The 55628-nt window shown below is 67.1% G+C and carries 49 protein-coding genes and 1 riboswitch (1 of these 50 running past the window's edge); of the genes, 20 read left to right on the top strand and 29 right to left on the bottom strand.

Annotation, left to right across the window (positions count from 1 at the left end; all coding sequences use genetic code 11):
- Both GA707_RS14780 and GA707_RS14775 read right to left on the bottom strand, forming a co-directional pair.
- Nucleotides 1-414: IS3 family transposase (locus tag GA707_RS14780; protein ID WP_152179206.1), on the bottom strand; the 414-nt coding region annotated here is incomplete at its 3' end.
- A complete protein-coding gene (locus GA707_RS14775; RefSeq protein ID WP_152179205.1) occupies nucleotides 411-701 on the bottom strand; it encodes a transposase in 291 nt (96 codons plus the stop codon). The genes GA707_RS14775 and GA707_RS14780, both read right to left, overlap by 4 nt.
- A gap of 107 nt (nucleotides 702-808) precedes the next feature.
- On the opposite strand from GA707_RS14775, the gene GA707_RS21835 reads away from it, so the two are divergent.
- Nucleotides 809-1030: an ATP-binding protein gene (locus GA707_RS21835; RefSeq protein WP_152179225.1), complete on the top strand. Its 222-nt coding sequence runs from the start codon at nucleotides 809-811 to the stop codon at nucleotides 1028-1030.
- Between the two features lie 357 nt (nucleotides 1031-1387).
- Here the strand turns inward: GA707_RS21835 and GA707_RS14760 are convergent, their stop codons facing one another.
- The 9 genes from GA707_RS14760 to GA707_RS14720 form a co-directional block, all read right to left on the bottom strand.
- Nucleotides 1388-2671 (bottom strand): glycosyltransferase, encoded by a 1284-nt coding sequence (locus GA707_RS14760; RefSeq protein ID WP_193315355.1) that lies wholly within the window; start codon nucleotides 2669-2671, stop codon nucleotides 1388-1390.
- A gap of 71 nt (nucleotides 2672-2742) precedes the next feature.
- Complete coding sequence (locus GA707_RS14755) at nucleotides 2743-3492, bottom strand: FkbM family methyltransferase (RefSeq protein WP_152179203.1); 750 nt, start codon at nucleotides 3490-3492, stop codon at nucleotides 2743-2745.
- 288 nt (nucleotides 3493-3780) lie between these two features.
- Nucleotides 3781-4683, bottom strand: a complete 903-nt coding sequence (locus GA707_RS21830) for a glycosyltransferase (protein WP_152179202.1) — start codon at nucleotides 4681-4683, stop codon at nucleotides 3781-3783.
- A gap of 90 nt (nucleotides 4684-4773) precedes the next feature.
- The gene (locus GA707_RS14745) at nucleotides 4774-5427 is read right to left on the bottom strand and encodes a sugar transferase (RefSeq protein ID WP_152179201.1); all 654 of its coding nucleotides are present in this window, start codon (nucleotides 5425-5427) and stop codon (nucleotides 4774-4776) included.
- Nucleotides 5428-5436: 9 nt separating this feature from the next.
- The gene (locus tag GA707_RS14740; protein ID WP_152179200.1) at nucleotides 5437-6726 is read right to left on the bottom strand and encodes a nucleotide sugar dehydrogenase; all 1290 of its coding nucleotides are present in this window, start codon (nucleotides 6724-6726) and stop codon (nucleotides 5437-5439) included.
- Nucleotides 6723-8531 carry a nucleoside-diphosphate sugar epimerase/dehydratase gene (locus GA707_RS14735; RefSeq protein WP_152179199.1) on the bottom strand — a complete coding sequence of 603 codons (1809 nt, stop codon included), beginning with the start codon at nucleotides 8529-8531 and terminating at the stop codon, nucleotides 6723-6725. The genes GA707_RS14740 and GA707_RS14735 overlap by 4 nt, the downstream gene beginning before the upstream one ends.
- Nucleotides 8532-8910: 379 nt before the next feature.
- Nucleotides 8911-9648 carry a hypothetical protein gene (locus GA707_RS14730; protein ID WP_152179198.1) on the bottom strand — a complete coding sequence of 246 codons (738 nt, stop codon included), beginning with the start codon at nucleotides 9646-9648 and terminating at the stop codon, nucleotides 8911-8913.
- Nucleotides 9645-11015, bottom strand: coding sequence for a hypothetical protein (locus GA707_RS14725; RefSeq protein WP_193315352.1), 1371 nt, complete (start codon nucleotides 11013-11015; stop codon nucleotides 9645-9647). The genes GA707_RS14730 and GA707_RS14725 overlap by 4 nt, the downstream gene beginning before the upstream one ends.
- Before the next feature lie 8 nt (nucleotides 11016-11023).
- The gene (locus tag GA707_RS14720; protein WP_152179197.1) at nucleotides 11024-12535 is read right to left on the bottom strand and encodes a polysaccharide biosynthesis tyrosine autokinase; all 1512 of its coding nucleotides are present in this window, start codon (nucleotides 12533-12535) and stop codon (nucleotides 11024-11026) included.
- A gap of 432 nt (nucleotides 12536-12967) precedes the next feature.
- On the opposite strand from GA707_RS14720, the gene GA707_RS14715 reads away from it, so the two are divergent.
- Nucleotides 12968-13585 (top strand): hypothetical protein, encoded by a 618-nt coding sequence (locus tag GA707_RS14715; RefSeq protein ID WP_152179196.1) that lies wholly within the window; start codon nucleotides 12968-12970, stop codon nucleotides 13583-13585.
- Nucleotides 13582-13857 (top strand): PqqD family protein, encoded by a 276-nt coding sequence (locus tag GA707_RS14710; RefSeq protein ID WP_152179195.1) that lies wholly within the window; start codon nucleotides 13582-13584, stop codon nucleotides 13855-13857. Before GA707_RS14715 ends, GA707_RS14710 begins: the two co-directional genes overlap by 4 nt.
- On the opposite strand, the gene GA707_RS14705 is transcribed toward GA707_RS14710, so the two are convergent.
- From GA707_RS14705 to GA707_RS14690, 4 genes are all read right to left on the bottom strand, one after another.
- Complete coding sequence (locus tag GA707_RS14705) at nucleotides 13829-14851, bottom strand: nucleotidyltransferase family protein (RefSeq protein WP_152179194.1); 1023 nt, start codon at nucleotides 14849-14851, stop codon at nucleotides 13829-13831. The genes GA707_RS14710 and GA707_RS14705 overlap by 29 nt on opposite strands.
- A complete protein-coding gene (locus GA707_RS14700) occupies nucleotides 14841-15101 on the bottom strand; it encodes a PqqD family protein (protein WP_152179193.1) in 261 nt (86 codons plus the stop codon). Before GA707_RS14700 ends, GA707_RS14705 begins: the two co-directional genes overlap by 11 nt.
- Nucleotides 15102-16004: 903 nt before the next feature.
- Nucleotides 16005-17402 carry a dihydrolipoyl dehydrogenase gene (gene lpdA, locus GA707_RS14695; RefSeq protein ID WP_152179192.1) on the bottom strand — a complete coding sequence of 466 codons (1398 nt, stop codon included), beginning with the start codon at nucleotides 17400-17402 and terminating at the stop codon, nucleotides 16005-16007.
- Between the two features lie 44 nt (nucleotides 17403-17446).
- The gene (locus tag GA707_RS14690; protein WP_152179191.1) at nucleotides 17447-19030 is read right to left on the bottom strand and encodes a hypothetical protein; all 1584 of its coding nucleotides are present in this window, start codon (nucleotides 19028-19030) and stop codon (nucleotides 17447-17449) included.
- A gap of 362 nt (nucleotides 19031-19392) precedes the next feature.
- On the opposite strand from GA707_RS14690, the gene GA707_RS14685 reads away from it, so the two are divergent.
- From GA707_RS14685 to GA707_RS14640, 10 genes are all read left to right on the top strand, one after another.
- Nucleotides 19393-19917, top strand: a complete 525-nt coding sequence (locus tag GA707_RS14685; protein WP_152179190.1) for a hypothetical protein — start codon at nucleotides 19393-19395, stop codon at nucleotides 19915-19917.
- A 275-nt stretch (nucleotides 19918-20192) separates the two neighbouring features.
- The gene (locus tag GA707_RS14680) at nucleotides 20193-21395 is read left to right on the top strand and encodes a nucleotide sugar dehydrogenase (protein ID WP_193315350.1); all 1203 of its coding nucleotides are present in this window, start codon (nucleotides 20193-20195) and stop codon (nucleotides 21393-21395) included.
- Nucleotides 21396-21415: 20 nt separating this feature from the next.
- The gene (locus tag GA707_RS14675; protein WP_152179188.1) at nucleotides 21416-22375 is read left to right on the top strand and encodes an NAD(P)-dependent oxidoreductase; all 960 of its coding nucleotides are present in this window, start codon (nucleotides 21416-21418) and stop codon (nucleotides 22373-22375) included.
- 11 nt (nucleotides 22376-22386) lie between these two features.
- Nucleotides 22387-23529, top strand: a complete 1143-nt coding sequence (wecB, locus tag GA707_RS14670; RefSeq protein ID WP_152179187.1) for a non-hydrolyzing UDP-N-acetylglucosamine 2-epimerase — start codon at nucleotides 22387-22389, stop codon at nucleotides 23527-23529.
- Nucleotides 23526-24524 (top strand): stealth conserved region 3 domain-containing protein, encoded by a 999-nt coding sequence (locus GA707_RS14665; protein ID WP_152179186.1) that lies wholly within the window; start codon nucleotides 23526-23528, stop codon nucleotides 24522-24524. The genes wecB and GA707_RS14665 overlap by 4 nt, the downstream gene beginning before the upstream one ends.
- Before the next feature lie 12 nt (nucleotides 24525-24536).
- Nucleotides 24537-25727: a hypothetical protein gene (locus tag GA707_RS14660; RefSeq protein ID WP_152179185.1), complete on the top strand. Its 1191-nt coding sequence runs from the start codon at nucleotides 24537-24539 to the stop codon at nucleotides 25725-25727.
- A 288-nt stretch (nucleotides 25728-26015) separates the two neighbouring features.
- Entirely contained in the window at nucleotides 26016-27362 is a 1347-nt protein-coding gene (locus GA707_RS14655; protein ID WP_152179184.1) for a glycosyltransferase family 4 protein, read from the top strand.
- The gene (locus tag GA707_RS14650) at nucleotides 27359-28537 is read left to right on the top strand and encodes a glycosyltransferase family 4 protein (RefSeq protein ID WP_152179183.1); all 1179 of its coding nucleotides are present in this window, start codon (nucleotides 27359-27361) and stop codon (nucleotides 28535-28537) included. The genes GA707_RS14655 and GA707_RS14650 overlap by 4 nt, the downstream gene beginning before the upstream one ends.
- Nucleotides 28534-29907, top strand: a complete 1374-nt coding sequence (locus tag GA707_RS14645; protein ID WP_152179182.1) for a hypothetical protein — start codon at nucleotides 28534-28536, stop codon at nucleotides 29905-29907. The genes GA707_RS14650 and GA707_RS14645 overlap by 4 nt, the downstream gene beginning before the upstream one ends.
- Before the next feature lie 150 nt (nucleotides 29908-30057).
- Nucleotides 30058-31503: a polysaccharide biosynthesis tyrosine autokinase gene (locus GA707_RS14640; RefSeq protein ID WP_152179181.1), complete on the top strand. Its 1446-nt coding sequence runs from the start codon at nucleotides 30058-30060 to the stop codon at nucleotides 31501-31503.
- A 39-nt stretch (nucleotides 31504-31542) separates the two neighbouring features.
- Here the strand turns inward: GA707_RS14640 and GA707_RS21565 are convergent, their stop codons facing one another.
- Nucleotides 31543-32118, bottom strand: coding sequence for a low molecular weight phosphatase family protein (locus GA707_RS21565; RefSeq protein ID WP_193315349.1), 576 nt, complete (start codon nucleotides 32116-32118; stop codon nucleotides 31543-31545).
- Between the two features lie 310 nt (nucleotides 32119-32428).
- Between GA707_RS21565 and GA707_RS14630 the strand changes: the two genes are divergently transcribed.
- The gene (locus GA707_RS14630) at nucleotides 32429-33820 is read left to right on the top strand and encodes an LVIVD repeat-containing protein (protein ID WP_152179179.1); all 1392 of its coding nucleotides are present in this window, start codon (nucleotides 32429-32431) and stop codon (nucleotides 33818-33820) included.
- An 84-nt stretch (nucleotides 33821-33904) separates the two neighbouring features.
- Complete coding sequence (locus GA707_RS14625; protein ID WP_152179178.1) at nucleotides 33905-34564, top strand: DUF305 domain-containing protein; 660 nt, start codon at nucleotides 33905-33907, stop codon at nucleotides 34562-34564.
- Nucleotides 34565-34662: 98 nt separating this feature from the next.
- Here GA707_RS14625 and GA707_RS14620 read toward each other — a convergent pair whose 3' ends face one another.
- From GA707_RS14620 to GA707_RS14590, 7 genes are all read right to left on the bottom strand, one after another.
- A complete protein-coding gene (locus GA707_RS14620) occupies nucleotides 34663-36768 on the bottom strand; it encodes a penicillin-binding transpeptidase domain-containing protein (protein ID WP_152179177.1) in 2106 nt (701 codons plus the stop codon).
- Nucleotides 36762-37244, bottom strand: coding sequence for a hypothetical protein (locus tag GA707_RS14615; RefSeq protein ID WP_152179176.1), 483 nt, complete (start codon nucleotides 37242-37244; stop codon nucleotides 36762-36764). Before GA707_RS14615 ends, GA707_RS14620 begins: the two co-directional genes overlap by 7 nt.
- Nucleotides 37241-38092 (bottom strand): rod shape-determining protein MreC, encoded by an 852-nt coding sequence (gene mreC / locus GA707_RS14610; protein WP_152179175.1) that lies wholly within the window; start codon nucleotides 38090-38092, stop codon nucleotides 37241-37243. The genes GA707_RS14615 and mreC overlap by 4 nt, the downstream gene beginning before the upstream one ends.
- Nucleotides 38089-39120, bottom strand: coding sequence for a rod shape-determining protein (locus tag GA707_RS14605; RefSeq protein WP_152179174.1), 1032 nt, complete (start codon nucleotides 39118-39120; stop codon nucleotides 38089-38091). The genes mreC and GA707_RS14605 overlap by 4 nt, the downstream gene beginning before the upstream one ends.
- Nucleotides 39121-39621: 501 nt before the next feature.
- Complete coding sequence (locus tag GA707_RS14600; protein WP_152179173.1) at nucleotides 39622-40233, bottom strand: CueP family metal-binding protein; 612 nt, start codon at nucleotides 40231-40233, stop codon at nucleotides 39622-39624.
- A gap of 192 nt (nucleotides 40234-40425) precedes the next feature.
- Entirely contained in the window at nucleotides 40426-40860 is a 435-nt protein-coding gene (gene ndk / locus GA707_RS14595) for a nucleoside-diphosphate kinase (protein WP_152179172.1), read from the bottom strand.
- 9 nt (nucleotides 40861-40869) lie between these two features.
- Complete coding sequence (locus GA707_RS14590) at nucleotides 40870-41271, bottom strand: DUF4233 domain-containing protein (RefSeq protein WP_152179171.1); 402 nt, start codon at nucleotides 41269-41271, stop codon at nucleotides 40870-40872.
- Between the two features lie 130 nt (nucleotides 41272-41401).
- On the opposite strand from GA707_RS14590, the gene GA707_RS14585 reads away from it, so the two are divergent.
- Complete coding sequence (locus GA707_RS14585; RefSeq protein ID WP_152179170.1) at nucleotides 41402-42991, top strand: hypothetical protein; 1590 nt, start codon at nucleotides 41402-41404, stop codon at nucleotides 42989-42991.
- A 72-nt stretch (nucleotides 42992-43063) separates the two neighbouring features.
- Here the strand turns inward: GA707_RS14585 and GA707_RS14580 are convergent, their stop codons facing one another.
- A complete protein-coding gene (locus GA707_RS14580) occupies nucleotides 43064-44626 on the bottom strand; it encodes a DASS family sodium-coupled anion symporter (protein ID WP_226963818.1) in 1563 nt (520 codons plus the stop codon).
- Between the two features lie 177 nt (nucleotides 44627-44803).
- Here GA707_RS14580 and GA707_RS14575 point away from each other — a divergent pair, with 177 nt between their 5' ends.
- A complete protein-coding gene (locus GA707_RS14575) occupies nucleotides 44804-46162 on the top strand; it encodes an HNH endonuclease signature motif containing protein (protein ID WP_152179168.1) in 1359 nt (452 codons plus the stop codon).
- An 8-nt stretch (nucleotides 46163-46170) separates the two neighbouring features.
- Here the strand turns inward: GA707_RS14575 and GA707_RS14570 are convergent, their stop codons facing one another.
- The 4 genes from GA707_RS14570 to GA707_RS14555 form a co-directional block, all read right to left on the bottom strand.
- Nucleotides 46171-47571 carry a folylpolyglutamate synthase/dihydrofolate synthase family protein gene (locus tag GA707_RS14570; RefSeq protein ID WP_152179167.1) on the bottom strand — a complete coding sequence of 467 codons (1401 nt, stop codon included), beginning with the start codon at nucleotides 47569-47571 and terminating at the stop codon, nucleotides 46171-46173.
- A 15-nt stretch (nucleotides 47572-47586) separates the two neighbouring features.
- Nucleotides 47587-50943, bottom strand: coding sequence for an isoleucine--tRNA ligase (gene ileS / locus GA707_RS14565; protein WP_152179166.1), 3357 nt, complete (start codon nucleotides 50941-50943; stop codon nucleotides 47587-47589).
- Between the two features lie 306 nt (nucleotides 50944-51249).
- The gene (locus GA707_RS14560) at nucleotides 51250-51519 is read right to left on the bottom strand and encodes a type II toxin-antitoxin system RelE/ParE family toxin (RefSeq protein WP_152179165.1); all 270 of its coding nucleotides are present in this window, start codon (nucleotides 51517-51519) and stop codon (nucleotides 51250-51252) included.
- Nucleotides 51516-51818, bottom strand: a complete 303-nt coding sequence (locus GA707_RS14555; protein ID WP_152179164.1) for a type II toxin-antitoxin system Phd/YefM family antitoxin — start codon at nucleotides 51816-51818, stop codon at nucleotides 51516-51518. The genes GA707_RS14560 and GA707_RS14555 overlap by 4 nt, the downstream gene beginning before the upstream one ends.
- A gap of 116 nt (nucleotides 51819-51934) precedes the next feature.
- A riboswitch (cobalamin riboswitch) is annotated at nucleotides 51935-52020 on the top strand.
- A gap of 122 nt (nucleotides 52021-52142) precedes the next feature.
- Between GA707_RS14555 and GA707_RS14550 the strand changes: the two genes are divergently transcribed.
- Nucleotides 52143-53462: a peptidase gene (locus tag GA707_RS14550; protein WP_152179163.1), complete on the top strand. Its 1320-nt coding sequence runs from the start codon at nucleotides 52143-52145 to the stop codon at nucleotides 53460-53462.
- A gap of 361 nt (nucleotides 53463-53823) precedes the next feature.
- On the opposite strand, the gene GA707_RS20915 is transcribed toward GA707_RS14550, so the two are convergent.
- Nucleotides 53824-54372, bottom strand: a complete 549-nt coding sequence (locus GA707_RS20915) for a hypothetical protein (protein ID WP_193315358.1) — start codon at nucleotides 54370-54372, stop codon at nucleotides 53824-53826.
- A gap of 15 nt (nucleotides 54373-54387) precedes the next feature.
- Between GA707_RS20915 and GA707_RS14545 the strand changes: the two genes are divergently transcribed.
- Both GA707_RS14545 and GA707_RS14540 read left to right on the top strand, forming a co-directional pair.
- A complete protein-coding gene (locus tag GA707_RS14545; RefSeq protein WP_226963817.1) occupies nucleotides 54388-55548 on the top strand; it encodes an energy-coupling factor transporter transmembrane component T in 1161 nt (386 codons plus the stop codon).
- On the top strand, nucleotides 55545-55628 hold the 5' end (the start) of the coding sequence (locus GA707_RS14540; RefSeq protein WP_152179162.1) for an ABC transporter ATP-binding protein. The gene runs 1584 nt beyond the window's last position; the window shows 84 of its 1668 coding nt (coding positions 1-84); its start codon is at nucleotides 55545-55547; the stop codon falls past the right edge of the window. Before GA707_RS14545 ends, GA707_RS14540 begins: the two co-directional genes overlap by 4 nt.

Here is a 55628-nt window from a genome sequence, read left to right as displayed (position 1 = left end):
CGGCGCGGCCGCGGTGAAGTCCCGGTTGACCAGGTCAGGGAACGGCGCCTTGGTCTTGTCCTGGCGGGTCAACCCGTTGCGGCGCTTGATCTTCCGGGCGATCAGACCCTGCCGGCGCATCGAGGCCGCGACCGTCTTCTCACTGACCTTCCAGCCGTCCTCGCGCAGGTCCGTCACCAGGCGTGGCGAGCCGTGCAGGCCACGCTGCCTGACGAACATGACCTTCACGGCCCGGTCGATGACATCCCGGCGCAGGTCGCGGGTGGTGAACAGGCCATGGTCGGCGCCGGGACGCTGCGCCCGCTCGATCCACTTGTAGAACCACGACAGCGAGATCCCCAGCAGGGCACACGTGAACGCGACGGGCACGGCGTAGCTGGTCCTCTGGTCGGCGATGAAGCGTGCCACGCTCACCTCGTCGCCTCCTTCACCCACAGGACCACGGATCGCTTGAGCACATCACGCTCCATCCGCAGCTCAGCCACCTCGGCGCGCAGCGCCTTCAGCTCCTCGAAGTCCGCCTCGGACAGCTCACCACGGCCCTCCCGCTCAGCGCGGGCGCGCTGGACCCAGTTGCCCAACGTGCCCTCGTTGATCCCGAGGTCGCGGGCGACCGCAGCGATCGGCTTCCTGGTCTCTTCGACGATCCGGACCGCCCCTTCACGGAACTCCCGGTCGTACTTCGTTCTCTTCCTTGACATCGCAATCCTCATTGTCGATGCCTCCACACTTCGGGGGGAACCTCATCCTCCTCCTTGGTGGGAAACGATGCGGCATCAAACCGTGAACGCTTCACACCGGCGCCCAGCTGCTGTTCCGGTTCGTCGCCGCCGCCTACGAACGCCGATCCCTCGGCTTAGCGTCGCACTGGTCGTTCGAGGACTGGGGCCGGTTCCTGCCCGAACACCCCACCGCCGTCTCCATGCTCGACCGGCTCCTGCACCACGCCACCACCGTGATCATCAGCGGCCAGTCCCACCGCATGAGGCACGCCCGAACCCGCCAAGGGGGTGACCGCCCCACCCGCTGAGAACCAGCAGAGGGCCGGGGACTTCCACTTGGCCACCAGCGGGGACCCCCACCTGGCCATTGGCAATCGCCCGCGAAGTCTTCCAGGCCCTGCTCGGCAACTGTTCTGTGCCGGACTACTCCGACCTACGACCCGCCCGGCAAGCCAAGAACATCACCCTGACCACGGTCGCCGACCCCCTGCGCGTGCGGCCCTCCGGGTCGGCGAACTCGAACTCGGCCGACGCAGCGACGACGACTTCGCCCACCGCTACCGAGAATGGCTCACCGCAGCTTGACAACACATAGGAGCATCAGTCCCACTTGTAGAATTCAGGCCCAGGTCGTGTGACCACAACCCATACAAGGCTGCTGACTTCTACGCTTGGATCCGCAGCGAACTCAGATAGCGGAAGAACCGACTGTAGTTGGATTCAGCGCGAAAATGTTCATGCCACGTCTGCTTCGCGTTACTCCGAAGAGCTGAGATCGTCTGCGCGTCCGCCGAACAAACTCTGTCTATGACTTGAGCGAAACGATCTTCAACTGCATCATCGATAGGCACAATGAAACCATTGACATTGTCACGCACAATCTCGGCAACGCCACCCACGTCGGTGCCCACAACTGGCACTCCGAACGACATGGCCTCCATCATCGTGACTGGCAGGCCCTCGTGATCAGAGGTGCTGACAAAAAGATCGACGTGCGAGCTCTCATAGTAGGTGGTCACTTCTTCGTTAGATAAGAAACCGAGAAAATCACTTGTGATTTCTGGACGGCTACGGAGCCTCTCGCTCGCATACTCACGCAATGCAATCATCTCGGCATCGGGACCACCTATATGCGTCCAGTGAATCGGACCGCATGTGGTTAGGCTCAACGCGTCTACAACGCGCTCAAGCCGCTTTCCCGGATTCACGTTAGCGCAAGTCAGAACATGAAACGCCTCGCAATGGTGACTGGGCGTCACCGGAAGAGCAGCTGGGGATCGGGTGCCGAGGTACGCTCGGTGAATTCTCGTGCTGTAGTCCGGCAATTCAACGCGTAATCGATTCATTCCATGCTCAGAGCAAGCGAACACGGCGTCCAACCGCCTGATCGAACAACTATGGAAATACCGATACCCGTAAATGTCATCATATACATCAAACGCGTGGGCGCGAGCCACCGCCTTTCCGCCAAGTTCATCTGCTAACAAGCCGGCTAGGTACGCCCCGCCAGCAAACCAGTACGAATAGAAAACAGGGACACGACTCCGCGCGAGGAGAGGAGAGAGCTCGTCCTTGAGTACTGCAGCCTGAATGCGCAACTTGAGGATGCCCAGAACCGACGGGCCGATGACCGCCAACGTTGGCCTTCTTCGCCCGCTGTGTTTTGCGCGAGCCATGACCTCACGCAATAGGTCAGGACCAGCCGCCGGGAGCACGAGCAGTGCACGCATCCAGAGCGCCCATGTGTGACCCCGGATAATCGGTACACCGATCACATCAACTATAGCGTTGATCCTCGCTAGAGCTTCCGGCCGAACGTCGTTCCGCTCTTTACCGAAGTGGCAGAAGATTACTCGATCGAAGTCAGCGAGATACTGCATTTCAGTATCGAGGAAAACTTCGGCATAATCGGCGAAAGGGTACCTTAAGGTGAAAACGATGAGGGTCACTTGATCCGATCCGCAGCGTGACGGATCCAGCCATGGGCTATTCATGCGTGGCATACGTGTCGTTCTCGCATTCAGCACTCTGCTTCTGACTCTCCAAAATCGTACAGAGGCGGCGGCCCGATATCCCGATCGACCTGGTTCCTATCGCCTCTCCAAGCGTAGATATAGTCCTTCTCGGCTTCAAGCCCAGGCCCATGTGTTCTCACCTCAAATCCATGGTCTTTGAGCCACTTGGTTACGACCATTTTGGATCGACCCCAGTCAGTACCAAGAAAATCGTGACATGAAATGGTCATGTTCTTCACATTCGGAGCCATTCTCTCCATGCCTTGTATGGCTTCCTTTTCCGCACCTTCAATATTCATTTTCAGCCAGTTGACAGAAGTGATACCGAGCTGGTCACAAAGGTCATCAAGGGTTGTTGAACGCACCTCGCTTGTACCACCTTCGTAGATGTTGCTGCTCACCCAACTCTCCGACTCAGAAATACTGACCGTCCCCGACGTAGCCGAGAGTGCCACTTTATGCGGCTCTACGTGTGACCATCGATTGAGAGCACACATCGCTACCAGGCGCTCGAATGGTACGTCGGCAGGTTCGATGGCGACCACCCGGCCCTCCTTGCCGACCATGCCAGCAAGAAAAAGGGTCTCCCCCCCATTACCAGCCCCAACATCAATCACGACATCTCCCGTAGCCGGTTTGTAGTGACGCCAAAGCAGGTCATAAATGTCGTAGGCCCCACGCGTCGCGTAATGTTCGGCAGAATGCCATCTCTGGCGGTCGAGTAGCCTACCCTCAGGAAAGTTGTGTCGCCACATTCCATTCCCTCGCGACCAATGTACAGTCGCCAGCTTTCGGCTGTTGTAGGTACTTCTGATCGTGGTAACGACGCCAAGAAGCAGACGTACCGCACCATATCCTAAACCCTCGTATGCATCTACCCTTCGTATCGCGCGCTTCTTTATCCACCTTATCCGCTCCGCGTTAGTTGTCACAGCTTCCCTTCTTTCAGTGACGAGTTTCCGGTCGGGCAGAGAGGTCCAAATTCATCCATTCCTGGCCTCGGATGAGAGCTCTTACTATCATCAGTATCGCGATGTGTCTACCTACCTACGCAGGTAATGGTAAAGTCGTCGAAGTATCGACTGATTCCCTGGGATTAGACGCGCCACGAGAAAAGCAATTGCTTTGACATCGTGGAGTCGGAAAATATAGCTAATGTACGCTTTCACTGGAGGCTGGGGGCCATCGATTGAGCTGGCTTTGAGTATGCTTCTTCCCCGCTGCCGCGCCCAAGAGCGCTCCTGGCCATTGGATGCATAACGGCCAAGAATCGTCAACCGATCTGTACGCAGCGTCTCGTTTAACGACATCGAGCCCTTGTGCCTACGCGTCACACTGTAGTGCCCCGGACAATAGACAAACTCCCCCCGCTTGGCAGTCGCCAACCATAGTTGCAGATCACATACTCTAAGACTGGCATCGATTTCACTCACCATCTCCGCGCGAATTAACGTCGAGTTAAGCGGTGTGAAGACGTGGCGGGTTAGCAAATGTTCGATTGCGCCTTGGCCAATAGGTGGACTCTGCACTCTTCTAGCCTCAAGCACTCCGGTCTCGTTGTCTAAGACCAGGTCATCAGAATACACGACCGCAGTTGTTGGGGGTGACTGCCCAAAGGCCGCCAATTGCGCTATGCTTTTTCGCGGTAGCCAATAGTCATCAGCGTCAATTATTGCCAGGAACTCGTCTTCAGGGCGGAGACGACGAATGATCTGATTGTATGAGTCTCCGGGCCCAGTGTTGACCGATTTGAAGACTATCTCGGTTTGATGTGGGGATGAGCGCGCCCACTGTTCTATAATCTCTCGAGAGTTGTCGGTCGAGCAGTCATCAACCACTATCACCCGAATATCGTCGACTTCTACCTGTTCATCTATGGATTGGAGGCACTCCTTGAGAAAGTCTGCATAGTTGTAATTGATCACGCCGCACACAATCCTCGCCATACAAACACCCCCTCTTTCATGTGGTCGGTAGCGTGCTGGCCGCCCCTATCGATTACCATGATTAGGCTTTGCGAAGCTTGGAAAGGTAGTTCAATCGTTCGGTAGGTGGACGTCCTGGCGAGGAGGCCTGTCGCCGGGCAAGTCATCGCATCCGACAAACCGTCGCGCGGTTGCCTCACCATCGCCCGTTATGCCCTTCCTGCGCAAGACGAACATAATCGTCGCAATAAGAATTTTCAGATCCATCCAAAATGATTGGCCATCTACATACTCCAGGTCCTTCGCAAACTTGGCTTCCCAAGGAATACTGTTGCGTCCTGAAATCTGAGCGAGTCCCGTGATCCCCGGCCGAACGCTGTGACGTCGCAGTTGGTCGGGACTGTAGTGCGGTAAGTATTCCACCAGGAGAGGTCGAGGTCCGACTAAGCTCATTTCGCCTCGGAGAACATTTAGCAATGATGGGAGTTCATCGAGACTTGTAGACCGCAAAAAGCTACCCAGAGGCGTGAGCCGCTCTTCATCTGTCACATGCGATGCATCCGGGTGCCGCATCGTTCGAAACTTGATCAGCTCAAACGCCACGCCATCCTTGCCCGGCCGAAGCTGGCGAAAGAGAACCGGGGCTCCCATTGACCGACGGATCGCTATCGCCACCGCCGCTTGGATCGGCATGGATAGAACTAACACGGCGCTCCCGACGACTACGTCGAACGCCCGCTTCGCTCGATCCCCTGACCTTGTCACTCCATTAGCCTAGAGCCGCAGATCGGATGCGGATGGGTCGAGCGCATACTTCAGGTCGTAGACCACGTGACCCGCCTCGGCGCCCCACTTGCGGATCGCCCCGCCCCCCAAGTCGGTGAACTCCCGGTGGGCGACGGCGAGAATGATGCCTTGGTAAGCGCCCAACTGGGGCTCCGTCACAAGCGAAATCTGGTACTCGCTCAGGGCCTCGTCCGGCTCGACCCACGGGTCGAGGACATCGACGTGGACGTCATACTGCCGCAACTCCGTGATGATGTCGATGACGCGCGAGTTGCGTAAGTCCGGAGTATTCTCCTTGAAGGCCAGCCCCAGGACGAGCACGCGCGCACCTTGCACGGCTATCCCGCGCTTCGTCATTGCCTTGACAAGCTGGGATGCGACGTAGCCACCCATGGAGTCATTGAGTCGCCGTCCGGCAAGGATCAGCTCCGGATGGTAGCCGACCTGCTGGGCTTTGTGGGTCAGGTAGTAGGGGTCCACACCAATGCAGTGTCCGCCGACGAGGCCTGGCCGGAACGGCAGGAAGTTCCACTTCGAGCCGGCGGCAAGGAGAACCTCTTCGGTGTCGATCCCCAGCCGCTCGAAGAGCACGGCCAGTTCGTTAATGAGGGCGATGTTCACGTCACGCTGGGTGTTTTCGATGACCTTCGCGGCCTCGGCGACCTTGATCGAGGACGCTCGATGGGTGCCGGCCTTCACGATGAGCCGGTATAGGGAGTCGACGAAATCAGCGGTCTCCGGCGTGGAGCCGGAGGTCACTTTGACGATGTTAGTGACTCGTCGATGCTTATCACCGGGATTGATGCGCTCCGGGCTGTAGCCGACGAAGAAGCCTTCATTGAAACGCAGGCCGGAGTACTCCTCAAGCACTGGCACGCACTGCTCCTCGGTCGCCCCCGGGTACACCGTGGACTCATAGATCACGATGTCACCTGGACTTAGAGCACCCGCTACGGTCCGAGTCGCTGAGAGGAGCGGTCCGAGGTCCGGCTGCTTTGCATCGTCGATTGGGGTCGGTGTCGTAACGATGTAGACGTCCGCCTGAGCCAGCCCCATGGGGTCTGTTATGACCGTCAGACGATCAGCGGAGATCAGCGCCTCGGAGTCGACCTCCAGCGTGTGGTCGCGCCCCCCGCGGATCTCGGTGACACGGCCCTCGTTGATGTCGAAGCCGATGACGTCGACGACCTTGCCGAACTCGACAGCCAGAGGCAGGCCGACATATCCCAACCCGATGACCCCGACGGTTGCGGCCCTCGGGTCACGCTCAGCGATCACGCTGCGCCCTGCTGGTCGCGGAGGCCAGCGTTCGCAAGGGCCTGCAGTCGGTCCACCTCACCGTGCGCGCTGTCCAAGCCGCCATGGGCCATGTGGCTGGGGTCGAGCCCGGGCACCTCGACCCTGGTAATGAGCTCGTGATCGCTCGGGGTGCCGCGTTCCTCGCCGCTTAAGAGCACCTCGTGAAGCTTCTCCCCCGGCCGCAGGCCGGTGTACACCACGTCGATGTCCTGCTTCGACTCAGCGATCAGCCGCCGAGCCACCTCGACGATGCGCACCGGTTCGCCCATGTCGAGAACGAGCACGTCTCCCGGGTCACCAATTGCGCCGGCCTGAAGGACGAGCTCGCACGCCTCGGGTATGGTCATGAAGTACCGCGTCGCATCTGGATGCGTCACGGTCACCGGTCCACCGCGCTCGATCTGCGCACGGAACGCGTACAAGACTGAGCCGCGAGAACCGAGGACGTTGCCGAAACGGACCGAGACGTACGGCAGGTCGTGCACCATCGCATACCAGGCAGTCAGTCGCTCAGCGATCCGCTTGGTCTGCCCGAGAACGCTCGTGGCGTCCGCGGCCTTGTCTGTGGACACGTTGACTACGTGCTCCACCCCATGCGCCAGCGAGCAGCTGAGCACGTTATGCGTGCCGAGAACGTTCGTCTTCCACCCCTCGTCAGGGAACCGCTCCAACATCGGCAGGTGCTTCAGTGCTGCCGCGTGGAGCACGACCTCGGGGCGGTGCCGACGGAAGATCTGGTCGAGCGCCTCGACATCACGGATATCACACAGGACGATGTCGTCGCGATCGAGCAACCCCGAGCCATAGAGACGGAGCTGGACGGCGTGTAGCGAGGACTCGTCACGATCGAGCAAGACCAACGACGCCGGATCGAGCCCGTGCACCTGGGCGGCGAGCTCGCTGCCGATAGACCCGCCAGCACCGGTCACGAGAACCCGCCGTCCGGTGATCAGACCTGCAACCTCCGACAGGTCGGTCTCGATCGGGCGACGACCAAGGAGGTCTGCCACGTTGAACTCTCGCAACTGACCGAGTTGGACCTGCCCGTCAATCATCTCGCGCACCGGTGGGACAACGACCAGCGTGATCCCAACCGGCTCCAGTCGATCGGCGAGGTCCTGGATGAACGCGGGCTGAGCGTTGGTAATCGCGAGGATGACCACGTCGACCCTGTGCCGCTGCGCGAGGTCCGGCAGGTCCCCACCCTTCCCAAGCAGACGGTGGCCACGAATCCGCAGGTACCGTTTGGCAGGGTTGTCGTCGATGAAGCCGACGATCGTGTACGGCGGCTCGTCCGCGGTGTCCACCAGTCCGACGACCTGGTGGCCGATGTCCCCGGCCCCATAGACCAGGGCCCGCTTCGCGCCCTCAGGCCGGTTACGCAGGATTGGGTCCGTCACGGCCGCACGGAACACCCAGCGGCCCGCTGCCATGAGGATGAACGCCAAGGCCGGCATCGCGACGGCCACGCCTCGCGAGAAGACCGGCTGGGTGAGGAAGAAGGCTCCTCCGAGGAAGATGCTGATCGTCAGGACCAGGGCACCGAGCGCGGTCACTTCGTCGAAGCTGCCCACCCGGCTTCGACCGAGGTACAGATGCAGATAGAACCCGCCTGCCACCTGGAGCAGTATCGCTGCGGTCGTGTATGCGAGAGTCGCCTCCCAGATACGCTCGGACAGTGCGAGGTCGTGGCGGAGAAGTAGGAACAGACCCAGAGCGATGATCCATGAGAGCGCGTCCCAGGCCACCATGGCCGAACGCTTCACATACACGGAACTGCTCATCTGATCTCCCGCCCCCCTGTCATGTTCGTTCACGCCGCCTTCATGTCGCCTCGGCAACCCGCCCAATGCTAACCGCTCTCCCCCGAAACCGTTACCCATAGGTCAAGAATTGGTCAAGGATCCTCCGAACGGACCGGACCTGCGCTCACCACCACGTCCTGCTGGACAAGGTCGCTGATCAGGGACTCGAAACGGCCCGCTGGTGCGGGCCCGAAGATGCTCTCGAGATGCCCGCGCACGTCATCGCCAGACCGTGGGACTTCGAGGAACTCAAGTACTGCGGCGGCGACCGATGACAGTCTGAGGCACTCGTTCTCCAACAGGACGACGCATTCGTCCTCATGAACTAGCAGGTCGACAATCGGCCCTCTCTCCAGACTCACGCGACAGCCTCCAGCCGGGCCGTGATCGACTCACGAAGGTCGGTCGCCTCTGCATACTCGAGCCGCCAGAAGCCTCCGAGCCGTCCGTAGAAGTCCTGAAGCACCTGCAACGGGCGGTCCAGCGCGCTCAGTGAAGAGGTTTCGGGTACGACAGCCATGACTCCGTCGAGCAGGTCCAGCCTGGTCCAGCGGGGCTCGTGAGCGGCCGGCACCCTGCGAAGCAGCACCACAGCCGCGAGCCACGGAGCAGGGTGCGCAGCCTGCAGGCCCAACTCGTCGGGCCCACGCTCGATCTTGGGGAACCCGCCCTCGGGGGTCCTCGTCGACAGTGGTTTGGGGTAGGGGGAGATCTCGCCGCTCACCGGATCGACGCCAACGGTCTCGTCGGTGAGGTAGCCGTGCGATTGTGCGAGAACTCTCGTCAGGGTCGTCTTCCCCGTGCCGCCTGGTGCCACGTAGGCGACCGATGCCCCGGTTATCGGATGGCTGACCGCCCCGGCATGGAGCATTAGGAGCTCGCCACGACGTTTGCGAATGAGCTGTCTGGTGATCGCCTGGGTGAGCCCGGACATCGATGGGACCGGCCCGACGCGTTCGTCACTCGCGAGCGTTTCGTCCTCCTGGGATTCTGACTCCAACAGGCATCGGCTCCACGCCGCGTCGAACTCGGTCTCGTCGATGCCATCCCCCAGGTCGACCTCAACAGTGGTGCCGAGCGCGCGCAAGGTCCTCATGAGTCCGACACCCCAGCAGCCACAGACCGCTGACCAGACGTCGGGGTGGCACGCTGCTGATCGTCCCGACGCGTCACCTTCGGCACCACTGCAGGCAGCGCCAGCAGGACGAGGAACGCCGGCAGCATGAGCACCCGCTGCCTGGCCAGGATGCCGAAGTTGCCGACCGCCGAGAACGCCCACGCGAATGCGATGACATAGAACAGTGCGAACGCGATATTGGGGTTCCGGCGAAGCATCGCCGGAAGGTTCCGGAGGCGCCGCCAGGACGCGATGACAAGTCCGAGAAGCACGAGCCCTTCGATGCCCTGCACGAGAAGTTGGAGGTTTGTGGCCTCCCACGGGAAAGGCCGGAAGAGCACCGTCACAATGGCGACCGGGAACTCCTGCAGCGACCGCACCGGCACGGCATCGAACTCCGAGCCGCCCTGAGTCGCGCGCCGGCTCCGTTCGTCGATCTCCGCGCTCAGGGCGTCCCACGACGTCTCCTCCAGCTCGAGGAACTGCGCGGACTGAGCCGCAAGAACGACGATGCCCGCCAAGAGGACGACGACGCCGACGACCTTGGTGAGGATGCTAATGGGACTCTTCGTCGTGGGACGCAGCAACTGGGCGGCGACGACTGCCCCGATCGTGAGGACCGCGACGTGCGGACGCACCACCGCTGTCCCGGCGGCGCCAAGCGCGAGGAACGCAAGCCCCCGAGGATCCTCGGCGAAAAAGCGTGCGGCCCCGTAGGCGGTCAGTCCGACAAACAGGAGCAGCCAGGATTCCTTGCCGATGCTGGCCGGCCAGAAGAGCAGCGATGGGAGTAGGAAGACGAGCAGCGCATACCGACGTCTGTCGCCGTTCGGGAGTGCCATGCGGAAGGCGCGATAGAAGAAGTACGTGCCCCAGAACGCGAAGGACGCGAACACGAAGAAGCCGGCCAATGGTGATGGCCCGATGACCGTGAAGACAGCAGTCGTGACCATCTCGAGCCACTCAGTGCCGTCTACGTCCAATGCCTTCAGCGTGACGTCGCCACTGCGCCAGCGGAGGTACTCCCACGCTGCGTAGTTACTGTAGCGAGTAGCGTCTGACACACCTCCGTACAGGAGGTACACCATCCCGTACCGTGCAGCAGTAGCGGCGAGCTTGGCTGCGAACGCCAGCCACATGAGGCGGACGATCCAGGGGTCGTCTTCGCGCGACGTTACATGAGCGAGGAGCAAACCATTGACAAGTACGACGAGCGGAACGACAAGCATTGCGCCCCACACGTTGTAGGAGCGGGACTCGAGGGCGGCTGTGAAGGCCACCGCTAGCAGGACTGCGGCCCCGAGACCGGCGGCGGCTCCGGCAGCCCGGATCGAGTGATGACGCACTGCGAGGGTCAGTAGTCGAGGCTGTCGCCGCGAGTCTCGCGGCGTGATCTACGTGTCGCGCCCGCCGTCACAGCGTCGTCTTCGGTCCACTCCGACGGCGGCGTTTCGACGCGGCCTGCCCGGCGGCCTGACAAGGGCTTCTTGCCGGCCGGGTACTCGCCGTAGCCGTACCCATACCGACGGGCGCGCGGCATGCGAGAGCCGATGGTGATAACGCCACTGACGGGAATCCGGAAGCGGCTGAGCAGCTCGGCGACGCGAGTCGCGTCGTGCTCAGTGAGTCGGCCGCTGCGGGCGACGAGGACGACGGTGTCGACTAGAGGGATGATGTCGAACATGTCGCTGGCAGCGAGCACGGGTGCGCTGTCGATGAGAACAACGTCTGCGAGGTTGCGACACATCTCGAGGAAGCTGCCGGTGCGCGACGCGAGAGTGGCGGGGTTGTGGAGCTGGGTTCCGGCCGTGACGATGTTGACGTTCGGGGCGTTCGTCGGCCTGATCAGGGAAGTGATCGGGAACGCCTTGGGGTCGATGACATGGTCCGAGATGCCGACGCCCTGGGGGACGTCGAAAGCGCGGTGCAGGTCGGGCGAGTGGAAGTCGGCGTCGAGGACGAGGACCGACTTGCCGGACTCGGCGAAGCTGAGGGCAAGGTTGGCGACGCTGGTCGTCTTGCCCTCCCCCGGGTTCGCGGAGGTGACAAGGATGAGCGGCGGGCGGTAGCTCGATCCGGCGTCAGTCGTGCTGAGTGTGTGTGTCACGGCGGTTCGGGCGGCGCGGTAGCCGTCAGCTGTCGAGCTGCGGGGGTTGCTCGACACCATCGTGGCCGCGTGCTGGCGGTCCTTGCCGCGGAGCTTGTGGATCTCGGCGATGATCGGCATGCCCAGCGCGGTCTGGATCTCGCGACGGTCGCGCATCCGCGAGTCAAAGCGCTCGATGACGAGGGCGATGGCCATCCCGAGCAGGAGCCCGAGGAAGGCGGCGAGGATGGTTCGCGGGAAGCGTCCCGGCGGGATGATGCTGTTGACACCACCCTCGTTGGGGACGGCCACAGCGCGTTGCAGAACGACGAGCTCGGTGTCGCCGGTCTCCGGCCTCGGCTCCTCGAAGAAGGCAACCGACTGGTCAGCGAAGGTGTTCGCGATTTCTTCGGCCCGCTCGGGGTTGCCCTCCGTGCTTGCGATCGAGAGCGACGCTGACTCGGGGTCCCTGGTCACGACGATGCGCTGGCCGAGAAGGGCAGGCTCACCCTCGTAGGCAACCTGGGATGCGACCAACTGGGGGACCTCGCCTGTCGTGATGAAGAGAGCGATGCGTCCCAAGGTGAGTCCCGGTGTGGTGCCGTCCTCGCTGCCTCGCGAGTCGGCGAGGATGGTCGCGGTCGCCGTGTAGGACTGGGCCGTGTTGCTCACCGATTGGGCCGGCGTGAGCAGGAACGTCGCCAGCGCCGTCACCAGAGTCACGACGGTGATGAGCAACCATCGGTGGCTGAAGACCTTGGCGTAGTCACGCAAAGTCACAACATGTCTCCTGATCGAGTCGTCCCGGGCGCCCGACCGGCACCCCCAAGGACCTGGTCAGCGAGCGTGGCTAGTCTAGTGGCTTTCCCCCTTATCACCGATTTCGTCCATTTGGTGGGTCCATCGAATGGGTGACTGTCGTTCTATCAGCCCGCTTGGGCCGCTTCGAAAGGATGGCGCGTGCGCGTACCTTCGATCGAACGCGCTGTCCACTACGCAGGGCCGTATCATGCCGGTTCGGCGTTCTTCTCACTGGCCGGGGACGACGCCTCCCTGATCGGGAGGATCGACTCTGATCTACGCGACCTGCGCGTTGGCTCGGGTGAGTCCGTGCAGGCAAAGCGCATCACGCAACTGACGGTCACTCGCCGGCAGCCGCGATCTGAGACCCACCCTTGGGACGTATCGGCCGACGGCGAGATCTGCCAGACAGTGACAAACGACTACGTCCGCCCATACGTCCTTTGGGAGGTCACCCGGATTCTGCTCGAAGCTGACGAGCCGACGCTGGCGATCCATGCGGGCTCGGTCGCACTGGATGGGCGGGCGATCGTCATCGCCGGCGTCTCTCACGCCGGCAAGAGCACATTGTCCGGGTGGCTGGTCGCTCACGGTTGGGGCTTCCTGACCGACGAGGTGTCGCGTCTAGAGCAGTCGGGCGAAGGCTGGCGGGTTCACCCGTTTCCGCGACCGATAGGTGTGCGCCGACCTACACCGCTCGAGCCGTTCGTCCAGCCGGAGTTCGGCGAGGCCACCGAGATCCTCGTGCCGGCGAGCACTCTCGGCACTCTGTCCGGGGTCGCCGACCTGACGGCGATCGTTCTGCCGGAGCGTCGCCCGGGAGCCTCGTCCACGCCCACTCCCGCCCACCCTGCCACTGCCGTGCGTTTGCTCGCTGAGCACCTACCCAAGCGCGCATCGGATGGGCGGGCTGGCTTCCGGACCCTCGTCGACCTCATGCAGAGCGTGCCGGTCTACTCGCTGCACGTCGACAACCTGGGTGCGGCTGAGCGGGCCCTCCGGGAGCTTGTCGCTGGGGACGTGTCATGACCGCTGCGCGCCTCGAGAGGCATCCCGCGATCGAGACCGCCTGGGTCGTCGACCGGTATCTGCTGTTCGACGAGCGGGACGGTGTCGTCCACGAACTCAACCCGTCGGCCTCAGCCGTATGGGATCTCATCGATGGGGCACGCGCCGAGAAGGATGTGATCGAGTCGCTGAGCGCGCAGTTCGGCCAGGACCTCAGGGCGGATGTCCAGGTGGCGCTCAGCGACTTCCGCACACGCGGTCTGCTCAGCGACGACCCCGTCGACCGGGCTTGAGGCCCAGGTCCCACGCATAACGCAGCGCGCCCCGTCCGACCAGGACCGGTAGTGCCGTCATCGCCTGCATGCGGAACGGTTCTTCCCGCGCGAAGACTCCAAGGGCGTGTGCGTCGAGGCGCCCGATCCGCTGCCCTCTGGCCCACGTGAGCGCGTCGTGATGCAGCTCCAGCTCAAGCCGGTCCCACGTCTCGATGAGTGCGCTGGCGACGACCGCCTGCACCTTGAAACGCTCGGCTGTGGCGATCGTTTGCTGCCAGTCGACCTCGCTGACCAGCATCAGCTGAGCCACGTCGCGGAAGGCGCGAAGCTCGCGCCACCCGCCGAGTGCCGCGTGGAAGCACCCGTGGAGGAGTCGGTTGGGTCCGCTCAACGCCGGTATGCGACGGCCGGCCAACACGAACTCGTCGCCTCCCTCGAAAAGAGCTCTGGTGTCGAGCCGGAGGCCGAATCGTCCGATCGCCAGGCGGCGATGCAGGTCCACCTCGAGTGAGTCCGTGTTGGTGAGGGTCACGCCCTTGCCGAAACGGCCGTCAAAGCCCGGCGAGACCTCAAGGGCATCTCTGGTCCACCCGATACCAGCGAGCGCTGCGACGGCTCTGTCCCAGGAGTCAGGGTGGATCAGGACGTCGACGTCACCGAAGGTCCGGAGTGACGGGTCAGGGAAATCGAGGTGCGCCAGCGCGGGGCCTTTGGTCAGTCGCCACTCGACACCCGCACCGTCGAGAGCCCGAGCAACACCGATGAGAAGTCGCTCGAGATCGACTGCGGCAATCAGCTGGTTGTGCCAGGCGTCGACCACTGCCGCAGCGAAGTCCGCGGGAGCCGCGACGGCGCCCTCAGCGATCGCAGTCGCCATATACCCCGCGAGGCGATCTCGACGGATGACGTGGATCAGCCGATCGGCCTCCCCGTCGGTGATGTCTCCTGTGCGGCTATGGACGGGGATCCCGTGCCGACTGGCAACCACCAGCGCTGGATGCCTACTCGCCATCCGTGGCCTCGAGGTAACCCTGATCGGTCAGCAGGTCGATGAGCTCCTCCACGTCGGTCCGGACGACCTCGGCTGGCGCCCCGTAGCGTGCTGTAAGCGTGGTCACAATCGATGTCTTGTCTACGCCGCCCTCTATGAGCTCCCAAATGTCCGCTGCTGCGCCGTGCACGACGGTCACATCTCGGCCCTCTCGGGACAGCGCCAGGAAGCCCGGCGCGCGTCGCCACACGATATTTGTGCGTCGACGCACGGCTCATCCTCCATTCGGACACCCGATGTGAACTGGCAATTCGGTTCCTGTAGGGTAACGGCGGGCGCTCGGACTGATCCGGGCGTCAGTGATGTCACCGCAGGGAAACACACCATTCAGCAGGGGGAACCCATGGAGAGCACGTCTCCGACCGTGGAGCAACACCGCACCATCAGCCGCCGCGCGACCCTGGCAAAAGGCACCGCCGCTGGGGCTCTCGCGTGGGCGACACCCGTGGTGATGTCAACTTCGGCAAGCGCGGCTGATGGTGTGTGCACCCCACGGTGCATTCCGACTTACACCGCAACCTTCTCAGCGGTGCGTTTCACCTCGGGCACGGATCAGGGTGTGCTCGTCTACGTGGCAAACCTCTCATTATCCGCCTCGACGACACCATCTGTCGTCGAGACAGTGTGCCCCTGCAATGGCAGCAATGCGGTGGTAGCTGCTCCGGATGCTTACTCCTTCACCGGAGTGGGCTGGGGGCATCAAAACGACAACTGTACGGGTAATGTCTCGACAATAACGCCACAGCCACTGAACTATACGAGCGCAGGGGTCACTCGGCCTGGGATCTTCCTGCCGATTAACCAGAACAATGACAGATGTGTCCGAGGTTGTGTTCGGGTCTTGATCGAATGTCGAGATCGTGCGGGAGACATAGTTCGCCGGTATTGCGACGTTCGACTTGACATCGATTTCGTTCAGGCTGCAACTTCCGGTACCTCTGCGCCGATCACTCCTCTGGCAGGTCCCGTATGCAGTTTTGTCTGCAACTCAAACCCTGCACCGCTGACCTGCCCACCGGCCGGTGCCTGACCCTGCCACAGGGTCAGCGACTGCTGATAATGGCATCGGTCACACGGTTGCAGGTTTCGCGGGAGCAGGCGGCAGCGCCGAACACTAGAAGTTGATCATGTGGCCGACGATGCCTTCGACGGCCTCCTTCACACTCTCCGAGAGCGTGGGGTGGGCGAAGACGTTGCGGGCCACCTCGTCCGCGGTGAGGTCCCATTTCTGAGCCAGTGTCAGCACGGGCAGCAACTCGGTGACATCAGGGCCGATCATGTGGGCGCCGAGGATCTCGTTGTGCGTCGCGTCGGCGACGATCTTGACGAAGCCGACCCCGTCGCCCAGTCCTTGGGCCTTGCCGTTCGCCGCGAAGGGGAACGTCGCGGTCTTGACGTCGAAACCCTTCTCCTTGGCCTGCGCCTCGGAGTACCCGAACGAGCCGATCTGCGGGTGGCAGTACGTCGCGCGCGGGATGAAGTCGTACTCGATCGGCATCGTGTCGGCGCCGGCGATGGTCTCGGCCGCGACGATGCCCATCGCTTCAGCCGTGTGGGCGAGCATGAGCTTGGCGGTCGCATCGCCGATCGCGTAGACGCCGTCGACGTTCGTCCGCATGTAGTCGTCGATCGCGATCGCGCCGCGGTCCGTGAGCTCGACGCCGGTCGACTCCAGGCCGTAGCCCTCGGTGCGGGGGGCGAACCCGATGGCCGACATGAACTTGTCCGCCTCGAGCGTCTGCTGGTCGCCGCCGGAGGCCGGTGAGACGGTCACCTTCACGCCCGACCCGGTGTCCTCGACACCCTCGACCTTCGTGCCGAGCATGACCTTCACGCCGAGCTTCTTGTAGTGCTTGAGCAGCTCCTTGGAGATGTCCTCGTCCTCGGTGGGGACCATCCGGTCCAGGAACTCGACGATGGTGACGTCGACGCCAAAGTTGCGCATCACATACGCGAACTCGACTCCGATCGCCCCGGACCCCGCAATGATGATCGACCCGGGCAGCTCGGGGTCGAGGATCTGCTCCTCGTAGGTGACGACGTTGTCCGACACCGTCACTCCGGGCAGCATCCGCGTGACCGCGCCAGGGGCGAGGATGAGGTTGTCGAATGACAGGGAGCGATTAGAGCCGTCCGACGCCTTGACGTCCATGCTCTTCGGGCCGGTCAGGGTGCCCCAGCCGTGGATCTCCTCGATCTTGTTCTTCTTCATGAGGAAGTGGACGCCCTTGACGATGCCGTCCGAGACCTTGCGCGAGCGCGCGTGCGTGGTCCCGTAGGCCATCGTCACCTCGCCCTCGATGCCGTACTTCGCCTTGTCGTGCGTGAGCATGTGGGCGATCTCGGCGTTCTTGATCAGCGCCTTGCTCGGGATGCAGCCGACGTTGAGGCAGACCCCGCCCCAGTACTTGTCCTCGACCACCGCGGCCTTCAGGCCGAGCTGCGAGGCGCGGATCGCCGCGACGTACCCACCGGGACCTGCACCAAGGACAACCACGTCGAAGTCAGACATGCGTCCAACCCTAGTAGGAGCGCAGGTTGCGCTGCTCGTCTAGGTCACGGCTGTGGCTTCCGATGCTCGTCCAGGGCGTCGGCCACCCCCGCGAGGAAGGTGCCGGCGCGGATCCCGGCTGCGTACAGCCGCGACCGGGTGGTCCCCGGCGGCGGCTTCTCAAAGAGAGGTGCAGCGGGGTCGTTCTGAGGTGTCGGGGGCGGGGGCGGCTCCTGTGGCGGTGGGGGGCCGCCCGGCTCTGTGGACTCATCTGGCACGAGCACACTGGTCCTGAGCACGCGCACCACATCAGGGAGGGCGTCAACGAGCTCGCGCAGCACCTCGCTCTTGCTTGGCGCAGACTCTGCCGACCCGGCCGCCGAGGACGGAGACGCCTCCTGGCCACCGCGACACTTCGCCGCCGATGCAGAGCTGGATTCGTCAGTCTTAGCTGCTGCCGTCGCGGAGCCCCCAGCGCAGTCTGGGTGGTCAGGCGGGTCTTCGGGGTCTGCTTGCTCGCAGTTCGAGTCTCCTTTGACTCGCACCTCGACCGTCACGGCCGAACAACGCGCCGCTCCGTCGGCGGCCGCCGTCGCCTCCGCCTCCTTCGCTGCCTTGTCTGCCTCCTTCGCCGCCGTCTCCGTCTCCTGCGCCGCAGCCGCCGCCAAGCCGTCGGGCGCAGCCTTGTCCACGATGTTGTCGAGCAGTCGCTCGACGAAACCGAAGAGGAACGCCGCAGCAAGCGTGGGGACGTTGGCGGACTCAGCGTTGAACTGAACCTGGTCGAAAGTCTCCCCGAGCAGACCCCAGGTCCGTGCGGCGTCGATGACGAGAACGCCCGCGTAGGCAGACAGGCCGCCCACGATGGGCACGAGGAACAGGATCACCCAATTGAACTTGTGCGCCTCGTCGGTGGACTCTCGCGAGAACGCGATCATCCGACTGACGACCGCACCGAGGACGCCGAAAGCGACGATGGCCGGGTTACCGAAGAGGATGACGAGCAGCACGATGAGCAGTAGGCCCGTCACGCCGATCGCCTGCGACTTGCGCATCCGTCGGAGCACCATCCGGTTGTCGACCCAGAACTTCTCGGCGTTGTCGTGGCTGATTGCCGCGAGTGCCTGGCGGAGCGCCGTGCACTTCTCTGCGGTCAGCGTGGAGAGCTTCAGGTAGGCCGCGATCGGCGGATGCAGGGAAGCCTTGAACGAGTCGGCCGCCGCACGCAGACCGTCACTGTCGAGCGCTGCGAGCTCCAATAGCCTGGCTTCGGCGGCGAGATCACGACGCAACGCGAGCGCTCGCATGACCAGTTCCTCTTGGCGCGCCGCCTCCCTGACCGGGCTCTCCAAGCCGTTGGCCAGCGGAATGAGATCAGGATGCTGCAATCCCCGCCGGTGGTAGGACCACAGATCCTGCGCGACGGCTATTCGCGTCGGGCGCAGGATCATCCGGTCTTTGGCGTGCCTCGAGAGCCAGTAGTACAAGGCCGCGGTGATGGCGATGATGACCGTGTCGCGGACCCGCTCGACGGTCAGGAAGTTCTCGATCCCCTGGCCGAGCGCGCCCCACCACCCTTGTTGCTGAGCGGGATCAGCCTCCTGGAGGGGAAGCAGGACGACACCGGGAACCATCTGGGCCATTGCCATGACGCACCTTGCCTGATGAGGGGTGATGACTCTGTCGTGTCGACAACTGTCCTCGCCGCGGTGGGACGGCGCAATCGGCCGTTCGCACATTCGGGCAGGCATCGCTGAGGGCCATCTAGGTGACGAGACTTCCTGAGGCTAAGTCGAATTGAGTGATGTGACGGAGGAGACAGGCCGCGTCGAGGCGGTTCCCTGTACCGGTGGCGCCGGGGGTGCTTCGATGGAAGTGGCAGGTCCAGGGGACTTCATCAGATGTACCGACCAGCACTCGCTCGTCTTCAAGCCAGTGCATCGAGTCCCCGGCAGGTAGGGAGCGGGTGTCGATCGGGACAGCCCCATCCCTCCGACGAAAGGACTGCGCCATGTCACCATCCACCGCTGAGACCCTTCCGAAGAAGGGTGTGAAGCTGCCGACCGTGCCGATCGACCCGGTCGTCGCCGACAAGGCACTGCTCGTGCAACCGCCGAGGGCCTTGGGCACCGCTGAGGCCGCCGGCATGACGAAGGTGCTCCTCACCAACGCCACCATCGCCCCCGGCGCCGAGGTCCGCCTCTGGCCGGGGCTCGATGTGACGAAGTGGGACACGCTCCACCTCACCGTCGGTGCCGACGCCCGCGGGGTGCCGAACCTCAACGTGCGCGTGCTGTTCAGCATGCCTCTGCCCGGCACCCACTGCGGCGGCCTGCTGACGAACAGCACGGTGGACTTCACGACCGACGCAACGCAGCGCCGCTTCGAGTACACGACACCGGCGGGCTTCGGCAGCACCGGGTTCACCATGAGCGTCCCGGTCATCGCACCGATGCTCTACGACGTCATTCTCCGCAACACCGGATCGACGCCGCTCGAGACGATCTACGTCACGCTCTTCGCGCAGGAGATCTGAGCGTCGCCGCTCCAGCCGGTCGCTCGGCCACCGCTCACCCGGCCCGAGCGGCCGGCTCCTGACGTGCGAGGGGTGCGGCGCGCATACCGCAGGTTGTGGTGGTTCCGGCCGACGATCGAACCGAACGGCTAGTCCTCAGGGCGTTTCCGCCTCTAACGGCGACCCCAGCGGGTCCGGCCACGGTACTGTGACATTCCCCTGCGGCACTGACCTGCCGAAATGCGGCGTGGGTCGCTCCAGGGAGTCGCGTTCGCGCCGATGGGGAGGGAGCCCTCGTGACGACCATCGTGGTCATCGGCACCGGCTACATCGGCCTGCCGGCCGCCCTGATGTGGGCGAAGTCGGGGGCCGAGGTGGTGGGTGTCGACATCGACGAGAACGTCGTCAAGACCATCAACGACCGGACCCTTCTCGTCAACGAGCGGGAGCTCGACGCCCTGTTCGCCGATCCCGAGGTGCGACGAAACCTACGCGCGACCCACGACGTCCCCGAAGCGGATGTCTTCGTCATCGCTGTGCCAACCCCCGTCGATCCGTTGCGGAAGGTCGCCGACCTCAGTCACGTCGACGCCGCGATCCGGTCCATCGCGCCCGTCCTGAGGGCCGGCAACCTCGTCATCGTCGAGAGCACCATTCCACCGAGGACGTGCCGGGACGTCATCAAGCCCCTGATCGAAGAGCTCACGTCCATGCGGGTCCCCGAGGACGTCAAGGTCGCCCACTGCCCGGAACGCATCCTCCCTGGCGACATCTTCACGGAGATCGTCCGCAACGAGCGGCTGATCGGCGGCATGGACGACGAGTCCACCGCGCGAGCGACGGAGATCTACGGGCTGTTCGTCAAGGGGACACTGCACCCGACCTCCGCGGTGGTGGCGGAACTGGCGAAGCTGATGGAGAACGCCTACCGCGACATCAACATCGCCATCGCCAACGAGTTCGCCGCCATCTGCGAGTACGTAGGCGCGGACGCTGATGAGGTCATCCCACTGGCCAACCACCACCCACGGGTGAACATCCTCCGCCCGGGTATCGGCGTCGGCGGACACTGCATCCCGGTCGACCCGTGGTTCCTCAGAGAAGTCGCGCCGTATGACTCATCCCTCATCACCGCGGCGCGCCTGCTAAACGACGGGGTTCCGCTGAAGATGGCCCACCGGATCCAGGAAGCCGTGCAGGACGTGGCCGAGCCCAAGATCGTGCTGCTCGGAGCAACGTACAAACGGGACTGTGAGGACACCCGCGAGTCGCCGGCCCTCCAGATCTACTCACTGCTGCAGAACGACAGCTGCGACGTCCACGTGTTCGACCCGCTCGTCGAGGACCTCCGCTATGAGAGCCTGAGCGCCGTGGCGCAGGATGCGCATCTGCTGGTGGTGCTCGTCGCTCATCGCGAGATCACCGACGAGCTCGCCGCTGACGCGACACGCATCAGATCGGTCATGGCTCGGCCCGAGATCCTGGTCCTGGACCGGTGACGCGATTGGAGACACACCCCATGCAGAGGATCCTGGTCACAGGCGGGCTCGGAGCCGTCGGCCGCTACCTCGTGACGTCGCTCGAGGCGCGCGGTCACGAGGTCTTCGTCGTCGACCTGCAGCACCACGGCGGGCAGAACTACGCCCGGTGTGACGTCGGGGAGTTCCGCCAGGTCGAACGGCTCTGGACCGGCGGCGGATGGCCGGGCGGCGACACGGCTGAGCCGAAGTCCTTCGACGTCGTCTATCACCTGGCTGCGGAGTTCGGTCGGTGGAACGGCGAGGACTACTACGAGCAGGTGTGGCGCACCAACGCGGTCGGCACCAAGAACATCCTGCGGATGCAGGAGCGTGAGGGCTTCAAGGCCGTCTACTTCTCCTCCTCCGAGGTGTACGGCGACTTCCCCGGCGTCATGACCGAGGACGTCATGGACACCATCGAGATCAAGCAGATGAACGACTATGCGATCTCCAAGTGGGTCAACGAGATGCAGGTCCTCAACAGCGCGACCCAGTTCGGCACCGAGTCGGTGCGGGTGCGGCTGTTCAATACGTACGGCCCCGGTGAGCCGTACAGCCGGTACCGCTCGGTCATCTGCCTCTTCGCCTACCGCGCGCTCCACGACATCCCGTTCACCGTGCACACCGGGCATCGGCGGACGAGCACCTACATCGCCGACTGCGCCAACGCGTTGGCGGCCATCGCGGACAACTTCAAGCCCGGTGAGGTCTACAACGTCGGGGGAACCCAATACCACTCCATCGAGGACGTGGCCGCGATCATCCTGCGGGAGCTGGGCAAGGAGCACCGCGCCGACGAGCTCGTCACCTACGCCGAGCCGGAGGTGCTGACCACGAAGCAGAAGCACACCGACTGCAGCAAGGCGGTCAGAGATCTCGGTCTGACCAGCACCATCAGCCTCGAGGACGGCATCCGGGAGACCCTCGCCTGGATGAAGTCCCACTACAACGTGACCTAGGTCGACTCGACGTGAAACGCGTTCTCGTCGTGGCGGGCACCCGCCCTGAGGTGATCAAGCTGGCGCCGGTCCTGCGGGCGCTGAGAGAGCGACCCGATGAGTTCGACCCGATCTACTGCTCCACAGGTCAACACCGCGAGATGCTCGACCAGGCCAACGCGGTCTTCTCACTCGAACCGGACATCGAGCTCGGCGTGATGGCTCCCGGTCAGGATCTGGCGTCACTGACCAGCCTGCTGTTCCGGGAGATCGACGGGGCCATCGACGGCACGATGCCGGATGCCATTGTTGTGCAGGGAGATACGACCAGTGCCTTCGTCGCCTCGATGTGCGGCTACTACCGCCGGCTCGTCGTGGGACACGTGGAGGCCGGACTGCGCACGCATGACGTCCTCTCCCCCTTTCCCGAGGAGACCAACCGACGGATCATCGGGACCACCGCGACGCACCACTTCGCACCGGTCGAGCGTGCGCGGCAGAACCTGTTGCGCGAAGGGGTCGACCCAGACCGCGTCTTCCTCACCGGAAACACCGTCGTCGATGCGCTGCAGTGGATCACGTCGGAGCCCGGGCGAGCCGACGGGCTCCCCTCGGGCCTGCGGGAGGCGCTGCGCGACCAGCGGATGGTCCTTCTGACCAGCCACCGGCGGGAGTCCTTCGGGCGAGGCCTGGCCGATGTCTGTTCCGCCGTGCTCGCCCTGGTGCGGGACCATCCGGACGTCTCGGTGGTCTATCCGGTGCATCTGAACCCACGCGTCCGGGGCACCGTGACCGAGATCCTGCACCCCCACCCGCGGGTCCATCTGATTCCCCCGGTCTCCTACCCGACGTTGCTGGCGCTGATGCAGATGTCCTACGTCGTCGTCACCGACTCCGGCGGGATCCAGGAGGAGGCGCCCAGTCTCGGCAAGCCCGTTCTCGTGCTGAGGGACACGACGGAGCGACCCGAGGCGGTCGAGGCCGGCTGCGCAAGGCTCGTGGGCACCGACCCCGACGCACTCCTGAAGAACGCCGACGAGCTGCTCACGAGTCCTGCTGCCTACTCGAGCATGATCCCCCGAGAGAATCCGTTCGGAGACGGGCGCGCGGCCGGTCGGATCGTCGACGTGCTCGCGGTGGCTGAGCAGCGGGTCAGGGACGAGGGAGCGCGGTGAGTGAACCAGAGGCCGACGCCGTTGTCACATGGGTCGACGACCGGGATGATCACTGGCGTTCGCTCCGCGACTCCCACGCCGCGGAGCGGGGTGTCGAGCCCCGCGCACAGGACTACCGCAGCTGGGACAACCTCATCTACTGGTTTCGCGCGATCGACCGGTTCTGCCCCTGGATCCGCCTGGTGCACCTGGTCACCGAGAACCCTGTCCCCGACTGGCTGGATGCCGCCCACCCCAGACTCCGGGTGGTCCGGCACGGGGACTTCATCCCCGCGGAGTACCTGCCGACCTTCAACTCTCACGTGATCGAGCTCCAGCTGCACCGGATCCCCGACCTCGCTGCGAACTTCGTCTACTTCAACGACGACACCTTTCCGTTGCGGCCGCTGTCTCTGGGGCACTTCTTCCCCCGGGGCAAACCCGCCGGCATCGCGGCGCTGTCCGCCCTGTCCATCGGCGACCCGGTGAACCACGCACTGCTGAACAGCCTCGATCTGGTCAACCGGCACTTCGACAAGCGGTCGGTGATCCGCCGCAACCCGGCCGGCTGGTTCGCCCGGGTCTACGGCCCCCGCCTCCTCGCCCAGACCGTCTCGCTGCTGCCGTGGCCCCGGTTCACCGGGTTCCACAACTCTCACCTCCCGCAGGCACTGCGTCGAGCCAGCTTCGAGCGGGTCTGGGCCGCCGGCGAGCAGCAGCTCGAGGAGACGTCGCGGTCGAGGTTCCGGTCCCCCAGCGATGTGCACCCCTACGTGTTCTCCCACTGGCAGGTATGCGTGGGGGACTTCACGCCCGTGTCACCCAGGGGATACGGGCGGAGCTTCCAGCTGGGGATCGACTCGGCCGAGGACGTGGCTCGTGCGATCACGAGCGGACGGCTCGCCCAGGCCTGTATCAACGACGGCCCGCTCGACGACTTCGAGCAGACCCGCGATCTGATCAACGGTGCCCTGGCAGAGCTGCTGCCGCGGCCGTCGTCCTTCGAGCGCACCTGAGCCCGGGACACCATGTCTGCGCTCAAGGCGGTGATCGCCCAGGCAGCGGCCAGCCTCACCACGCTGCTGCTCTCGGTGGTCATCGCCCGGACAGGGGGGACATCCGCCCTCGGCAACTTCGCCGTGGCGATGGCCATCCTCATGCTCGCCCAGGCCGTGGCCCGGGAGGCGACCATCGTCACACTGGTCACGAGAGCGCCCACGATGCAGCTGATCCGGGAGCGGTGCGAACGGCAGTCGCTGATCGGCCTGGTCGCGTCAGCCGTGATGATCGGCGGGGCCGCCCTCACGGGCTCGACGATCATGCTGATCGTCGGGGTCGGGGCCCACGGCATCCTGCTCGCCTCCTACGGCCGGCTGGTCAGCCTGACCCTGTGGCGGGGAAGACTGGCCATCGGACAGGAGCTGCTGCTCCTGACGTGTGTCCTCGTTCCGGCCGCCGGGTCAGTGCTGTGGGGTTGGAACGGGCAGCACGCTCTGACTGTCTGGGTCGCCTCGTCCGCAGCGGTCGGATACCTGACTGCGTGGCGTTTGCGCATGCACCTCCGGCCGAGGTGGGGCGGCGCCGGGAGGGAGAGCAGGGTCGGCGGGGTCTTCGCCGCGCAGTCCCTGTTGACCGCGGGGTCGGTTCACGTCCTGACCATCGTCGTGGCCATCGCGACCGGGCCGGTCGTCGTGGGAGCTCTGCGGGGGGCCGGCACAGTCCTCGGACCAGCCAACCTCATCCTCACGGCCCTGCAACCGGTGGTGGTCCGCCACCTCAGCCCTCTCCGCCACGGGACACGCCGGCAGATGGTGTCGCGGCTCGCGGGCCTCACGGGCGTCCTGGCGGCCGGGTATGCGACGGTCGCCCTGGCCATGGTCGCGACCGCGCTTGTGTACGGGGAGGTGCTTCTGGGTAGCGCGTGGGTCGATGTCGAACCGATCATCTGGATCAGCCTCGTCGACGGTGTGCTCAACGTCCTCAGCTTCGTACCGGCGGCGGCACACCGGTCCTTCTGGGAACACCGACGGTCATCGGCGTTCGCCGTCCTCGCGGTCATCCTCCGGTTCCCCCTCGTTCTCGGTGGCGCCGTCACCGCCGGGGCCAAGGGAGCGGCGCTCGGGCTCGCGGTCTCGACGGGAGCGCTGTGCGTCGCGTGGTGGATCTCGGCCGTTCGGTTGGACATCGCGCAGCCACGCGAGGAGGACGTGGCCGGATAATCGGCGTTATCGCAGGTCAGCCCTTTGGAGGAGACTCAGCCAACCCTGGCTCTGCGCGTCAGTCCTTCGCTACTATGCAGCGAACCGCAGGGCAACGACGCCGCCGATAGGGCTGTCGGTGGCAGCACGCCAGGTCGCGCATCGCCACTGTTGCCCAGCCAGGAAAGGGGACCACATGCATACCCGTCCGTGCGGGACGGGGCTGCGACGCATACTCCCGGCCGCAGCCCGGGTCGGCAGTTCACGTCCCCTGCACGGGCGTGCGACGATCGTGGTGGGGGTCGGGAGATGAGGATCGGCTTCATCACGCAGTGGTTTCCCCCGGAGCAGGGAGCACTGATCCCGGAGAGCATCGCGACCGGACTCGCGGAACGTGGCCACGACGTCCACGTCCTGACGGCCTTCCCCAACTACCCGACAGGCAGGCTCTACCCGGGCTGGCATCAACGCCCCTACGTGAAGCAGCCGTACTCGCAAGGTGTCACGATCCACCGGACGCCGGTGTATCCCAGCCACGACACGAACCCAGCCCACCGGATGGCGAACTACCTCAGCCACGCCGCCTCGGCCGCCGTCTTCGGCACCATGCGGTTTCCCCGTCCGGACGTGTGGCTGATCTACTCCTCTCCCGCGACGGCCGCCATTCCGGCGCAGGTGGCGCTCAAGGGTCACCGCGCGCCCGTGTGCCTGCTCATCCAGGATCTCTGGCCGGACAGCGTCACCGGCAGTGGCATGGTGTCGGGAGGTCTGGGTCGGGTCGTGCACGCCGGCCTCGATGCCTACACCCGCCAGTCCTACCGGCACGCCGCACGAATCGGGGTGACGTCGCCAGGCATGGTGGATCTCCTGGTCGAACGGGGTGTCCCCGCGACGAAGATCCGCTGGACCCCCAACTGGCTCTCCGACCCCGCACCGAGGGATATCGCGGGCTCTGCCAGTTCTCCCCCGGTCAGTTCTGCCTCAGTCAGTCCACCCTCGGCAACCGGCCGGAGTACGCGACGGACGTTCCTCTACGCGGGAAATCTCGGCGCGATGCAGGGGCTGGACGCCCTGGTCGACGCCTTCGCCCTTGTCCCCGAGGCCGAGCTCGAGCTGATCGGAGATGGCGTCCATCGCGATGCCTTGGCGGACAGGACGACGCACGTACCGAATGTCAACGTCCTCCCTGCGGTGGGCCCGGACGAGATCGGCGCCCGTCTCGCTGCCGCCGATGTTCTGGTCGTCTCGCTCAAGGACACCCCGCTGCTCAGGGTCACCATGCCGAGCAAGGTCCAGGCCGCTCTGCGCGCGGGCCGGCCCATCCTGGTCCACGGAGCAGGCGACGTCGCAGCACTCGTCGAGGACAACGGAGCCGGTCTGGCCTGCTCGCCGAGCGACCCGAACCAGGCCGCGCAGGTCATTCGTCGCTTGGTCGCCGCGAGTCGCGACGAGCTGACGAGGATGGGTGACGCCGGAAGGCACCTGTACGCATCCACGTTCTGCCGGTCTGAGGGAGTGACTCGGTTGGAGTCGCTGCTGCTGGAAACGCAGGCACTCGGACGGACCACCGTGGTGCGCCGTGATGACGCCGGGCGAGACATAAGGGACGGCACCGCCTCGCACCGGGTGCGGGTGGGAGCCAGACGGAGCCCGTGACGGACCAGAACACGGACCGGCTCGGCGCCAACGCCCAGGTGCTCGCCTTCGCGCCGTTCTACCTGCCGGGTTTCAAGGGTGGTGGTCCGATCCGCTCCATGGCGGAGATTCTCCGGGCCCTGCCTTCGACGGTGTCCGTCCTGCTCGTGACATCCGACCGCGATCTGGGCGATGGACAGCCCTATCCGGGCCTGTCCTCGACGGTCGTCGCCGATCGTCACCACCGGATCTACTACTGGGATCGTGCGAGTGCGAAGTCGTGGTGGCACCTGTCTCGACTGGTCGTCGGTCCCCGGTTCGAGCTGCTCTTCCTCAACAGCCTCTGGTCTCCCTCCTTCTCCATGCTGCCGTGGTTCCTGGCTCGGGGGCGGCTCATCCGCACCGAACACCTGGTGGTCGCCCCTCGAGGCGAGCTGTCCCCCGGAGCGTTGGGGATCAAGGCCCGGAAGAAGCGCCTCGCCCTGGCGACGTGGGGCAGGCTGGTCGCACGGAGTGCGCCGGTGTGGCAGGTGTCGAGTGAGATGGAGCGCGATGACGTCCGTCGCGTGTTCCCGTCGGCGGACGTCGTTCAGCAACCGGATTCCCGTGGGCCGGAACCGATGGATCTCGTCGAGAGCGGCCCCGAGCCCAGATTCGCTTTCGTCAGCAGGATCTCCCCGAAGAAGAACCTTCTCTTCCTCCTCGAGTCCCTCCGCCGTTGTCGGGAAACCGTGACCCTGGACGTCTATGGTCCGACGGAGGACGCGGCCTACTGGGGTCGGTGCACCGCGAAGATCGGTGAGATGCCGCCCAATGTGCGCGTCCGCTACGCCGGGACTCTGGGTTCGGATCAGGTGCAGTCGCGCCTTGCGACGTACGACGCCTTCCTGTTCCCGACCCTGGGTGAGAACTTCGGTTTCGTCATCCCGGAAAGCCTTTCCGCCGGCTGCCCGGTCGTATGTTCTCCGCACACCCCGTGGACAGCTCTCCTGGACAGTGGATGTGGCACAGTCGTGTCGGTGGATGCTCCCTCGGAGTGGGCTGCCGAGATCGACGACCGCGCGCGGCAAGGCGTGACCGAACGCACCGAGGCCAAGCGTCGAGTTCTCGACCTCTACACGTCATGGCGGCAAACCCAGGCCTGGACGGCCGGTATCGAGCAGGTGCTGGCGCGCCGTTCCGTGGGGGCCCGATGATCACGTGGGGACGGATCTCTCCTGCGATTCTCGCGTGGGCGGCGATCGGCGTCTTCGCCCTCCTCCTGGGCGGCTACGGACTCAGCGAACCGACCGTCCAGGGCATCCTGGCGAGCGCGGGTCTGGCTCACTCCGTCGCCGGCTTCTGGTCCGATGGCCGGCAGCGCATCTCTGCGCCGAGCATCTACTTCTTCGCCTCCGGCCTGTTCATCTTCTTCCCCGGCATCTACCTGGCCGGCCATGATCCGACCATCTTCGGTTTCGGCGAGGCGTCGCTCGTCCCCGTGCTGGCTTTCTGCTACTTCTCACAGCTCCTGATGCACTACCTGTTCTGGAGTCCACGGAAGGCTGCGGTCGTCGCCGTCGAGTCCGCCACCAACCGCAGCGTGGCCCGGTGGGGGATCTGGATGGGCCTGCTCCTGGTCTCGCTCGGCGTGGGCCTCAGCATCACCGGCCGGGGCGAGAACCCGCTCGTCAATGCGGCTTCCTACTCCGGGGTGGCGCTCGTCGCGGTCGCGAGCCTTCGCGGAGAGAAGCGCGTCAGCCTCTTCGGGTACGCCCTGATCGGCGCCGCGTTCCTCGCATACATGCAGTTCCTCTTCACCGGCTTCGGCCGACTGGGGCTCGGCTCCTTGGCACTGTGCATCGCCATGGCCGGCGCCCACAGGTGGCGGGGACATTTCGTCAAGGGCGCAATCCTCATCGGGATCACGCCCGCTCTGCTGTACTTCGCCCGGTCGAGGGTCGAGTTCACGGCCACGCTGAACCCGGCACAGTCCGACAACGTCAATGGTCTGGAGTCCGTGCTGAGCCCCCTCGTCAGGTTCGCCCAGCTTCTGGAGATGGTGCAGGCGGGGGACGTCCAGCTCACGTACTTCAAGTCCTTCTACGCCACTGCCGTCATCTTCGTCCCGCGACGGTTCTGGCCGGAGAAGCCTGTCGGACTGGGTGCGGAGCTGGCCCAGCTGTTCCGTCCCGAACTGCAGGGGACCGGACACTCCGAACTGGCTCTGTTCCATGGAGAGTGGCTCCTTGCCCTCGGCATCGCCGGGCTGGTCGTCATGGTTCCCGCCGTGGCCCTCCTGGTTCGGTGGATGGACAGCGTCCTCATCCGGTCGGCGTCCATCCCGATGTTGAGCCACACGGACCTGCTCAAGATCGTCGCCATCATCATCGCCAGCGCCAGCATCGTGGATCTCGTATGGGGTGGGACGTTCACCTATATCGCTCGCGTGGCGGCCAGACTCCTGATCCTCGTGGTGCTGTACGCCCTGGTCTGGCATCACGACAAGGACATGAAGTCGGGTCCGGCTCCACCAGAGCGGGACCTGTCGACTCGGGGACAGCCGGTCCGCCGGGCGAGCGGGTAGCGGCACGACCTGAGCCGGCGACGCGACGGAGAAGCGGCCCACCATTGAGAGTCACCCGCGAGTGAGCGCCTCCCAGCCGGATGCGCTGCGGGCTAATATGCTCTGGCCAGAGGGGTGAACCCACGCTCCGGACGCCCTTGGAGGAGGACCGTGGAACTGCAGGAGTACCTCAACACCGTTCGCAAGAGGTGGCGGATCATCACCCTGGTGGCGCTCCTGGTCGTCGGGCTGGCCGCGGCGGCGACAGCTCTGTCGACCCGGGTGTACGAGTCGAGTACTCAGTTCTTCGTGTCCACGACCGGCGCAAGCGACAGCGGAGCGCTGTTGCAGGGGAGCACGTTCACGCAGCAGCGGGTGAAGTCGTATGCCCAGCTCCTCACGACACCGAGCATCCTCGACCAGGTCGCGGAGTCCACGGGAGTCGACCCCGAGGGTCTTGCGGACCGCATCGTCACGACGACCCCTCCCGACACGGTTCTCATCGACGTGGCCGTGCGCGACACGGACCCTGAGACGGCGCAAGAGATCGCTGCCGCGATCGCAGAGGTCTTCCCCGACACCATCGCCGAGCTGGAGAGTCCGGCGGGGACAGCTTCCAGTCCGGTGAAGATCACGGTGGTGCAGCCCCCCACGGTCCCGACGTCTCCGGTCAGCCCCCAGCCCGTGCGCAACCTCGGCCTGGGACTGATCCTCGGCGTTCTGGCCGGACTGGCGGCCGCCGTGGTGCGCGAGACCCTCGACCGCACCGTAAAGACGCTCGAGGACCTCAAGGCCGTGACCGACCGGCCGGTGCTGGGAGTGATCACCTTCGATCCCGACTCCCCCAAACGGCCCCTCATCGTTGAGGTGGACCCTCGCTCACCGCGCGCAGAGTCCTTCCGCGCCCTGCGCACGAACTTCACGTTCATCGACGCTGCGGATCACCCGAAGACGATCCTCATCACGTCCTCCATGGCCGGCGAGGGCAAGAGCACGATCACGATGAACCTCGCGCTGGCGATGGCTCAGGCCGGCGGCACCGTCTGTCTCATCGAGGCGGATCTGCGTCGGCCCAAGGTGCTGGAGTACATGGGCCTGGACGGATCGGTCGGGTTGACGGACGCCCTCATCGGACAGGCCGATATCGACGACCTGCTCCAGCGGTACGGCAACACCGACCTGTGGGTCATCGGCTCGGGGCCCATCCCGCCCAACCCGTCGGAGCTGCTCGGATCCATCGCCATGCGCGAGGTGCTCGAGAAGCTCGCGAGCCGATTCGACCAGGTGATCATCGACGCCCCGCCGGTGCTGCCCGTGACCGATTCGGTCGTCCTCTCGACCATCGTCGACGGAGCGATCGTCATCGCGGGGGCGGGACTGGTCGAGCGTGACCAGCTGAGCCACACCGTCGAGGCTCTCGAGTCGGTCAACGGTCGCGTCTTGGGGCTGGTCCTCAACCGCGCGGTCGAGCGGACCGGCGGTGCGTACTCGCGCTACACCTACCACTACGAGCTTCCCGAGGAAGAAGTCAAGCGGGGTGAGCTGCGCCGGGCCAAGAAGGCGGGGCGATCTGAAGGGCCGGCGTTAGAGCGCACGAACGTTCCGGGGGCGGGCTAGCACGCCTCCCTCGGCACGAGGTCCGTCGGCTCGGTGGCCTCAGTCCTCGACCGGACCGCGAAGCACCGGGACGATGACCCGGAGGGCGGACTCGACCTCGTCGGACATCCGCTCGAAGGCCCCTCGGGAGCGGCCGATCGGGTCGGTGATGTCGACTCCCGACTGGCGCGCCGGCACCAGTGAGCGACGGCTCTGCGCCACGGTCAGCACCTGGCTGACCCAGGTTCCCGGCAGGTCTTGGTCCCGAACGTCCGACGCCGTCACTCCGGTGAGCAGGTCGGCGAGGTCCCGAATCGTCATCGCCGTGCGAAGTGCCGGTGGGTGCATGCGTACGACCGCACTCCGGTGCTCGCGCGCCGCGGCGAGGACGAGGTCGGCCGGTGCGATCAGCTCCGGCTGCAGCTGCTGCGCTCGGAAGTCCCTGGCCTGTCCGCCGCTCCCCTCGACGAGGATGGCGCTCTCTCGATCCATCGGCTCTCCGACGACCGCAGTGGTCCCCGCGCTCGTGATGGTGATCTCCGTACCCTCGAGGGCCTGCCGCAGCCGCCTCTCGATGTAGGGCGAGCGACAGAGGTTGCCCGTGCAGACGACGAGGATCGAGCCGGAGATCGACACTCTTACCCCCTTCCCGTGTCGTGCCTCAGCGGTCCGCCGGCTCCGATCGTCCGGACGGGCCGCAGTGTGCGGGTCCGTTCCAACCCTATGCGGAGCCTCGCCCGGCAAGGGGCGGATCCGAGCAGGTCGCGCACGGGTTTCGCGTGGGGCTCGTGGCGGGCCGGGCCGGTCAGCGTTCGCTGGTGCCGCGAAAATCGGTGCGCCCTTCCGACGCGCGGAGGCGGGCCATCCCCGATACCGTCGGCATACGGGCACGTCAGATGCGTGTCCGTGCCTCCTCATCAGGCTCAACTCAATAGGGGGTCCACCAATGGACATTTCTGATCGGAAACGGCTGCGGCGGCTCGCCGGCGTGGTCGCAGTAGTCGGAGCGCTCGGCCTCACTCAGGTCGGCAGCGCCAGCTCGGCAGTGGTTCAGAGCGACGAGCCACTCGCGCCGGGCACGGTGGCCAGCACAAAGAACCTGCAGCTGGTCACGAACATCCCGCGGCAGGGAGTCAACGACGGGGTCTTCCAGAGCGACCTGGCATTCGCCGGCGACGTCGCGATCCAGGGCACCTACGGTGGCCTGAACTTTTATGACATCAAGCAGCCGCAGAAGACCAAGCTCATCACGCAGTTCGCCTGCCCGGGTGGTCAGGGTGACCCGTCGGTCACCCCGGACGGCGACCTGGTGTTCATGTCGGTCGACTCGGCACGCACCGACGACTCGTGCGAGAGCAGCGGGACCTCGACCGCCAACCCCGACGGCTGGGAGGGGATCCGGATCATCGACACGAGCGACCTGTCGAACGTCCAGCAGGTCGCCACGGTCCGCACCGACTGCGGCTCGCACACCCACACTCTCGTGCCCGGCGAGAGCGACGACGTCGTCTACCTCTACATCTCGTCGTACGGGCCGAACGCCGTCTTCCCGAACTGTCAGCCTCCGCACGACGCGATCTCGATCGTCGAGGTGCCGCTGGACGACCCGGCGTCCGCCTCGGTGATCGAGAAGGTGGTCCTCTTCCCCGACGGTGGCGCGATCAGCCGGACAGCAGGTTGCCACGACATCACCGTCTACCCCGAGCTCGACCTTGCCGCCGGCGCCTGCATGGGCGAGGGAGTCCTGATGGACATCTCCGACCCGACCGCGCCGTATGTCATCGACAGCGTCACCGACACCAACTTCGCCTTCTGGCACTCGGCGACCTTCAACAACGACGCATCCCGGGTCATCTTCACGGACGAGCTCGGCGGCGGCGGCGGTGCGACCTGCAACGAGGCCGTCGGCCCGGAGCGCGGCGCCAACGCGATCTTCGACATCGTCGGCGAGGGTGACGACCGGTCGCTGGAGTTCATCGAGTACTTCAAGATCCCGCGTCACCAGGCCGACACCGAGAACTGTGTTGCCCACAACGGCTCGATCGTCCCGGCCAAGGGTCGCGACATCATGGTGCAGTCCTGGTACCAGGGCGGCGTCTCCATCCTCGACTTCACCGACCCGACGAACCCCGTCGAGATCGGGTGGTTCGACCGTGGAGCCCTTGACCCGCCCGGCCTCGGCGGCAGCTGGTCGGCCTACTGGTACAACGGCTACATCTACTCGAGCGATATCACGAAGGGGCTCGACGTCCTGAGGCTGACCGGCACCAAGGGTCTGCCCAGCGCCAACAGCGTCAAGCAGAGCTACTTCAACGCCCAGACGCAGTACGCGTTGTAGGACGAGCATTCCGGTGACGATGACCGGTGCTCTGCCACGGGCACCGGTCATCGTCCCTTCACCACCGAGCAGGAGAAAAGCACCATGAAGCTCTCCAAGAAGGCCCGCAGCGTCGCAGTGGTGGCAGGACTGGTCTCAGCCCTGGCCGTCGGCGCCGTTGCCTACGCCGACCCGCCTCCGGGCAAGGGAGGCGGCAAGCCACCGAAGAATCCGGTGCCGACCACGAGCACGAGCACGACGGCACCGGCGCCGCCGCCGGAGTTCAACACGGCGGACAGCGAGTTCGTCGCGATGATGATCCCGCACCACTTCCAGGCGACTCTGATGAGCCAGCTCGCCCCCGAGCGCAGCGGCGACCAGACCTTGCAGGCGTTCGCCGACCGCATCGACGTCGAGCAGACCGTCGAGATCGGCATGATGCAGAACTGGCAGACCTGGAACGATCTCGAGGTCACCGATGCCGAGATGGCCTACGAGATGATGCTCGGGATGCCGATGCATGTCGAGCACATGGGCATGGCGACCGCTGCGGAGATGGACGCATTGGCGGCCTCATCCGGCACCGACTTCGACCGGATGTACCTGGAGCTGATGATCGACCATCACGAGGGCGCGCTCGCGATGATCGAGGACGTCCTCATCAACGGAAGCGACACGACCCTGCAGTTCTGGGCGACGGACATGCTCGTCGCACAAGGCGTGCAGATCGACCAGATGGAGCAGATGCTCAGCGAGCTGGGCTGAGACCATCGCTTCTGCAGAGGGAGGTGCTTGACGCCTTCCTCTGCAGAGGCGTCCGGGGATGGGCCGGTTCGGAGCGGGGCTTGGCCTTGGGGTCGCGGCTACTCCATCCGGCGCAGCTCGTCATGGATGAGTCGCGCGATCGGAACGGCCGCCTCGGAGCCGAGTCCCGCCTGGGTGACCGCCACGGCGACGACGTAGCGGGGAGAGCCGGCCGGCGCATACGAGACGAACCAGGACGTGTCGTTGCCGGCGGCCATCTCCGCCGTGCCGGTCTTGCCCGCGACCGGCCACTGCTCCAGCGGGAAGCCCTCGAAAGGTCCGGCGGCGGTGCCCTCGGTGACGACCGCCTCGAGCGAGTCGCGCAGATAGGCGCCGACCTTCGGGTCGAGCGGCACGGTGCGGCCCGGCTCCGGCGCGAGGTCCTCGACCGCCTCGCTGACCGGGTCGACGAACGCGTCGGCGACCTGCGGGACGAACGTCGGCCCGCCGGTCGCGACCGCCGCGAACACCTGGGCCATCTGCAGCGGCGTCGTCAACGTGTCGCCCTGGCCGATGCTGAAGTTCGCGGCGTCTCCTCCGCGGTAGAGGTAGCCGTCGACACAGTTCTCCTTGGCGATCTGGTGCAGGTAGGCGCGACGCTCCTCGTCGGCGACCTCGGGGTAGCCGGTTCGGGCGCGCGCGCAGGTCCGCTCCTTGGTCGCCTCCCACCGGGCCTGCCGCCACGCGCGGTCGGGGACGACGCCGCTCGCCTCGTTCGGCAGGTCGATGCCGGTCGGCTCGCCGAGGCCGAACTCTCGTGCGGTCGTCAGGAACGGGTCGCGGCTGTCGTCGGTGGCTTCGATACCGCCCTGGGCGCGCCAGGACTCGTAGGCCGCCTGGTAGAAGATCGTGTCGCACGAGACCGCCATCGCCTCGCGCCAGTCGACCATCCCGTAGTCGTTGTAGCGGAAGTTGCGGAACTCGCGTCCCCCGATGACGTAGCGGCTCGGGCACGGGTGCAGCGCGCTGAGGGACGTGCCGGCCTTGACGGCCGCCGGCATCGTCACGACCTTGAACGTCGACGCGGGCGGCAGACCCACCTCGGTCACCCGGCTGATCAGCGGCTGGGACGAGTCGGGGGCCGTGAGGCGGGTGTAGTCGGCCGGGTCGATCCCGCCGATCCAGAGCGCGGGGTCATACGTCGGATAGCTCGCCAGCGCGCGCACTCCCCCGTCGGTCAGGTCGATGACGACCGCGGCGGCACCGTCGGCGGCCTTGCCCGCCTCTTTGCGCTCCTCGACCCGCTCGGCGAGGGCTCCTTCGATGGTCGCCTGAAGGTGCGCGTCGAGGTGCGTGCGGACGTCCCGGCCGGGGGTGGGCGGCTGCTCGGCGACGACCTCCGTCGGGATGCCGCGGGCGTCGGTGCGGACGACCCGGTGGCCGGGGGTGCCGCGCAGGACGGCGTCGTACTGCTCCTCGAGACCGGTACGGCCTTGTTCTTCCTGGGGTTCTCCCGGGGCGAGATAGCCGAGGACGTGCGGCGCGAGCAGACCCTCCGGGTGGGGGTATGCGCGGCTCGCCACCGGCGTGATGCTCACCCCGGGATAACGGTCGGGTCGTTCGACGATGGCAAGCGCCTGCTCGGCGGTGACCTCGGTCGCGATGGTGGCCGGGGCGGCCGGAGATCCCGGGGTGCAGTCTGGCGGGGGTGCGGCGTCGGGTGCCCCACAGGATGTGGTGCGGGCGCGCAGCCGGTCGGGGGTGGTCTCGAGCGCCTCGGCGAGGTTCGTGAGGAGTCGGTCCTGCTCGTCGTCGGTGAGGCCGGCGAGGATGGCGCGGTCCAGGGTGAGGGTCGGGCGGGCCTCGTTGTCCGCCAACGGAACTCCGCTGCGGTCGAGGATGCGGCCCCTTGTGGCGGGGATCGTGATAGTGGTGAGGGAGGGGTCTGTCTCGGCCCGGCTGAGGGCGTCCTCGACGGCTCCTGCCGAGGCGGATGTGGCGGCGAGGGGCGCGGCGGATGCCGAGTCGACCAGCTGGATCTGGGTGAGGCGGCCGACGAGCGTGCCGAGCATGAGGAGCAGGACGACGACGAGCACGACGACCCGACGGCGCAGGCGATGGATGGGGGTGCCGCGTCCCTTGGGGCGGTCGTGGCGCGAGCGCGGCGTCGGCTCGGGTCCGGGGTGAGGGCCCGGCCGGCGATGGTCGTCCGGAGGTCTCACCATGCCGGCTCCCCGCGGTCGAGCGCGAGCAACGGTGGGACGAGCACGATCCCGGCGACTGTGGTGGACGCGAGTGTGAGGGCGGCTGTGGCGAGGTCGAGCTGCTGACCCTGGGTGGCGCCGAGCAGAAGACGTCCGGCTATCGGGACGGCGGAGGAGCCGAGGACGACGAGCGCGACCCACCGCACGGGGACCGGACCGACGCGCGAGGCGCGGCCGGCGAGGGAGCCGGCCAGCGCATACAGGATGGGGGTGAGGCCGAGGGGGTCGCCGCCCGGCGGGACGAGGTCGACCAGCCAGCCCGTGGCGAGGCCGAGTGCGGTGCCGGCGGGCCAGCCGCGGGACAGGCCGAGGGCGATCACCGGCAGGAGGGCGAGCTCGGGGACGGCCGACCAGCCGCGGGCACGGAGGGCGACGACGAGAACTGCGCCGGCGAGGGAGAGCGCGAGAAGGGCGGCGATGCGCAGGGTGTTGGTCATCGGTCGGCCTCGGCCGATACGGGCTCGGCTGGGGCTGGGACGACGACGCCGACGACGTCGAGGCGGGCGATGTCGGCGGCGGGGCGGACGGCGGCGGCTGGTCCGACCCGGCCGGTGCCGGGGTCGACGGAGACGACCGTTCCGACGGGGATGCCGGCGACGAACGGGCTGTTGTCCGGCGAGCCGACGGTCGTGAGGACGTCACCGGGCTCGAGGTGTGCGATGGCGATGGCAGAAAAGGTGAGCTGTCCCGGGTCGCGGGCGCCGTCCGCCGGGGTGGGCGCACCGACGGTGCCGAGGAGTCCGGAGTCAGTGCGGGCGCCGACGATGAGGTCCTGGGCGCCGAGGACGAGGACGTCGGCGGTGGTGGCGCCGACGAGCACGGTGCGCCCGACGAGGCCCTCGTGGTTCAGGACGGTCTGGTCCTCGGAGATGCCGTCGCGGGCGCCGATGTCAATGGTGAGGCGCTGCGGGCCGGTCGCCGTGGGGGTGCCGAGACCGACGACGCGGGCGGTGACGACGCGGTGAGCCGCGTGAGGGGCACTGTCGGTGGCGGCTGCCAGGGTGGCGGATGTGTTCAGGTCGACGATGCCCGTGAGGCGCCGGACCTCGCTCTCGGTCAGGGCGAGGCGGGCGCCGGTCGCGGCGAGGTCGGCGCCGTGATCCGGTGGCTCCGGGAACGTGTCCGCCACCGCGGTGAGAAGCGGTCCCGTGACCGCCGCGCCGGCGGAGCGGAGCGTGGACGGGACGGTGGAGTCGGGGTCGGCGAGGTCCAGGCCCATGAGGAGGAGAGTGATGAGCGCTCCGGCGAGGAGCGCATACCGGCGGCGGCGCGGGTGGTGGGTCATCCGCGCCGGACGTCGGCGAGGATCCGACTGAGCGAGGCGAAGTCCTCGACGCAGCGGCCCGACCCCCGCGCGACCGCTTGCAGTGGGTCGTCGGCGACGCGCACGGGCACGCCGAGCTCGTGGCGAAGCCGGGCGGTCCAACCGCGGAGCAGGGCGCCGCCTCCGGTGAGGGTGACGCCGTTGTCGAGGATGTCGCCGGCGAGCTCGGGAGGGCAGACGTCGAGGACGGTTCGGACGATGTCGGTGATGGTGATGACGGGGGTCTCGATGGCTCGTCGGATGTCCGGGGACGAGACCTGCACGGTCTTGGGCAGGCCGGTGACGAGGTCGCGGCCGCGGACGCGGGTGGTGAGCTCCTCGCTGAGCGGGAAGACCGAGCCTACGGCGAGCTTGATGTCCTCGGCGCTGCGTTCGCCGAGGAGGAGGGAGTACTCGCTCTTGACGAACGCGATGATCGCCTCGTCGATCTCGTCGCCGCCGACCCGGACCGAGCGGGCCGTGACGATGCCGCCGAGACTGATGACCGCGACGTCCGTCGTCCCGCCGCCGATGTCGACGACGAGGTGGGCGCGGGTCTCGTTGACAGGGAGGCCTGCGCCGAGGGCGGCCGCCATGGCCTCCTCGATGATGTAGACCCGGCGTGCCCCCGCGCGCAGGGCGGAGTCCTCGAGTGCCCTGCGCTCGACTCCGGTGACCTCGCTCGGGACGCAGATGACGATGCGCGGGCGGACGATCTTGCTCGGGCCGACCTGCTCGACGAAGTAGCGCAGCATCCGCTCGGTGACCTCGGCGTCGCTGACGACGCCGTCCTTGAGCGGGCGCACCGCCTCGACGTGGTCGGGCGTGCGGCCGAGCATCTCTTTGGCCTTGTGACCTGCGGCGATCATCCGACCACTGCGCCGGTCGATGGCGACGACGGACGGCTCGTCGAGGACGATGCCGCGGCCGCGCTGGTAGATCACCGTGTTGGCGGTCCCGAGGTCGATCGCGAGGTCGCCGACCCCGTGCCTCGACCACCATGCCGCCATGTGTTTCAGGCTACGTGCGGGATATGGCCCTGCCGGTCAGGCCACGCCGAGGGTGGCGGGTCGACCTGCCGAGCCGCTGCCTTCCGCCTTGGCGGTGGACCCGGTGGCATGCCACAAGCGTCGAATAGCGCGCGAACGGCATACCGCCCGTCAGACCCAGCACCAGCGGCATGCCAGAGGCGTCGAATAGCGCGCGAACGGCATGCCGCCCATCCGATCCAGAATCGGTGGCATGCCACAAGCGTCGAATAGCGCGCGATCGGCATACCGCCCGTCCGACCCAGACCCGGCAGCATGCCAGCAGCGTCGAATAGCACGCGATCGGCATACCGCCCGTCCGACCCAGCACCAGCGGCATGCCAAAAGCGTCGAATAGCACGCGATCGGCATACCGCCCGTCCGACCCAGCACCAGCGGCATGCCAAAAGCGTCGAATAGCACGCGATCGGCATACCACCCATCCGATCCAGACACGGTGGCATGCCAGAGGCGTAGGAGAGCTCAGGTGAGCTGGAGCGTCGTCACGCAGGTGGGGTCGTCCGGCCCGGTAGCGATGGGCGCGGTGACGGACCTTCCGTCGTGGGTGACCTCGATGGTGCCGGTGATGTCCCGCGGCAGCCAGAAGCCGACGAAGCCGTTGTCGTAGGTCGTCACCGTCTCGTCGACGAGTACCTCACCGTCGTCGGTCGTGATCGTGACGTCGAGGTCCTCTCCCACGAGCTCACCCTGGCAGGTCGCAAGGTTGTGGTAGTAGCAGTCGTGGGTCTGGTCGACGTACGGCGCGAGCGCCAGGTAGAACCCGTCCTCGATCGGCACGGTGGTCTCGCCGTCGGCGGTCGTGAAGACGACCGCGTCGTAGCGCACCGAGCCCATGACGCCGGAGTCGCGGTCGTCGTTGGTGCGGTCCAGCGCCGTGACGATGTCGCGGGGATCGTCGCTGCTGTCAAGCCCGAACTGTTCGAGGAACGCCGTGGACCCGGACTCCCCGGAGGTGGCCGCTGTGGTTGCGGTTGCGGCCGGACTCTCGTCCTGGACGCTCGAGCACCCGGTGAGGACGAGCAGGCCGATCGCGGCCACCGAAAGGGTGGAGCGAGTGAGGGTGGAACGGGTCATGGCTCTCCTTGCCGATCGGGCCGCCGCTGAGTCGAACGGGCATGTACGCGCGAGGGTTCCGACCTGCGCAAACGCGACTGCTCATGCCTGACGGCCCCCGCAATCTTCGGGAAGGAAGCGTCGGCTACCGGAGGGAAAGCTTGTTGCCAGAAGCGGGGGTTTCTTTCCTGAGGAAGAAATGCAAACTCCGGCTCAGAGCTCGGGGAACCAGATCGCGATCTCGCGGGCGGCGGACTCCGGGGAGTCGGAGCCGTGGACGATGTTCTGCTGGACCTTGGTGCCCCAGTCGCGGCCGAGGTCGCCGCGGATGCTGCCGGGGGCCGCGTCGGTGGGGTTCGTCGCGCCGGCCATGGCGCGGAAGCCCGGGATGCCGCCCTCCCCCTCGATGACGACCGCCGTGACCGGGCCGGAGGACATGAACTCGAGCAGCGGCTCGAAGAACGGCTTGCCCTCGTGCTCGGCGTAGTGGGCGGCGAGCATCTCCCGGGTGGGCGTGAGGATGCGCAGGGCGACCAGCGCATACCCCTTGGCCTCGATCCGGCGCAGCACCTCCCCGGTGAGGCGACGGGCGAAGCCGTCGGGCTTGACGAGGACGAGCGAGCGCTCAGGCGCGGAGGATTCGGTCACCCGCACAGCCTAGCCACTGGCCGCGGCCGCCTCCCGCTCCGCCATCATCCGCTCGACCTTGTCCCCCTGGACCAGGCACATGACCCACAAGGCGGTGAACATCAGCCCCACGAACAGCATCATGGGCACGATCACGGCACTGGCGAGAGTCAGGACCTGGACAACCCATCCCAGCGGCAGTCCGAGCGGCCCCCGCAGCAACCCGGCGGCCACGATGCACAGACCCGCCAGGGCGAGCCCTCCGTAGAGATAGGTGTCCGCCGCGGAGTTCTCGTTCGCCATCGCGATTCCTCGGGCGACCATGGCACCGAGGCTGATCGAGATCGCCTGCCCCACGAGCACGGTCGCGAGCATGCGCCAGGTGAACTTGCCCAGCGTGCCGGTGAATCTGATCGCGGACCCGGATGCCATGTCTCTACGGTACGGGCGTGCGCAGCGCTCCCGGCACACCGCGGTCCGGCCGCATGCTCCGGCCGAACGACGGATGGCCGGGGGCGGCCCTGCTCGACACACTGGTGGTCTCATCGGACTGGAGGTCGTCATGAGGGCAGACGTCAGGCAGGCGGTCGTCGTCATCCACGGCATGGGCGAGCAACTGCCGCTCTCGACGCTGACCGGGTTCATCGATACCGCGCTCGCGCCCGGCGAGGACGGCACGCGGGTCTACTACTCCCGGCCGGAGTCGGTGACCGGGAGCTACGAGTCGCGGCGGTTCCTCGCGCCGCGATACCCCGCCGACCGGGACCAGCCGGAGTGGCATGCGCAGACCGACGTCTTCGAGTACCACTGGGCCGACAAGATGCAGGGCAACCGGCTCGACGACCTGTGGCCGACCTTCCGCCGGATCCTGTTGCAGTGGCCCACGCGCGTGCCGTACGGCCTCAAGGGCCTGTGGGTCATCGCCTGGGCCCTGATCCTGTGGACGGTCTGGGCCGTGCTGTGGGGCCCGTTCGAGGGCAAGGTCATCGGCGCGGACAACCCGCTGACCGAGGCGATCACCGCACTGGTCTCCGGTGGCCTGGTCGCCGCCGCGCTGTCCTACCTGTTCTCCCGGGTCCTCCCCCGGTGGCTCACCTCGAGCTTCGTCGACGTCGTGCGCTATCTCGACACCAGTCCGCGCTCGTATGCGGTTCGCCGGGACATCCGGAAAGGTCTGGTCGAGATGGTGCAGGCTCTGCACGACTCGACGGCCCCGCGGTATGACCGGATCGTCCTCGTCGGGCACAGCCTCGGGGCGTTCATCGCGTACGACGGGATCGCCTACCTGTGGGGGACGATGAACGCGAAGACGAGCCGGCGCACCGGGGAGCACGAGCTGGACGGCCTGCTCGAGCTCGAGCAGGCGGCGAGCGCCTTGCCGGACCGTCCGCCGGTCGACGACGGGTTGGTCGACGCGTACCAGGACGCCCAGCGGGGTCTGTGGTCGGGTATCCGGCGCCAGGGCAACCCTTGGCTCATCACCGACTTCATCAGCGCCGGCACGCCGATGTACTTCGCCGACCAGCTCCTGCACGGAAAAGGCGGCCGCTCTTTCGACGCGCGGATCGAGCGACGTGAGCTGCCGACCTGTCCGCCGCAGGACGAGGAGTCGGACTACAACAACATCCACCGCGACCGCGGCGTGACGCGGTTCTACTCGTGGCGCAAGACGTGGTGGACCGGGCGCAAGGGGGCACGGAAGAGATCGACGTATCGCGTGCTCTACGAGGGAGCGCCGTTCGCCGTCGTGCGCTGGACGAACCTGTACTTCCCCGTGAAGTGGGGGCTGTTCGGCGACTGGTTCGGCGGTTCGCTCGGGCCGCTGTTCGGAACCGGGATCAAGGACGTCGCCGTCACGGGCAACACGCAGGGCCGGCCCGGGACCAAGCCGTGGCGGCACCGGTTGATGCCGGCGGTGGCGCACTCGTACTACTTCCGCTTCCCGGAGGACGACGCCGAGGACTCGGTCGCGACGCAGATCAGGCAGGCTCTCGGGCTGGCGTCGACGTCGTGGCTGCGACCGGAGGCGGTGGCGGCTGATGACGAGACTGACGAGGCCGATGAGGCGGATGAGGCGGTTGAGACTGAGGAGGCGGATGAGACTGAGGATGCGGACGAGGCTGAGGAGGCCGACGAGACCGTGCCGTTCTGACCCCCGTGAGCCCGCGAAGGCGAGCGCGGGGCGCGGGAGCCGGCCCGCGCATACCCGGTCTGGGAAACCTGCTCAGTAGGCGATCGAGAACACCCAGGCAGCGATGGTGAGGACCACGCAGGTGATGAGCACGATGCCGATCAGGTTCAGGCCCAGGCCTCCTCGCACCATCTGGCCGATCGTGACATACCCGGAGCCGAAGGCGATGGCGTTCGGCGGGGTGGCGACCGGGAGCATGAACGCACAGGTGGCGGCGAGAGCGACGGGGATGGCGAGCAGGAGGGGGTCGGCGCCGATGCCGAGGGCTACGCCGCCCGCGACCGGGAGGAACGTCGCGGCCGTCGCGGTGTTGGACGTCAGCTCGGTGAGGAAGATGATGCCACCGGTGAGGATCACGAGCATGAGGACGACCGGCAGTCCGCCGAGCCCGGCGGTCTGCTCCCCGATCCATTCGGTCAGGCCGGATGAGCCGAACTGCGCCGAGAGCGCCAGCCCGCCGCCGAAGAGGAGCAGCACGCCCCACGGCAGCTTCTCGGCGGTGTGCCAGGGCAGGACCCGCACGCCACGCTGGGCACCCGCCGGCAGCACGAAGAGGAGGAAGGCGGCGACCATCGCGATGCCCGCATCGGTGATCGGCGTGTTGTCCGGCCAGATCAGCGGGGTCGTGACCCAGGCGACGGCGGCGAGAGTGAAGACGGCGGCGACACGCTTCTCCGCGGTCGAGGCCGGGCCGAGAATGCGGATCTCGTCGTCGATGAGACCGCGGCCGCCGGGGATCTCGTCGATCTCGGGCCGGAAGAGGACCTTGGTGAGGAGCGCCCAGGCGATAGCGAGGAAGACGGCCGCCAGCGGCAGTCCGACGAGCATCCACTGGCCGAAACCGATCGAGATTCCGTGCGCCTCGCGCAGGTAGCCGACGAGTAGCGTGTTCGGCGGGGTGCCGATGATCGTGGCGAGCGAGCCGATCGACGCGGCGTAGGCGATGCCGAGGATGAGCGCGGTGCCGAAGTCGGACTCGATGACGGCCGCACGGAGGCGTTGCTCTTCGTGGTCAGGGTCGGCGGGCGGCTCGGCGCTTGCGCTGATGTCGGTGACGAGGACGAGGACGGAGACGCCGATCGGGATCATCATGACCGCGGTGGCGGTGTTGGAGACCCACATCGACAGGAACGCCGTCGCGAGCATGAAGCCGGCGACCACCATCGGCGGTCGGGTGCCCATGGCGCGCACCGTGCGCAGGGCGATCCGGCGGTGCAGGTCCCAGCGCTGCATCGCCAGGGCGAGCATGAAGCCGCCCATGAACAAGAAGATGATGCTGTTGCCGTAGCTCGCGCCGACCGTATTGATGTCCACGTCACTGGCGATGGGGAACACGATGAGCGGCACGAGCGCCGTCGCGGGGATCGGGATCGCCTCGGTCATCCACCAGATGCCCATGAGCGTCGCGGTGGCGGCGGTGACCTTGGCCGCGGTGGCGAGGTCGTTCGGGAGGGCGGTGTAGACCAGGGCTGCGGCGAAGAGGCCTGCCGCGAGACCGATCCAGCGGATGCGGACCGTGTGGTGGTCGAGCGGGGTGTCGTGGTGGCCGGGCGCGCGCCGGGCCGCCTTCTCGCGAAGGTGGCGTCCGGTGGCCACGATGCTCTCCTTGGATCGTCACCTCAGTCTATTGAGACCTGGTCCGCTTCGGTATGCGGTGCGCCACTCCCCCAGTGGGCTCGGCGGTGGCGTGGCTCACCGAGGGCGGTCAGGTTGTTCTCCACATCGGTCGCCTGACGGGTTGCGTTTCGAACATGTGTTCGGTAATGTGTGGTCATGGAGATCCCCCGCAGCCTTGAAGAGCACCGTGAGGTGCTCGCTGTGGCGCGGGATGCGCTGGGCGTTCTGAACGAGGTGCTGTACCAGGCGGGGAGCGGCGAGTTGGGAGAGCTGCTCGGCGAGGTGGACGCGTTGGCGGCGGCCGCCGGTGGGGTGCGGCTGGAGGTCGTTCTCGAGGCGAAGCAGCGTGGAGTCATCGTCGAGGCGGGCAGAACCACGCGCGAGTGGGTGTGGGAGTACGCGCCGTCCCAGCGGCAGGCCGGGTGCGGCCAGCTCGCCACGCTCGTCGACAAGGTCGCCTCGAGCATGTGCGCCCGCGGGCTGGACGGTGAGGTCGGCTTCACGGATGCGGACTCACCGCTCGCGCTCGTGTGGGCCCGAGCGGTGACCGGTGAGGTGGCCCCGCCCCTCGCCTTGGCGGTGCTGAACGAGATGGGCAAGCTGAAGGACCGGCTCTTTCCCGAGGCCGTCCCGACCGTGACGACCGCGATGATGGACGCCGGCGTGTCGTTGGGTCGGGCCGCCCTGGGGGAGCTGCGGATCATGATGCTCGCCACCTACGGGCTCGCCGACGAGGTCGACGACGTCCAGAGGCGGCTGCGCCCGCACGCGTTCCTGTCAGCGCCGCAGGTGGAGTCCGGGGACCTGACGATCTACCGGATGGGGCTGACCCCCGAGCAGGCGACGATCTTCGAGGCCGCGCTGGGTCCGCTGGCCAAGCCTGACCCGAATCCGGAGACCGGTGACCGCGACCTGCGCAGCAACGGCCAGCGCCGCGCCGAGGCGCTCTTCGAGCTCGCGTCCCGGGCCGCGTCGACCAGCGCTGAGAAGAAGGACGGTCCCGCCGAGTCGACTTCGACCGTGTTCGTCACCGTCGGCCTCGACGAGCTGCGCAATCATCAGGGTGCCGGCGAGGTCCTCGCCTCGAGCGCCTCCGGGACGATGCTCGGCATCGAGACGCTGCGCAAGATGTGCTGCGATGCGGACCTCATCCCCGTGGTCCTCGGCGGCGACAGCGAGGCCCTCGACCTCGGACGGGTCGAGCGGCTCTTCACGAGGGCACAGCGCCGGGCGATCTGGCTGCGCGACCGGACCTGCACCTTCCCCGGCTGCACCGCACCGGGAGCGTGGACCCGCGTCCACCACGTCAGGCACTGGGTCGACGGCGGGTTGTCCGACCTCGATAACGCGGCGCTGCTCTGCCAGAGACACCACACCTATGTCCACGACAACCGGTTGGGGGCCGAGATTCGAAAAGTCCCCGACGAGAGCGGCAGATACGTGGTGTGGGACCTGCGGCACGGGAGCTATGACAGGGCCTCGGGCGGGCTGGACGGCCCGTCGTGGGCGGCGTGAGTTGTGGTTCAGACGCTCGTGACGCCGAGCAGCATGCGCACCTCGGCGGCGGTGACGACCGAGCCGGTGGCCAGGACCGCTCCCCCGACGCCGCCCTCGTCGGCCATGCCGGCTGCGACGTCGAGGGCGTCGGGCAGGTCGCGCACCACGGTGACGCGGTGGTCACCGAAGATCTCACCGGCGATCTGGCCGAGGGTCTCCGGCGCGGTGGCGCGCGGCGAGCTCGTGCGGGTGACGACGACGTGATCGAGCGCCGGCTCGAGGATCTCGAGCATCTCCGCCGCATCCTTGTCCGCGAAGATTGCGACGACGCCGACGAGGCGCACGAACGTGAACGAGTCGGACAGCGCCTCACGCAGCGCCGCCATCCCGTGCGGGTTGTGGGCCGCGTCCACGAGCACCGTCGGCGAGCGCCGCACGATCTCCAGACGACCGGGAGACTCGACCTTGGCCAGTGCGGCGGCGAGCACCTCGTGGTTGAGCTGCTGCGTTCCACCACCGAGGAAGGCCTCCACCGCGGCGACCGCGACCATGGCGTTGGCCGCCTGATGCCTCCCGAACAGCGACAGGACGACATCCTCGTAGTCACCGGCGAGTCCGCGCAGCGACAACAGCTGCCCCCCGACGGCGACCTCGCGGGTGAGGATGCCGAAGTCGATGCCTTCCCCGACGAGTCGGGCGTCGACTTCGCCGGCGCGGGCCCGGATGATCCCCCAGACGTCCTCGTGGGGCTGCAGCGCCGAGACGACGACCGCACCGGGCTTGACGATGCCGACCTTCTCCGCGGCGATTTCCTCCGGCGTGGTGCCGAGGAAGCGGGTGTGGTCGACGTCGACCGGGGTGATGACGGCGACGTCGGCGTCGATGACGTTCGTGGCGTCCCACGCACCGCCCATGCCGACCTCGACGACCGCGATGTCGATCGGCGCGTCCGCGAAGGCCGCGTAGGCGACGGCGACGACGACCTCGAAGTACGTCATCCGCGGTGCGCCGGTCTGCGCCGACTGCGCGTCCACCATCTCGATGAACGGGATGACCTCGTCGTAGGCGCGGATGAACGCCTCCTCCGAGATCGGCTCCCCCGCGATCGAGATCCGCTCCCGGATCGAGTGCAGGTGCGGCGAGGTGAAACGCCCCGTCTTCAGACCGGTCTCCCGAAGGATCGCCTCGATGATCCGAGCGGTCGACGTCTTGCCGTTCGTGCCGGTGATGTGGATCGACGGGAAGGACCGCTGCGGGTCGCCGAGCAGCTCCATGACCGCCTGGATCCGCTCCAGCGACGGCTCGAGGTCGTGCTCGGGCGTGCGGGCGAGGATCGCCTGCTCGACCTCACGCATCCGCTTGTGCAGGTCGAGCTGGCGAGCCGCCTCGCGTTGGGCGGCGTCGGGGCGTCCGGAAAGCGATGCCATCTGCGAGCGCCCCTCTCAGACCCGGGCCAGCGTGATCCGGACCCGCTCGTCCGCACCGACCGTCGCCTCCGTGACCCCGCCATCGGCAGCATCGTCAGCGGCAGGCAGGTCCTCCAGCGAGCCAGAGGCGCCGAACTGGCTGGCGAGGGTCTCCGAGACGATGAGGTCCCGGTGCGCGATCGTCGCATCGAGTACGGCCTCGCCGCCGGTCACGGTGAGCGAGATCCGGTCGCTGACGTCGAGCCCCGCGTCCTTGCGGGCCTGCTGCACCGCGCGGACGATGTCGCGCGCCAGACCCTCGCGGGCGAGCTCCGGGGTCACCTCGGCGTCGAGCACGACGAAGCCACCACCCGGCAACACCGACGTCAGGACCGAACCACCGTGGGAGTGGGCGTCGTCGACGACGGTCTCCAGTGCATACTCACCCTCCTGCAGTGCGATGCCGCCGGAGATGACGGTGCCGTCCTCGTCAACCGACCAGTCGCCCGACTTCGACCCGCGGATCGCCTGCTGGACGTCCTTGCCGAGGCGAGGACCGGCGGCGCGGGCGTTGACGGCGAGCCGCTGGACGATGCCGAAGTCGGTCTCGTGCGCGTTCTCGACGTCGACGACCGAGATCTCCTTGACATTGACCTCGTCGGCGACGATGCCGCGCAGCGGCTCCATCGCGTCCGCGGACGGCGTGACGAGCGTGAGCGCGGCCAGCGGCTGGCGGACCCGCAGGTTCTGCGCCTTGCGCAGCGACGACACCGTCGAGCACACGGTCTGGATGCGGTCCATCGCCTCGACGAGCTTGGGGTCGGTCGGGAACACGTCCGCCTCCGGCCAGTCGGTCAGGTGCACCGAGCGCTCGCCGGTCAGGCCACGCCAGATCTCCTCCGTGACGAGCGGCAGCAACGGCGCGGCGACCCGGCACACCGTCTCGAGGACGGTGTAGAGCGTGTCGAAGGCCTGCCGCGACGACTCGTCGACCTGCCCGTCGGCGGCCCAGAACCGGGCGCGGCCCCGGCGGATGTACCAGTTCGTCAGCAGCTCGAGGAACTCGCGGGTCAGGTCGCAGGCCCGCGCGATGTCGTAGACGTCCTGCGCGTCCTGCGACCCGCGCACGTAGTCGCCGAGCTTGGCGAGGATGTAGCGGTCCAGGTCGTGCGTGGAGTCGGTCGACCAGCGCGCCTCGTAGCCGGCGGCGTTCGCGTAGAGCGAGAAGAAGTACCACGAGTTCCACAGCGGGATGAGGGCCTGGCGGACGCCGCCGCGGATGAGCTCCTCGGTGACGATGAGGTTGCCGCCCCGCAGGATCGGGCTCGACATGAGGAACCAGCGCATCGCGTCGGCGCCGTCGCGGTCGAACACCTCGCGCACGTCCGGGTAGTTGCGCAGCGACTTGCTCATCTTCAGCCCGTCGTTGCCCAGGACGATGCCGTGGCTGACACAGGACTGGAACGCCGGCCGGTTGAACAGCGCGGTGCCGAGGATGTGCATCGTGTAGAACCAGCCACGGGTCTGGCCGATGTACTCGACGATGAAGTCGCCCGGGAAGTGGTGCTCGAACCACTCGGCGTTCGCGAACGGGTAGTGCACCTGCGCGAACGACATCGACCCCGACTCGAACCAGCAGTCGAAGACGTCCGTGACGCGGCGCATCGTGGACGTGCCGGTCGGGTCGTCCGGGTTGGGCCGGGTCAGCTCGTCGATGAACGGCCGGTGCAGGTCCGGCTCCCCGTTGTCGTTCAACGGCAGGCGGCCGAAGTCGCGCTCGATCTCCTCGAGCGAGCCGTAGACGTCGATGCGCGGGTACTCCGGGTTGTCCGACTTCCACACCGGGATCGGGCTCCCCCAGAACCGGTTGCGCGAGATCGACCAGTCGCGGGTGTTCTCCAGCCACTTGCCGAACTGGCCGTCCTTGACGTGACCCGGCACCCAGGTGATCTCCTGGTTGAGCGCGAGCATCTCGTCGCGGATCGTCGTCGTCGAGACGAACCAGCTCGAGACCGCCATGTAGATCAGGGGCTCGCGGCACCGCCAGCAGTGCGGGTAGGAGTGGTCGTAGGTCTCCCGGCGCAGCAGCACCGTCCCCGGCGTGATCGCGCCGGTGTCGACGTCGGCGGCCGTCGTGCCCTCAGGCAGCCGGCCGGCGTCGACGTGGGTGCGCGCCTTGAGGTGGTCGATGATCGGCAGGTTCGCGTCGAGGACGAGCATGTTCTCGTACTCGGTCACCGGGTAGGTGAAGCAGCCGTCGATCCCGACCGGGACGACGACCTCGATCCCCTCGCGGTCGGTGATCTGCTTGTCCTCCTCACCGAAGGCGCCGGCGGTGTGGACCAGGCCGGTGCCGTCCGTCGTCGTGACGAACTCGGCCGGCACGATCCGGAACGCGTTCTCGTGCCCGAGGTAGTAGTCCATCGGCGGGGCGTAGCGCCAGCCGAGGAGGTCCGAGCCCTGCAGCCGCTCGACGACGAGCTCCGACACATCGCCCTTGGCGTCGCCGGTGAACTCGCGGGCGTAGGCCTGCATCCGCTCGGTCGCGATGATGTAGCGCTCCGGGTTGCCGGTGGGGAGCGAGGACTCGACCACCGCATACTCGATGTCCTCGCCGACCATGATCGCGAGGTTGCAGGTCAAGGTCCACGGCGTCGTCGTCCACACGAGTACGTGCGCACCGGCCTGCGGACCGTCGACGAGGCGGCAGCCGATGGTGACGGCCGGGTCCTGGCGCATCTGGTAGACGTCCTCGTCCATGCGCAGCTCGTGGTTCGACAGCGGCGTCTGGTCGTTCCAGCAGTACGGCAGGACGCGGAAGCCCTCGTAGGCGAGACCCTTCTCGTGCAGCTGCTTGAAGGCCCAGATGACGCTCTCCATGTAGTCGACGTCGAGGGTCTTGTAGTCGTTGTCGAAGTCGACCCAGCGGGCCTGGCGGGTGACGTAGTCGCGCCACTCGTTCGTGTACTGGAACACCGACTCGCGGCACTTCTCGTTGAACGCCGAGATGCCCATCTCGCGGATCTCGTCGGTCGTCTTGATGCCGAGCTGGCTCATCGCCTCGAGCTCGGCCGGCAGACCGTGGGTGTCCCAGCCGAAACGGCGCTCGACCCGGCGGCCACGCATCGTGAAGTAGCGCGGAACGACGTCCTTGACGTACCCGGTCAGCAGGTGCCCGTAGTGCGGCAGGCCGTTGGCGAACGGCGGGCCGTCATAGAAGACGAACTCGTTGTCGCCGTTCTCCCCCGCGTCGCGGTTCTCGACCGAGGCGATGAACGTCCCGTCCGCGTCCCAGTACTTCAGCACCGCCTGCTCGACGGCGGGGAAGGACGGCGCGGACGGCACGGCCTGCGTGGATCCGTCGAAAACATGGGACACTTTGGGATAGGCCATGGCGAGGGATCTCCTGTATGCGGTGGTCGGGTCGGTCGAGGACGACGCTCCGCTCGAGATCGTCGAGCAGGACACCGCGGTACCACCTCGCTTGCCGGAGCGAGATCTCTCCGGCCGCTCATTGGAGGCTGTGACGGGCCACCCGTCCGGGTCTAGTGAGGCGCCCCACCCTTGTGATCGAGAGCAGGGACGCCCGTTCTTCCGGAAGCTCGCCGCTGATGACGGCTCGAACGCCTGTGGGTCGAAAGTGTACTTGCCCACACCGCCGGCACCGAAACCAGCGGGCGGCGCGAGGGGCCGGCCGACTCAGCCTCGGGACCGGTATGCCGTGGCTCGGTGGGCGATCCGGACCACGAGAACACTCCCGTCGGCCTCGACGATCCGGTAGAGGATCCGGTAGTCCCCTCGCCGTGCGCTGTGCAGGCCGTCCAGTTCCCCGCCCGACGGCCTTCCCACCCGGTGCGGGTTCTGCGCCAGCAGCCTGGCGCAGAACTCGAGGATGCCCGGCACGACGCGATGCGGCAGAAGAGCGAGGTCACGCTGAGCGGCCGATGCGAGGACGACCTCCCACGTCACGGGGCCGTTGCCCCCAGTCCGGGACCACGTCGCTCCGTGGCCATCTCCGCCTTGAGCTGATCGACAGTCACGGTCCGGCCGGCCGCGTAGTCGGCGTCCGCCTCAGCGATGGCGTCGCGAATTCCCGGCACCGACAGCCAATGGAGCGTCTCCTGCAGCGCCTCCCACTCGTCGGCACTGATGAGAACCGCAGCCGGCGTGCCGTTCCGGGTGATCGTCACGTGCTCACCCGTCGTCACGACCTCATCGACGAGTTCGCTGAGGCGGGCCTTGGCGGCGCTGATCGGGAGTGTCTGCATCCCCCTACGATAGACCACAATTCTGGTCTATTCATGAATCGCGGCTGGTCCCGCACCCGTCCCGGCTCCGCTACAGTGAGCCGTAGGTCCTTCGGGACCACCACGTGCACCCGCTGAGGGGAAGCCCGGTCCAAGTCCGGCACTGACCCGCAGCCGTAGGTCCACGCTCCGCCCCGGCGGACGCGGACGAGTCGGAATGCCTCGGCAGGTGCAAGCGGCTCTTCTTACCGTCGAGGAATGCGGGACGAGCCCGGTCTTTCGCTCGTATGCGCGTGCGACTAGGCGGGGTCCGTCACGGATCCGCTAGCGAAAGGCATGGTCTCCATGACCACCTCCACCCTCCGCCGCGCACCTGTGGCGACCCGCACGACTGCGGCTGTCGCCCTCGCGGCCGGACTGACCCTCACCGGCGCACTCACGACGAATGCGTCGGCCGAGACTCTCCCCGAACCCGGGACGTCCGCCGCCTACTACCTCCAGCAGCAGCTCGAGGCCGGCGGCAGCCACTTCTCCCTCGAGACGGACTTCGGCACCTCCGTCGACTACGGGGTGACCGCCGACGCCGTGCTCGCCCTCGCCGCCGCCGGCACCGGACAGGCCGAGGCCCGCCAGGCGACCGACTACCTCGCCGCCAACGTCGTCAACTACATCGGCTTCGGCGACCCGAACGAGATCTACGCCGGCTCGGTCGCCAAGCTCGTCAACGTGGCCCTCGTCCAGGGCCTTGACCCGAGCGACTTCGGCGGCACCGACCTCCTCGGCACCCTGCAGTCCCTCGAGACCGAGACCGGCCGGTTCAGCGACGACTCCCAGTGGGGCGACTTCTCCAACACCTTCGGGCAGTCGCTCGCGCTCATCGGCCTCGAGCGCGCGGGGATCGAGCCCAGCCCGGAGTCGGTCGCCTTCCTCGGCGAGCAGCAGTGCCCCGGCGGCGGCTTCCAGCTGTACATGGACGACAGCCCCTGCACCGACGCCGCGAACAGCGACCCGGACGCCACAGCGCTCGCCGTCCAGGCCCTCATCGCCGTCGGCGGACCGGCCGACAGCATCGAGGCCGGCCTCGACTTCCTCGCCTCGGCGCAGGGTGCTGACGGAGGAGTCGGCGGAGGCGCCCCCCAGACCGCACCGAACGCCAACAGCACCGGGCTCGCCGGCCAGGCCTTCGTCGCGGGTGGGCGCACGGCCGAGGCGGAGCTGGCCGGCGCATACATCTCGGGGCTGCAGTACGGCTGCACCTTCCCCGACGCGCTGCGCGGCGGCATCGCCTACGACCCGGCCGCCTACGCCGTCCAGGAGGCCGCCGGCGCCGAGGCGACGCCGATCGACCAGGACCGGCGCTCGACGACCCAGGCGCTCCTCGCGCTCGCGGGCACCCCGCTGTTCGAGGTGACCGCCGAGGGCGCCGCCGACACGGCTCCGGCCCCGACCTGCGCGTCCGAGCCCGGGCCGACCGGCACCCCGACCGACGAGCCCACCGACGGTGCCGCGCCGACCGCCGCACCGATCGTCACCGGTCCGGTGGTCGAGACCGACCTGCCGCAGGCGACCTCCATCCCGGTGTCGGCGCTCGCCCTCGCCGGGCTGCTCGTCCTGGCCGGCGGGGGTGCGGCCGCAGCCACCGCACGGCGCGGCGCCCACCGATGACCGCGCGGCTGACTTCTGCGCGGCGTGGGTCAAGCGCGCTCGCGGCCCTCGCGCTGGCGGGCGGCGGCGTCCTCGTCGCCGCGCCGCCGGCGCAGGCGGCCGCGTGCGAGTCGACCGCGAGCGGCGTCACCGTCGTCGTGACGTACCCGAACGGCAGCACGAGCGTGCGCTGCTCCCCCGGCGACCCGGGTAGCGGCGCGGCTGCCCTGACGGGTGCCGGGTTCGCCGTCACCCAGGTGCAGACCCAGCCCGGGTTCGTGTGCCGGATCGACGGCGCGCCCGCCTCCGACCCGTGCGTGCGAACGCCGCCGACCAGCGCCTACTGGTCCTACTGGTATGCGCAGCCCGGCGGCTCGTGGACCTACAGCTCGGCCGGTGGTTTCGGCCGCAACCCGGCACCGGGCACGGTCGAGGGCTGGTCGTTCGGGGCCGGCGCGCCCCCGGCGGTGGCGCCACCGGCGGTCTCCGCACCGGCGCCGAAGCCGGCGCCGGCACCCTCGCCGAAGCCCGCCCCCGCGCCGAAGCCGAGCACGACGAGCCCGAAGCCGTCGACCTCGTCGAGCGCACCACGTCCGTCGACGAGCTCGTCCTCTTCGAGCAGCAGCAGGTCGAGCAGCAGCGGCTCGACCAGCAGCGGCACTGCGGCGCCGGCCGGTTCCGCTGCCACGGCCACCTCGTCGCCGTCGCCCTCGTCGGCGAGCACGTCGGCGTCGCCCACGACGTCGCCCGACCCGACCACCGCGACGCCCACGGCGCCGACGACCGAGGCAACGACCGAGACCGAGACCGAGCTCGCCGCAGGGACTCTCCCCGGCTCCGGAGCCGGGGGTGGGTCATCGACTGCCGCAGGCCCGGAGTCGATGCTGCCGACCCTCGCCGGGCTCGGCGTGGTCGGGGCACTACTCGGCACCGCCGGCTGGATGGGGTGGCGACGACGCGCAGCAGCCTGAGCACCCTCGCGAACGCGACGTTCGCGGCCCTCCCCCGCCCGCTGCACCCCGCGGCGTGGTGGGGGTGGGCGCTCTCGCTCGCCGTCGTCGCCAGTGTGACGACGAACCCGCTGCTGCTCCTGCTGATCGTCGCCGTCCTCGTCCTCGTCGTCACGTCCCGCCGCGGTGACTCGCCCTTCGCGCGCGCGTTCCGGTACTACCTCGTCCTCGGCGGCGTCATCATCGCCATCCGCGTGGTCCTGCACATCCTCGTCGGGCTCAAGACCGGCACGATCCTCCTGTTCAGCCTGCCCGAGCTCGAGCTGCCGTCGTGGGCCGCCGGCATCACCCTGGGCGGCCCGGTCTACCTCGAGGGTCTGCTCCGCGCGATGGTCGAGGGTCTGCGGCTCGCGACGATCATCGCCTGCATCGGCGCCGCCAACGCCCTCGCCAACCCCAAGCGATTGCTCCGCGCCTTCCCCGGGGCGCTGCACGACATCGGCACCGCCCTCGTCGTCGCCGTCAGCGTCGCCCCCCAGCTGGCCGAGAGCGTCGTGCGGGTCATGCGCGCCCGCACCCTGCGCGGCGACCACCGTCGCGGGCTCCGCGGCCTGCGGCACATCGCGATCCCCGTCCTGCACGACACCCTGGAGCGCTCGATCCAGCTCGCCGCCTCGATGGACGCCCGCGGCTACGGCCGCCGCGACCACGCCACCCCGGCCGCCGAGCGGGTCACCACCGCGCTCACCCTCGGCGGGCTCGTCGTCGCGATGCTCGGGCTCTACGGGGTGTTCACGACGGTCGGGTTCAGCGTGCTCTCGTGGCCACTGCTCGCCGCGGGTCTTCTCGTCACCTGGGCCGGACTCAGGCGGGCGGGCCGGCTGGTCCGGCGCACCGCATACCGACCCGATCCGTGGGCGGCGCCGGAGTGGCTGACCGTGGTGAGCGGGATGGTGGTCGTCGCGGCCGTTCTCGCGGTGCGGCGGAGCACTCCCGACGCTCTGACCATGCCGCTCGAACCGCTCGGCTGGCCGGCGCTGCCGCCGCTCGCGGTGCTGGGCCTGCTCGTCGCCGCCGCGCCCGCGGTCCTCACCCCGCCGCCCAGGACCGCCCGCGCGGTCCCGCGGACCCGGGAGCCGCAGGAGGTGGCGGCATGACGCTGATCCGGCTCGAGGACGTCACGCTCACCTACGGCGACAGCCTGGGCGACGAGCTCGCCGCTCAGCCGACGCTGCGC

It is taken from the genome of Nostocoides sp. F2B08, assembly GCF_009184895.1.
Taxonomy (GTDB): Bacteria; Actinomycetota; Actinomycetes; order Actinomycetales; family Dermatophilaceae; genus F2B08.
This window is presented reverse-complemented; position numbering and strand designations above follow the sequence as displayed.

Coding starts and splice junctions, on each gene's coding strand:
- GA707_RS14575 (WP_152179168.1), top strand. CDS start 44,804: ATGGAGATCCCCCGCAGCCTTGAAGAGCACCGTGAGGTGCTCGCTGTG.
- GA707_RS14675 (WP_152179188.1), top strand. CDS start 21,416: ATGCAGAGGATCCTGGTCACAGGCGGGCTCGGAGCCGTCGGCCGCTAC.
- GA707_RS14550 (WP_152179163.1), top strand. CDS start 52,143: ATGACCACCTCCACCCTCCGCCGCGCACCTGTGGCGACCCGCACGACT.
- GA707_RS14585 (WP_152179170.1), top strand. CDS start 41,402: ATGAGGGCAGACGTCAGGCAGGCGGTCGTCGTCATCCACGGCATGGGC.
- GA707_RS14645 (WP_152179182.1), top strand. CDS start 28,534: ATGATCACGTGGGGACGGATCTCTCCTGCGATTCTCGCGTGGGCGGCG.
- GA707_RS14685 (WP_152179190.1), top strand. CDS start 19,393: ATGTCACCATCCACCGCTGAGACCCTTCCGAAGAAGGGTGTGAAGCTG.
- GA707_RS14710 (WP_152179195.1), top strand. CDS start 13,582: ATGACCGCTGCGCGCCTCGAGAGGCATCCCGCGATCGAGACCGCCTGG.
- GA707_RS14590 (WP_152179171.1), bottom strand. CDS start 41,271: ATGGCATCCGGGTCCGCGATCAGATTCACCGGCACGCTGGGCAAGTTC.
- GA707_RS14630 (WP_152179179.1), top strand. CDS start 32,429: ATGGACATTTCTGATCGGAAACGGCTGCGGCGGCTCGCCGGCGTGGTC.
- GA707_RS14625 (WP_152179178.1), top strand. CDS start 33,905: ATGAAGCTCTCCAAGAAGGCCCGCAGCGTCGCAGTGGTGGCAGGACTG.
- GA707_RS14605 (WP_152179174.1), bottom strand. CDS start 39,120: ATGGCGGCATGGTGGTCGAGGCACGGGGTCGGCGACCTCGCGATCGAC.
- GA707_RS14735 (WP_152179199.1), bottom strand. CDS start 8,531: ATGAGCAGTTCCGTGTATGTGAAGCGTTCGGCCATGGTGGCCTGGGAC.
- GA707_RS21830 (WP_152179202.1), bottom strand. CDS start 4,683: ATGGCGAGGATTGTGTGCGGCGTGATCAATTACAACTATGCAGACTTT.
- GA707_RS14615 (WP_152179176.1), bottom strand. CDS start 37,244: ATGACCAACACCCTGCGCATCGCCGCCCTTCTCGCGCTCTCCCTCGCC.
- mreC (WP_152179175.1), bottom strand. CDS start 38,092: ATGACCCACCACCCGCGCCGCCGCCGGTATGCGCTCCTCGCCGGAGCG.
- GA707_RS14660 (WP_152179185.1), top strand. CDS start 24,537: ATGTCTGCGCTCAAGGCGGTGATCGCCCAGGCAGCGGCCAGCCTCACC.
- GA707_RS14755 (WP_152179203.1), bottom strand. CDS start 3,492: ATGTGGCGACACAACTTTCCTGAGGGTAGGCTACTCGACCGCCAGAGA.
- GA707_RS14730 (WP_152179198.1), bottom strand. CDS start 9,648: ATGAGGACCTTGCGCGCGCTCGGCACCACTGTTGAGGTCGACCTGGGG.
- GA707_RS14775 (WP_152179205.1), bottom strand. CDS start 701: ATGTCAAGGAAGAGAACGAAGTACGACCGGGAGTTCCGTGAAGGGGCG.
- GA707_RS14555 (WP_152179164.1), bottom strand. CDS start 51,818: ATGCAGACACTCCCGATCAGCGCCGCCAAGGCCCGCCTCAGCGAACTC.
- GA707_RS14655 (WP_152179184.1), top strand. CDS start 26,016: ATGAGGATCGGCTTCATCACGCAGTGGTTTCCCCCGGAGCAGGGAGCA.
- GA707_RS14705 (WP_152179194.1), bottom strand. CDS start 14,851: ATGGCGAGTAGGCATCCAGCGCTGGTGGTTGCCAGTCGGCACGGGATC.
- GA707_RS14690 (WP_152179191.1), bottom strand. CDS start 19,030: ATGGCAATGGCCCAGATGGTTCCCGGTGTCGTCCTGCTTCCCCTCCAG.
- GA707_RS14620 (WP_152179177.1), bottom strand. CDS start 36,768: ATGGTGAGACCTCCGGACGACCATCGCCGGCCGGGCCCTCACCCCGGA.
- lpdA (WP_152179192.1), bottom strand. CDS start 17,402: ATGTCTGACTTCGACGTGGTTGTCCTTGGTGCAGGTCCCGGTGGGTAC.
- GA707_RS14570 (WP_152179167.1), bottom strand. CDS start 47,571: ATGGCATCGCTTTCCGGACGCCCCGACGCCGCCCAACGCGAGGCGGCT.
- GA707_RS14600 (WP_152179173.1), bottom strand. CDS start 40,233: ATGACCCGTTCCACCCTCACTCGCTCCACCCTTTCGGTGGCCGCGATC.
- ileS (WP_152179166.1), bottom strand. CDS start 50,943: ATGGCCTATCCCAAAGTGTCCCATGTTTTCGACGGATCCACGCAGGCC.